We start from the raw sequence: 56,439 nt of genomic DNA, 5'->3' as shown, positions 1-56,439 counted from the left end.
GAACACCACCACGGCGAGACCGGCCGTGGTGACGCCGAGTGTGAGCGCGCCGATCGGCCCGGGCGCGGGGACGATGCTGCGAACAACGGCCATGACGTCAGTGTGGCACCGGCTCCGCAGGGACCGTGGGGAAGAGATCGGCCGCCAGGTGCCGGCACACCCACTCCGCCCAGTCCGGGGGTGCCCAGCCCTGCCCCACCACGAGCAGCCCGTAGGTCTCCGGGGACAGCAACGCAGCGATCACATCGGTGGCCCGCTGCAGCGAGATCCGGTCGGTGAAGCCCGGCTTCTCGGCGAGCTCATCGACGACCTGCGCATGCTGGGTGAGCACCGCGCGCCGCGTGCGGCCGAGTAGCTCGGCCAGCTCCGGGTCGGCAGCCGCGGCGCGCAACACCACGTCCAGCGGGTGCCTCCGCTCGATGACCGCCACCGTGGCCGCCACGTAGCGCCCCAGCGCGACGATCCCGTCGGGCTCGGCCTGCAGCAGCTCCACACCCTCGGCGGGCGGTTCCTCGGGCCCGAAGCCCAACGCCGCCTCCAACACGGCCACCTTGCTGCCGAAGGACAGGTACAGCGTCTGCACCGCGACACCGGCCGCCCGAGCGATGCCCGCCATCGTGGTCTCGAGGTAGCCGTCGCGTACGAACAGCGGGCCTGCCGCCTCGACGATGCGTGCCCGGGTTGCCATCGCCCGCTCGGCACGGACCGCGTTACGCCTGCGTGTGGCGATTGGAATCCTCCACTGGAACGTCGTTCCAGTGAGACGTTACAACATCAAGTTAACCCGCCTGGTCCCGGTAGATCCCAGTGCGCCGGGCCAACCCGGGCTGCCGCATGATCGTTCCCAGATCCGGGTTTCCGCCCTTGTCAGGGCGCATACGGCGATCTCGCGGCGATCTTGCCGATTACCGGGTGGGGGGAAGCTCCACGTCCGGCCGGTCGCTGAGACACACGCCCGTGCCGCCGATGCCGCAGTAGCCGTCGGGAACCTTGGCGAGGTACTGCTGGTGGTAGTCCTCGGCGTAGTAGAACTGCGTGAGCGGAGCGATCTCGGTGGTGATCTCCCCGTAGCGGGAGGCCTTGAGGGCGTCGCCGTAGGTCTTGGCGGTGCTCTCGCCGAGCTCCCGCTGCGCGTCGTCCACGTAGTAGAGGGCGGAGCGGTACTGCGTGCCACGGTCGTTGCCCTGCCGCATGCCCTGCGTGGGGTTGTGGCCCTCCCAGAACAGCTTCAGCAGCGCCGCGTAGCTGATCTGCGCGGGGTCGAACACGACGAGCACGACCTCGGTGTGCCCGGTGAGGCCCGAGCACACCTCCTCGTACGTCGGGTTCTCGGTGAACCCGCCCGCGTACCCGACGGCCGTGGAGTACACGCCGGGCGTCTGCCAGAAGATGCGCTCTGCGCCCCAGAAGCAACCCATGCCGAACACCGCCGTCCGCAGGCCGTCCGGGAACGGCGGCTGGATTCGGTGGCCGTTCACGAAATGCTCCGTCGGCACGCGCAACGGGGTGGCGCGGCCCTGCAGCGCCTGGTCGGCGGTGATCATCTGCGACTTGTCGCGTCCGAACAGACCCATGTGGGCCAGATTACGCACGGATGCCCCCGCCGGACCGCGCCGAAGGTCAGGCCCGGCTGTTGCGATCGAACTCGTCCTGCGTGGCCAGGATGTCGACCGCGTGCTCCCGGATCCACCCGAACATGCTCGCGAGGGGGTCGCTGGTGCCCCGCCCGAGCGGGGTGAGCCCGTACGTCACGCGAGGTGGCGTGGACGGCTCCACCGCTCGCCAGAGCAAGCCGTCGCGGACGAGCGTGCGCAGCGTCTGCGAGAGCATCTTCTCGCTGACGCCCTCGATGCGCTCACGCAGCTCGTAGAACCGCAGGTCCTTCTCTCGCAGAGCCATCAGAACCCACACGCCCCAGCGGCTGGTGACGTGGTCGAGCACGGTGCGCGCCGGGCAGTCGGAGTGGAACACGTCACTCAGCGCGTACGCCGACCACTCCGCGACCTGCTTTCCACCCTCCACGTCGGGAGCTTACGTTCAGGTACGTCCTTTCCGGAAGTAAGTCCCGTTCCTAGCGTTCGTCTCCCCAGTACCGAGACGAGCAGGAGAAGAACGTGATCGTGGTGACGGGAGCGACCGGAAACGTCGGGCGGCCCCTCGTGGGAATGCTCGCCGCAGCGGGTGAGCAGGTGACCGCGGTGTCGCGGCGACCTGCGGAGCTGCTCAAGGGCGTGGCACACCGGCAGGCCGATCTGGCCGAGCCGGAGAGCCTGCGCCCTGTGCTCGACGGCGCCGAGGCGCTCTTCCTCCTCGTCGCCGGCAGCGGCGAGAAGATCGACCCGCATGCGATCGTCGACGTCGCGAAAGCGGCCGGTGTCGGTCGCGTTGTGCTGCTGTCCTCGCAGGGCGCCGGGACCCGCCCGGAGTCGGTCGCGCATTCCCACCTCCGGACGTTCGAGGACGCCTTCCGGGAATCGAGCATGACCTCGACCGTCCTGCGGCCGGGAGGCTTCGCCTCGAACGCCTTCGCATGGGCGGCGACGGTCCGCGCGGAACGCGCTGTCGCCGCGCCGTTCGGAGACGTCGGACTACCCATGATCGACCCGGCCGACATCGCCGAGGTCGCGGCCGTGGCACTGCGCGACCGGAGTCATGCCGGCCGGACGTACGAGCTCACCGGACCGGCACCGGTCTCGCCACGGCAGGCCGCTCAGGCGATCGGCGCCGCGCTGGGCGTACCCGTGCGGTTCACCGATCAGAGCCGGGAGGAGGCACGGGCGCAGATGCTGCAGTTCATGCCCGAGGTGGTGGTGGACGCCACCCTCTCGATCCTGGGCGAACCGTCGACGGCCGAGCAGCAGGTGAGCCCGGCCGTCGAGCAGGTGATCGGCCGCGCGCCCCGCACCTTCGCGGAATGGGCGGTGCGGAACGCCGCAGCCTTCAGGTGACCGCCCGGCGGATCAGAACGCCGCCGCGGCGCCGACCCCGCTGCGACGGTCGCCACCGGCACGCATCAGCGGTCCGTCACCCCGGCCGACCGCGCACATCCGGCCGAGCGCCCACTCGCCTGCGTCGGTGATGACGTGGCCGCGGCGACGCAGCTCCTCCAGGGTGGCTTCGCCGAGCCGCGACTCGACGGAGATCCCGCCCGGCTGCCAGCCCCGCGGCGCGAACGACGACGGGAACGACGTGGTGTGCCACGCCGGGGAGTCGATCGCGGCCTGCAGGTCGAGACCACCGACGGTGTGCGCCAGCCAGAAGCACAGCTGCCACTGCTCCTGCTGGTCGCCACCGGGCGTGCCGAACGCGAGCCGCGGCTCACCGTCGCGCAGGCCGAGGGACGGGCTCAGCGTGGTGCGCGGCCGCTTCCCGGGCACGAGCGATGACGGCAGGCCGTCCTCCAGCCAGAACATCTGCGCCCGCGTGCCGAGGCAGAACCCGAGCGCGGGGATGGTGGGCGAGGACTGCAGCCAGCCGCCGGACGGCGTCGCGGAGATCATGTTGCCCGCCGCGTCGACGACGTCGACGTGCACGGTGTCGCCGCGCATGACGCCCTCGCGGCTGACCGTCGGCTCGCCGAGCCCTGCCCAGCTGGTGCCGTCACCGGACTCACCGCCCGGCTGCGCCGCGTAGCCCGCGAGACGCGGCTCGCGCCCGTCCGGTGAACCGGGGCGAAGCTCCAGCGACGCCTTGTCGTCGATCAGCACCCGCCGGGCGGCGGCGTACTCCGCGGACACCAGCGTCTGCAGCGGAACGGGCGCGCTGTCGCCGTACCAGGCCTCGCGGTCGGCGAAAGCGAGCTTGATCGCCTCGACCGCCTGGTGCACCGTCTCTGCCGAGGCCACGCCGTCGACGTACCGCAGCTCGCTGTCGCGAAGCAGCTGCAGCGTCTGCGGCAGCACCGGCCCCTGCGACCACGGTCCGGCCTTCGCCACCGTCCAGCCGCCGCCGACCTCCACGGTGAGGGCGTCCTCGTAGGTGGCCGACCAGCGGGCGAGGTCGTCGGCGGTGAGCAGCCCTGCGTGGTCCCGACCGGTCTCGTCGCGCACCGGCGTGCGGGAGAACGCCTCGATCTCCTCGGCCACGAACCCGCGGTACCAGGCGTCCCGGGCAGCGTCGATCTGCCGCTCACGGTTGCCGCCCGCGGCCGCGGCTGCGTCGAGAAGCCGCTGCCACGTGGCAGCGAGGGCGGGCAGGCGGTGGACCGACGTGGGCACCTGGCCGCCGGGCATCCAGGTGGCGGCCGAGGTCGGCCAGAACTCACGGAAGTGGTTGGCGATCGTCGCGATCGTGGTGGGGATCCTCGGCACCAGCGGGAAACCGGAAGCCGCATATCCCAGCGCCGGTTCAAGCACATCGGCCAGCGACATCGTGCCGTGGTCGCGCAGCAGGAGGAGCCACCCGTCCCACGACCCGGGCACGCACGGGGCCAGCAGCCCGGTGCCCGGCACGATCGTCAGACCCAGCTCGTCGCGCAGATGCGCGGTGGTGGCCGCGGCCGGCGCGACGCCCTGCGCGCACAGCACGCGGGGCGTGGTGTCGCCCGCGGTGACGAAGACCGCGGGGAGGTCGCCACCCGGTCCGCACAGGTGCGGCTCGACGACCTGCAGCACGAAACCCGCGGCCACCGCCGCGTCGAACGCATTGCCGCCGCGCGCGAGCACGGCCATCGCTGTGGCCGTGCCGAGGTAGTGGGTGCTGGAGGCGGCGCCATTGGCGCCTCGCTGCTCGTGCTTGATCGGCGACATGTCTGAATCATCGCTCGTGTGGCGCCGTGACGGGTGGCGAGAGCGGCGGGAATCACGCCCGCAGCATGATCGTGGCTGGTCAGAGCTCTGACGCGAGCGGAACTTCGCCGATCGCCGGGGACGTCATCCACTCCCGCAGAGCGCGGGTGGCGGCCACGTCGTCGGCGTTGTACTCGAGAAGCCGCCTGCGCTGACCCTCGTCGGGGGGCGCGCCGTCCATGCCCACGGCGTCGCGATACCAGCGCATCGAGTTCTCGCCGCCCGCCTCCGGATCGCGCCACGCGAAGCCCGCCGCCGGGGCGATGCGCTTGAGCCCCTTGCCGTGGGCGCAGAGGAACCACTCGCTCACCACCGCGAACAGGTCGACCCAGCACGGGTCGGCGATGAACGCCTCGACCTCGGCGACCGGGGGGATGCCGGGCATCCCGCCGAACCGCCGCGCGGATGCCAGCAGCCAGCGGTTCTCGGCCTGCTCGTTGTAGCAGTAGGCGGCGAAGCTGCGGCCGCTCTCGCGGGCGGCGGCCCGGACGCCGGTGAGCCAGGCCCAGAACTCCGCGAAGGAACGGGCCTCGTCGTCGGTGGGCACGGGCTCCCAGGTGGCGAAGGCGCGGTAGCCCGCGGGCTCGTCGCCGGGCAGGGCGCCGCCGGGGTGGTGGAGCAGCGCCCCCCATAGGTAGGCCCCCGACTCGCCGAAGCTCTCCATGTCGACGTCGACCTCGACGTCGGCGCGGGGCACCGGCGTCTGCGGCACCCGCCGCACCACCGACAGCCCGCGCTGGCGCGCCCGAGCCAGGGCGATCATGTCGGCGAAGGTGACACCGACGGGCGGGATCGGCGGCTCGGCAGCAGGATCGAGCGCGGCGAGATCCCCGACGGTGCGCACGCCCAGGTGGCGCAATGCGACAGCCGGCTCCCCGCGCACCACCAGGCTGACGTCCTCGGTGCGCTCCAGTTCGGCCTCGCAGGTGGGCCACCAGGGGCAGTGGCGGCACTCCGTGACGCGGGACGGGGCGGCCAGCGCGGGCGCGCCGGTGGCCGCGGCCAGGGCGACGGCCATGCGGTCGCCGAAGCGGGCGTCGTACTCGGCAAGGGTGGAACGGCCGCCGGGCCAGTGGCCCGCCCGAAGGTCGTGCCAGACGACCACGTCGGCGTCCATGCCGATCACGCCGCCGTGGTCGTGGTGGAGCAGTTCGGGCGCCGGCGCCCAGCCTGCGGCCTGCAGCATGCGGTTGAGGTGGGCGAGCCGGAGCAGGTCGCGCGGCTGGGACCGCACCTTGCGCTCCTGGTCGAGCCTGGCCCGCCGGGGCGTCGGCTCGTGGAGCGGGGTGGTGAGCGCACCGCTGCCGGGGTCGGTGATGCGGTGGCGGACCACGATGACCGGCACGTAACCGCCGCCGGGCAGCCGGACGAGCAGTTCGGCGCCACCACGGCGACCTGCGGCACCGACGTCGGACAGCACGGCACCCCAGATGAACGGGGCCTCCATGGCGACGGCGGCGGAGGTGGCCGCGATCCGCTCCCGGGTGGACGCCGACGCGGGCACCGCGTGCCAGGCCGCCCCCGCCGCGCCGGCGAGCTCCTCACCGATGCGGCTGCGGTGGGCGACCGCGTCGGCCCGGCGCTGCTCGAGCGACGGATCGGGCAGGGATCGCGGCGACCCGACCGCGGTGGGGTCGTGGTCGAGGTGGACGCGCCTGCGGCAACGCGTGGTGACGGCAGCGTCGAGAGCCACCCCGCCGATGGGTGTTCCATCGGCGGGCACCGGAGAAAGCCGGTTCTCGATTGCTGTCACGTGGTCGAGGGTAGTGACCGCCACCGACAGTCGACGGATCCACCACGGCCACCCGAACCGGTGATCCTCTTCCGGGCGCGCCGGGTGGCACGGCGGAGCGAGTGCGGACGGGGAGCCCTAAGCTGCTGGCCACCGCCTTCTGATCACTCGGGCGGGCACGAGGAGGGTGAGCGGATGGGGCTCCGGCGACGGTCCGGTGACGAAGCACGCTCCGCGGACCCCACGGCGACATCGGTCCCGGACGAGGAGACAGCGGTTCCCGAGAAGGCGAAGAAGGACAAGGAGAAAGGACGGCGGCGCAAGGCCAAGGACCACGAGGTCGAGGTGGATCACGGCCGCCGGCCCCTGACCGCCGCGCGGGCGAAGCGGCTCATCGGCGTCAGCAAGGCCGTCGCTCCGCTCCTGGCCCCCTACGCGCTCGCCATCGCGGGAGTGGCGAGGGCTCGTTGGGACGCCCACCGCGCAGCACGTCTCGGGGTCGACCCGGGCCAGCTGTCCGCCTATGCCGGTCCGGGTGGCGCCCTGCACGCCCGGCTCTCGCACGTGGCCGAAGCGCTGAACGAGCTGGAGTCGTCGTCGCAGCTGCACCCCACGCCTGCGGCCCGTACGTTCGCCGCGGAGACCCGCCCCCGGCTGGCTGATCTGTCCGTCGCCGTGCGAGCCGCCGAACAGATGCCCTCCGCGCGCCGGCGCACCGCCTACCGGGCCATCGCGGGCGAACTCGACCGCATCGAGACCGACCTGCTCACCCACCTGGGCATCACAACCTGACGCAGGGCGGGCTACGGTCCGTACCCATGAGCGGCGGGACTGCGGGCACGCGCCGTCCGCTGCGCGGCGCGGCGCTGGCCGTGCTGAGCACGCTGCTCACCGCAGTCGGGCACGTCGCGGGCGGCGGCACCGTGCCCGACCTCGCGCTGCTCGTGGTGCTGTTCCCGCTGCTGGCGGCCGTGTTCATCTCAGTGGCCGAGCGCGGGCGCAGCATCGTCGGCACGGTCACCACGCTCGCCGCCGGCCAGCTGGTCCTGCACCAGCTGATGGTGCTGCTGCATCCGGGCCAGCTCCCCATGGGGCCCGCCACGGTGTCGGGCGTGGGGATGTTCGGCATGCACGCGGTGGTCACAGCCGTCCTGACCGCCGTACTGACGTACGCGGATGCGGCGTCGGCCGGGCTCGTCGCCGCACTGCGGCGGGTGGTGCCCCGATACCTGCGCCCGCTCCCGGCCGACCGGCCGTTACCCGCACGGCCGGTGCCCGGCCCTGAGGTCCCCGCACGGCTCGCCCGTGCTTTCTCCGTCACGCATGTCCGGCGCGGTCCTCCGGTGGGGTGCGCAGCAGCCCCTTCACCGAACCCACACCGGAGACACCCATGTTCTCTTCCACCCGCCGGTCCGCGCTGCGTGCCGGCACCATCACCGGGCTAGCCGCAGCCGTCATCGTTGTCGGCGCCACTCCCGCGCTGGCCCATGTCACCGCCCAGGCCGACGGCCAGGCCGAACAGGGCGGCTACTCCGTCATCAACCTGCGCGTGCCCAACGAGTCCGACACAGCGGGCACCGTCAAGCTCCAGGTGACCCTGCCGATGGATCACCCGATCACATCGGTCCGCACGACGCCGCGGGCCGGCTGGACCGCGACGATGACCAAGGCACCGCTGAACCCGCCCATCGAACGGAACGGACGCACGATCACCGAGGCGGTCAACACCGTCACGTGGACCGCCGACCCGGGCACCCGGATCGCGCCGGGCGAGTTCGTCGACTTCCCGCTGTCGCTGGGACCGCTGCCCACCGACACCAACGAGCTCGTCCTCCCGGCCGTACAGACCTACGACAACGGCGAGGTCGTCGCGTGGGACCAGCCGCCCGCAGCCGACGGCTCCGAGCCGGAACGGCCCGCACCGGCCGTCACTCTGACCCCACCCGCCGACGACGCGGCGGCGGCCGCACCGGCCCCGGCCGCGGGCACATCCGGCGCCGCCCCATCGTCCACGGACACCACGGCCCGCTGGCTGGCCGGCGCGGGCCTGCTCGTCGGGGCGCTGGGCCTCGGCGTCGGTGCCGGTGCCGTCCTGCGATCGCGGCGGACGACAGGAGGAGACCGATGACCTCACGGGTGCTGCGCACGGTAGCCGTCACCGCGCTGTGCGGGCTCGCCCTGCTGCTCGGGGCGGGCCAAGCGTCCGCCCACACCCGGCTGGAGAGCAGTGACCCCGCGGACGGCACGAGCCTCGCCGCACCGCCCCAGCGCGTCTCGCTGACGTTCAACGAGCCGATGCAGGCCGGTTTCACCGCGATGACCGTGGTCGGGCCGGACCAGGCGCAGTACCAGGCCGGGGATGTCACGGCGAACGGCGGCACGGTGAGCGTCGGCGTGCGTCCGCTCGGCCCGGCGGGGCGGTACGAGATCGGCTACCGGGTGGTGTCCGAGGACGGCCACCCGGTGAGCGGCAGCGTCGCCTTCACCCTCACCACGCCCGGTCCCGGCGCTGCCGCGGTCGCCACCCCGTCGCCTCCCGGTGGCGCCCCCACCGCACCGAGCCCGACGCCTGCCGCGGCCGAGAGCGCACCGAACCCACCGCCGGGCGAGGGCGGCGGCATGCCGGTGTGGCCGTGGATCGTCGGCGCGGTGGTGCTCGTCGGCGGCGGTGTGTTCGCGGCGATGCGGCTGGCCAAGGGATGAGACCACCGGCCGTGGGTCCCCGCGCGGGTGGCCGGCAGCTGCTGCCGGCCGCCTGGGTCGGGCTCGCGGCCGCGGCCGCGGTCCTGGCCAGCGTGCTGTCCGGGGCCCTGGCCGGCTCCACGCTGCCGGTGGTGGTCGGCACGTCCGTCACGCGCTCCGGCATGGACGTCGTCGGGGTGGCGTGCGTGGGCCTGACCCTGCTCGGCACGCTCCTTCCACAGCCTCGAGCCCTGCCGGGGGCCGCGGTGCGCGACCTGTCCCGGGTGCGCTCCGCGGCCGACCGGTGGCTCGTGCCGCTGGCCGGAGCCTGGCTCGTACTCGTCATCCTCGGGATCATGTTCCGGGTCGCGTCCGCGTTCGGCCGTCCGGTGTCGCAGCTGAACTCCGCCGAGCTCGTGGAATGGTCGACGGACCTCGCCGCGGGCCGGGGGATGCTGCTGACCGTCGGCTGCGCCGCCGTCGTCCTCGTCTGCGGCGTCATCCGGCTGCACGACCCCGATCGCATCGAGGTGCGGATCCCCATGGTCGCCGCGCTGCTCGGCATGATCACTCCCGCGGTGACGGGTCACGCAGGCTCCGCGCCCGACCACCAGCTCGCCATCATCACGGTGGGGGCGCACGTGGGCGCGGCGGCTCTGTGGGTCGGCGGGCTCGCGGCGGTGCTGGTGCTGGTGGCGCGCCACCGCGCCCTGCTGGAGGTGGTGCTCCCGCGGTTCTCGCGGCTGGCCACCGGATGTCTCATCGCGATCACGCTGACCGGCGTGGTGACCGCGCAGATCCGGCTGCAGAGTTGGGACGCGCTCGTCACCACCGGCTACGGCTGGCTCGTCCTCGCCAAGACCGTCTGTCTGGTGGGGCTCGCCTGCCTCGGCGGTCTGGCCAGGCGCCGGCTCGCAGCCGGGCGCACCCCGGTGCTGCGATGGGCCGGGTTCGAGACGGCGCTGATGGCCGCGACCCTCGGGATCGCCGCTGCCCTCTCCCAGTCGGCCTGACCTCAGGACGGCGCGCGGTAGGCCTCCAGCAGACGCAGCCACACCTCGCTGATCGTCGGGAACGACGGCACGGCGTGCCAGAGCCGGTCCATCGGCACTTCACCCACGACCGCGATGGTGGCGGAGTGGACCAACTCGGCCACGTCCTGACCCACGAACGTCGCACCGACCACGACGCGCCTGGTCTCGTCGACCACGAGCCGCGCCTCGCCGTCGTAACCGTCGGCGTGCAGCGCCGAGCCCGCCACAGCGATCGGGATGTCGACCACACGGATGTCCATCCCGGCGGCCCGGGCCTTCGACTCCGTGCGCCCCACGAACGCCACCTCGGGATCGGTGAACACCACTTGGGGCACCGCCACGTGGTCGGCGGTGGTGACATGCTCACCCCACGGCCGGGTGTCGAGCTCCTCGCCGATGGAGCGAGCCGCGATCACGCCTCCGATGATTCGCGCCTGGTACTTGCCCTGGTGGGTGAGCAGGACCCGGCCGGTGACATCGCCCGCGGCGTAGAGCCATTCCCCGTCGACGCCCTCGACCAGCCCGGTGTCGTCCACCTCGAGCGGCTTGCCCGGCTCGAGCCCGACCGTCTCGACGCCGACCGACCCGCTGTTCGGGCGACGGCCGGTGGCGACAAGCAGCTCGTCGACGGTGACCGAGGCACCCCCGACGTGCATCGTGATCGCGTCGCCCGCCGGGGAGACCGAGTCGAGCGGCTGGCTCAGGCGCACGTCGACACCCTCGCTGCGCAGCGCCGCCGTCACCCGCTCCCCGGCGAACGGCTCGGCGGCCGGCAGCAGCCGAGGGCCGCGCTGCACGAGTGTGACCTGCGAGCCGAGCCGCTGGAACGCCTGCGCGATCTCGGTGCCGACGACGCCGCCGCCGAGCACACCGAGGCGGGCCGGGATCTCCTTGGCCGCCGTCGCGTCACGGGAGCTCCAGGTGCGGACGGAGTCCAGGCCCGGAACGGGTGGGCTGATCGGGACGCTGCCGGTGCACACCACCACGGCACGGCGAGCGGTGAGCGTCTCCGGGCCGGCGGGTGCATCGTCGACAACGACTGTCTTCTCGCCCGCGAGCCGGCCGTGTCCGCGCAGAACGGTGATACCGACGCCTCTGGCCCAGTCCAGCTGGCGCTCGTCGTTCCAGTTGTTGGTGAAGTAGTCGCGGCGGGCGAGCACGGCGGCCGGGTCGAAGTCGGCGGTGGTGCCGGGCAGCCGCCGGACGGCCGCCACAGCGTGCCCGGTGCGCAGCAGAGCCTTGGACGGAGTGCAGGCCCAGTACGAGCATTCGCCCCCGAGCAGCTCGCCCTCCACGATCACGGCCGAGAGCCCGGACCGTGTGGCGAAGTCGGCGACGTTCTCACCGACCGGTCCACCGCCGATGACGACCACGTCGAAGGTCGAGCTCACCGGGACACCGCCGCCACGGCCTCGTGCACCTCGTCCTCGCCCTCGCGCAACTCCAGCACCTTCCCGGCGCTGCCCGGCGAATCGAGCAGCGCCGCCAGCACGGCGGCGGTGTCGTCGCGCGTGACGTCAGCGCGCTCCACCGGCGGTGGGGCGAGCAGCACCCGCCCGGTGCCCGGGTCGTCGGTCAGCCGGCCGGGCCGCAGGATCGTCCAGTCCAGGTCCGTGGCACGCAGCGCCTCCTCGGCGGCCTTCTTGGCCTTCACGTACGCCGCCCACACCTCGTCCCTCCCGGGATCGAGCGGCTCGTCCACCCCGGTCGAGGAGACGAGCAGGTAGCGCCGGACCTCGGCCAACCGCGCGGCCTCGGCCAGCAGCTCTGCCGCCGCCCGGTCGACGGTGTCCTTGCGGGCCACGCCGCTCCCCGGCCCCGCGCCTGCGGTGAACACCACGGCGTCCGCGTCCGTCAGGTGGACGGCTAGCTCCTCGGCGGTGGCGGACTCCAGGTCGAGGACGGCGACGGTGCCGCCCGCCTGCTCGACATCGCCGCGGTGATCCGGGTTGCGCACCACCCCCGTCACCACGTCGCCGCGGCCGGCCAGCAAGGCCACGAGCCGCAGTCCGATCTTGCCGTGGGCTCCTGCGATCACCACATGCACCGCGGAGACGGTAGTCGTGCTGCACCCGTGATGCCGGGCGAGTGCCCCGTCCCGGGGACCGAGCCTCCCCGTTCGGCCCCTAGGCGTGGTTCCGGTTCGGGCGCAAGGTCCAGACCACGGACAGGTGTGTGGTCTCGCGGTCGTCGGCGTCGGTGACCACGACGGAGACCGTGAACTCCGGCCGCGTGCCGGCGTCGAGTTCGGCGAGGACGTCGGCCGCGGAACGCCCGAGCACGGCCGTGGCGGTGAGCGGGCCGCGGGCCAGCCGCAGGTATCGGACCTCGCTGCTGACGACGAGCGGCGTCGCGCGCTCCAGGACGGAGCCGAATGCCGCCATCGTGATCGCACCGGACGCGGTCTCGCCCAACCCGAAGATCATCGCAGCGTGGGGTCCGCCCACGTGGTTGTGCACTTCCGCGTCGTCCGGAAGGCACACCACGGCCCGCTCCGGCGTGACCTCTCCGAACTCCAGGCCCATGCTGCGGACCCACGGGACCGTCTGCACCATCGCCTGGCCGACCCAGCTCGTGTCCGTCGCCACGGCGATGACCCTACTCACCAGTAGCCCCACCGGACAGTGGGTGTTCGACGGCACGCCGAGCGAGGTGCCCCGTCGCCTCCACCCCAGGTCAACCCGGTCATCCGGGCGCCCAACCACGTCCGAGGTGTCCGTTTTATCGCTCCGTGGAATAGGGGTGGTTGTGACGGCCACTACCCCGGATTGGAATCGAGATGCGGGCTGGATTCGAGGACAGACACCCCACGGAGGTATGCCGGTGAAGGCCGTCCGGGTACACGAGTACCACGTCGATCCGTCGATCGACGACATCCCCGAACCGAAGCTCGCGGGACCGCTCGACGTGATCGTGAAGATCGGTGGTGCCGGGGTCTGCCGCACCGACCTGCACATCCTCGAGGGTCAGTGGGCAGAGGCCATGAACCCCGAGCTTCCCTACGTCATCGGCCACGAGAACGCGGGCTGGGTGCACGAGGTGGGCGAGGGCGTCACGAACGTCGCCGTCGGCGACACGGTGATCCTGCACCCGCAGCCCTCCTGCGGGCTGTGCCTGGCCTGTCGGGCGGGGCGGGACATGCAGTGCGAGAACGCGTTCTTCCCCGGTCTGTCCAACAACGACGGAGGCATGGCCGAGTACCTGCGCACCACCGCCCGGGCATGCGTGAAGCTCAACCCCGACACGAACCCCGCCGACGTCGCCGCGCTCGCCGACGCCGGCATCACCGCCTACCACGCCGTACGCAAGGCCGTCCCGTCCCTCTACCCGGGCACGACGGCCGTGGTGCAGGGCGCGGGCGGGCTCGGTCACATCGGCATCCAGGCGCTGGCGGCCCTCACCGCCACCCGCATCGTCGTGGTCGACCGCAACCCCGACGCGCTGGCACTGGCCAAGCAGATCGGCGCGGACGAGACCGTGCAGGCCGACGGCAACCACGTCGAGGCGGTCAAGGACCTCACCGGCGGCAAGGGCGCGGACGTCGTGTTCGACTTCGTGGCAGAGCAGGGCGCCGAGAACGACGCGTGGCAGATGACCGCGCCCGCCGGTTCGCAGTACATCATCGGTTACGGCGGTGAGTTGCGAATTCCGACCCTCGACTTCGTGGCCGGCGAGAAGAACATCATCGGAAACATCGTCGGCACCTACAACGACCTGGCCGAGCTGATGGTGCTGGCGCAGGCCGGAAAGGTCACGCTGCACACCAAGCAGTACCCCCTCGACGCCGCTCTCGACGCCCTCCACGATCTCGACGCCGGCCAGGTACGCGGCCGCGCGATTCTCGTCCCGTAGTACCGATTTCCAGCTGGTTCCGCACCGACGCGAAAGAGGCCACCACATGTACGAGAAGGACGGCGAGAAATACTTCATCGTCGATTCACACAGCCATTTCTGGGATGCGAGCCGGGAGAACTGGAAGCCGGGAGCCGAGGAGTACGCGAAGGGTTGGATCGACTGCTTCTACGGCTACCACCAGCTCGGGCCGCCCGAGACCCACTGGGACTACGAGAAGTACCTGAAGGTCACGCCCGAGGACTTCGAGCGCGACATGTTCACCGAGGGGCACGTCGACTACGCGATCTTCCAGTCGACGTACCTCAAGGAGTGGTACACCACCGGCTTCAACACCGCGGCGAAGAATGCCGAGCTGCTCGAACGGTGGGGTGACCGGCTCATCGTGAACGGCCGGTTCGACCCGCGCGACGGCGACGCCGGCATGGCCGAACTCGAAGCCGACGCCGCGAAGTACAACCTCAAGGGCGTGAAGCTCTACACGGCGGAGTGGAACGGCGCCTCCCGGGGCTGGAAGCTCACCGACCCCGAGTCGTATCGGTTCCTGGAGAAGTGCCAGGAGCTCGGCATCAAGAACATCCACGTTCACAAGGGCCCCACGATCTGGCCGCTGAACAAGGACGCGTTCGACGTCGCCGACGTGGACCAGACCGCCACCGACTTCACCGATCTGAACTTCATCGTGGAGCACGTGGGCCTGCCGCGTATCGAGGACTTCTGCTTCATGGCGGTGCAGGAGCCCAATGTCTACGCGGGTCTGTCCGTGGTGATCGGCGGCCTGATGCACGCCCGGCCGAAGTTCTTCGCCAAGGTCATCGGTGAACTCATGTTCTGGGTCGGCGAGGACAAGATGCTCTTCGGCGGCGACTACAACATCTGGGTACCGAAGTGGCAGGTCGAAGGGTTCGTCGACTGGCAGATGCCGGACGACGAGGCATTCACCGACTACGCGAAGCTCACCACGGAGACGAAGAAGAAGATCCTCGGGCTCAACGCGGCGAAGCTCTACGACATCCCGGTTCCCGAGGAGCTCCAGATCCGCACCACGGCGGGAGCCGACCTCCAGCCGGGCGAGGAGCTCGTCAAGGACGCCGCGGGGGCGCAGGCGTGATGCAGAGCCCACCCGGTTCCGAGCTTCGGGACGCGGTGTGGGCCGCGCTGGGGACGGTGCTCGACCCGGAGCTGGACGAGCCCATCACGGATCTCGACTTCGTCGAGTCGTGCACCGTCTCCGAGAGCGGCGCCACCGGCGCTGCCGAAGTCGTGGCGACCGTCGTCCTGCGGTTGCCCACCTTCTTCTGCGCGCCGAACTTCTCGTTCCTGATGGTCGCCGACGCCTTCGACGCCGTCTCCGCGGTGCCGGGGGTTGCGCGGGCCGACGTGACGCTGGCCGACCACCACGCCTCAGCGGAGATCAACAGCGGGGTGGCCGCCCAAGCGGGGTTCGTCGGGTCGTTCGGGGAGGAGGCAGGCGCGGAGCTCGACGAGCTGCGTGCACAGTTCCTCCGCAAGGCCGCGCTCGCAGGCCAGGACCGCGTCGCCCGGCCGCTGGTCGACGCCGGTGCCGGTCCCGACGAGCTCGCGGAGCTGACCCTCGGCTCGGTGCCGCCGTCACCGGAGCTGGACCGGCTCCGGGAGCGGCGCGCGGCGATCGGGATGGCGCACGGCGACGATGCGCCGCTGCTCGTCCACGCCGACGGTAGCCGGGTCACCACCGCCGAGGTGCCGCTGCACCTGCGTCGGGCGCGGCTGCAGCGGATCGGGATCGAGACCAACGGCGAGTACTGCAAGAGCCTGCTCAAGACGAGGTACGCCGACGCAATGCGCTAGCCGACGGTGGGCCGGCAAGCGAGCGGTGCAGCGGGGTGACACCACCGACGTGCGACGTCGGGGGGTCACCCCGCTCTCGTCCCGCCTCCACCCGCAACTCCCCGCGGGTCGCGGGTGGCGGAAGGTCAGCTCACCTTCACCCGCAGCGTCCGGAAGCCGCGGAGGATGTTGTGCAGGACAGGCTCGGCCTCCAGGATCTCGAACCGCTGCACCCGCTCGGCCAGTGCGGTGAACAGCGCGAGCATCTCCATACGGGCGAGGTTCATGCCGACGCACGCGTGCGGGCCCGCCCCGAACGCGAGGTGGTCGCCAGGGCGGCGCCGCACGTCGAACCGGTCGGGATCCGGGTACTTGCGCTCGTCGCGGTTGCCCGATCCGTAGAACACGATGGCCCGGGAACCCTCGGGCAGCACCACACCATCCATGTCGACGTCGCGCGCCACATAGCGAGAGAAATCCTGGATCGGCGATTCCATCCGCAGCACCTCGCTCATCGCGCTCGCCATCAACCGCGGGTTCTCGCGCACCAGGTCCCACTGGTCCGGATTCGTGGCGAACAGGTACACCGCGCTGCTGATGGCGAAGATCGTGGTGTCCAGGCTCGGACCCATGTAGTCGATCATCAAGACCGGGCACGCCTCGGCGGGCACCTCGCCCCGTTCGACCGCGTCGTGAATTCCCGCGGCCCAGCTGCCGTGCTTCACCTTGCCGGGCACGGCCTCGTTGGTGGCGTACCCCATCAACTCCTTGAGGACCGGGAAGGAACGGGTCGTCCGGTCGTTCATCGGGCCGAAGCAGTTGAACATCTCCTCGGCCCACACCAGCATCCGTTCCCGGCCCGCCTCCGGAAGCCCGATCAGCTTGGAGACGACGGTCACCGGAAGATGGTTCGCCAGTTCGGACGCCGCGTCGAAGGTGCCCTGCGCCACCAGCCGATCCACCACGCTCTCGGCTTCCGCTGTGATCTGCTCCCGCGCATCTCGCAGGGCACGGGGCATCAACGGGCGGATGAGCACGTCCCGCAGCGCGCTGTGTTCGGGACCGTCGGTGCACAGCGTGTTCCCGCGCAGAACCTCGTTCATATCGTCGTTCATCATCACGCCGAAGCGCGACGGAAAGGTCTCCCAGTCCTCGAGCGCCCGCCGGACGGATTCGTATCGAGCGAGCGCGAACATCTCGTACTCGGGCAGCCAGACGGCAGGACCCGCATCGCGTAGTTCCCGGTACCCGGACCATGGATCCAGAAGGGCTTCGTCGCTGTAAGGATCGTAGTCCGACCACGGGGCAGAATCGATCACACTCCTGCTCAGCACGCTTTTTCTCCTCATCGCCGGCCCCCTTGGCCGACAATATTTGCAGGAAATCTCCGGAGCTATCCACGGAGCGCGGCCGGCAGGCCGGAAAACGCGACTTCCGGCACGTCGGCCCCGCACCGGAGACCGAATAACGGCAAAACTCCGGTAAGGTCGTTGATGGCCGTTTCAGGGCATTACCGTATAGACCCGGAACAGATTCTCGAGCCGATATCCGCCGTCGGCCCGGCGGTGGCGCGCGAGCCGATCGAGGAGGGCCCGGCGGACCGCGTCGGGGCCGGCGGCCGCTGCCGATCGCCGTCCGATCGCCGAGCCGAGGACGGGAGCGACCAGCTCGTCGACATCGGCGTAGTCGAAGGGGCACACCACCTCGTGCAGCGCAGCGACCTGCAGGCCGGCCAGCGCGACGAGCTTCCGCAGCCGGTCGGGGTCGGTCAGCGGAGGCGGACCACCCGCGGCGCGGCGCGGTGGTAGCCAGTGGGCCAGGGCCTCGCCGAACGCGCGAACGTCGCACTCCTCGTCACGTCCCCACACCGTGACCACGACCGTGGTGCCGACCGACGCAGCCCTCCGCAGCACAAGTACGGGGTTGGTGACGTGTGAGAGCAACTGCACGGCGGCGACGACGTCGAACGGACCTGGCGGCGGGTTGTGGGCGTCGCCGAACCGGAACTCGGCCCCAGGCACCGCTGCTGCCGCGGCCGAAACGGCCGAGCGGTCGGAGTCGATCCCTGTGACGAGCGCGCCCCGCTCGACGGCCGCCAGCGCGAAGCCGCCGGATCCGCAGCCGAGCTCCAGCAGCGTGGTGCCGGGACCGGCCCCGGCCGCGTCGAGCGCCCGCTCGTACAACGGCCGGGCCCACCCTCTGGGCCCGTCGTCCACCGTGGCGACCCTAGTGTCGGCGCGTCCGCACCGACAGCACCCGGCTCGGCCGCGCCGGGCCATAGTCTCGCTCCGTGGACGTTCACGCTCTTGTGTTCGATGTGTTCGGCACCGTCGTCGACTGGCGCACCGGGGTGGCACGCGAGGCGAGCCGGCTGCTCGGTGACGTCGTGGACGCCGAGGCATTCGCCGACGCCTGGCGCGGGCGCTACGTCCCGTCCATGAACCGGGTGCGCCGCGGGGAACTGCCCTGGACGAACCTCGACGAGCTGCATCGGACTTCCCTCGACGAGCTGCTCACCGAGTTCTGGGCGCCGGACACCCCCTCCGACGTGCGTGCTGAGCTGGTGCTCGCCTGGCACCGGCTCGATCCCTGGCCCGACTCCGTGGAGGGTCTGACGCGCCTGAAGCGACAGCACGTGATCGCGACGCTCTCGAACGGGAACGTCGCGCTCCTCGTCGACATGGCCAAGCACGGCGGCCTGCCGTGGGACACCGTGCTCTCTGCCGAGCTCTTCCGGCACTACAAACCCGACGCCGAGGCGTACCTCGGCGCGGCGCAGTTGCTGGGACTGCCGCCCGAGCAGGTGCTCATGGTCGCCGCCCACATCGACGACCTGGCTGCCGCTCGCGCGGCCGGCCTGCGCACGGCGTACGTGCACCGGCCGCGCGAAAGCGGCGACGAGGCCCCGCCGCCTCCGGCCACGGACCCGGCAGCGGACCTCACCGTGGATTCGCTGACGGAGCTCGCCGAGCGCCTCGGCGCGTGACCAGCGCCCTCGATCAGCCCCAGACGTCCTGCGCCACCTGGACGATCAGGCGCAGCTTCGCCACCTGCTCCTCCTGCGTGATGGCGTTGCCCTCCACCGTGGAGGAGAAGCCGCACTGCGGGGACAGGCAGAGCTGCTCGAGCGGCACGTACTTCGCCGCCTCGTCGATGCGGCGCTTGAGGTCGTCGGCGTTCTCGAGCTTGCCGGTCTTGGTGGTGACGAGCCCGAGCACCACCTGCTTGCCCGGCGGCACGAACCGCAGGGGCGCGAACCCGCCCGAGCGCTCGTCGTCGAACTCGCAGAAGAAGCCGTCGACGTCGAGCTCGCCGAACAGCGCCTCGGCCACGAAGTCGTAGCCGCCCTCCGCCGCCCAGGACGAGCGGAAGTTGCCGCGGCACATGTGCGTGGTGATCTTCATGTCGGCCGGTCGCCCCGCGATGGCCGCGTTGATCTGCTTGATGTAACGCAGGTGCTGGTGGTCGGCGTCCTCGCCCTTGGCGGTCATCTCCGCGCGCTGCGCGGGGTCGTTGAGGTACGCGAGGCTGGTGTCGTCCAGCTGGAGGTAGCGGCAGCCGAGCTCCGCGAGGGCACGCACCTCGTCGGCGTAGGCGGTGGAGAGGTCCGCCCAGAACTCCTCGACGTCCGGGTAGGCGCCCTTGTCGATCGCCGCCGTGCCGCCGCGGTAGTGGACCATGCTCGGCGACGGGATCGTCAGCTTCGGAACGGCCGTGGTGGTCTGCTCCGCCAGGAAGCGATAGGCATCGGCGAAGATCGGGCGCTCGAGCCGCACCTTGCCGGTGACGGCGAGCCCTGCCGAGGTGAACGCCCCCTCGCCCTCCGCGTTGATCATCCGCACACGGATCTGCTCGTCGGTCTTCGTGATGCCGCCGAGCTGGTAGATGAAGTCCATGTGCCACGACGTGCGGCGGTACTCGCCGTCGGTGGCCGCCTGTAGGCCGATCTCCTCCTGCATGGCCACGGCGTCGCGGATGGCGGTGTCCTCGACCTCACGCAGCCCGTCGGCGTCAAGGGCACCAGTGGCGAAGCGTTCCCGCGCCTCGAGCAGGGCCTTGGGGCGAAGCAAGCTCCCGACGTGGTCGGCGCGGAACGGCGGCTCACTGCGTCGATGCATGGTCAGCAATGTATCGCCGAGATGACCTTCCCCGGACCGTGACATTCCACATGATGGAAGAGGGCTTTACAGCGCCGCGTGTAACGCTTGTGAGATGGAGCATGGCGTTGTCACCTTCCTGACCGACTACGGCATCGACGGCCCGACGCTGGCCAGCGCCGTCGAGGAGCGCGGCCTCGATGCCGTCTTCCTCTGCGAGCACACCCACATCCCGACCAGCCGGCAATCGGCGTGGCACGGCGGTGCCGAGCTGCCGCGGCGCTACTCGCACACGCTCGACCCGTTCGTCGCGCTCGCAGCGATGGCGACCGTGACCGAGCGGATCGCGCTGGGCACGGCCGTGTCGCTGGTGCTGCAGCACAACCCGATCGGGCTGGCGAAGACCGTCGCGAGCGTGGACCGGATCGCGAACGGCCGGTTCGAGCTCGGGGTGGGGCCCGGATGGAACCGTGAGGAGATGGCCAACCACGGCATCGACCCGAGCACCCGCACAGCCCGGATGCTGGAGCACATCGCGGCCATGCGGGAGATCTGGGAGAACGACGAGGCCGAGTTCCACGGCCGCTTCGTCGACTTCGACCCGATCTGGTCGTGGCCCAAGCCGGCGAGCGCGCCTCCGATCCTGATCGGCGGTGAAGGCCCGACGGTGCTCGACCGGGTGTTGGAGCACGGCGACGCCTGGCTCCCGCGCGGCGCCACGCCCGACCAGGTCGAGGCGCTCGCGCCACGGCTCGCCGAGCTGCGCAGCCGGGCCGGCGACGCGGGACGCGAGGACATCACGGTCACGCTGTTCGCAGGCGACGTCGACAAGCTGGTGCTGGAGGCCGCAGAGCGCGCCGGCATCCACCGCGTGCTGTTCCTGCTGCCGGACGGTGACACCGACGTGGTGCTGCCCTACCTCGACCAGTACGTCGCCGCGCTGCGCTGACCCATCTCACTCGGGACGTGGCGCGGCGGCCGCCACCCGGGCGGCCGCGTGGCGCACCACCCGTTCGAGCTCCCACCGCCGGTCGGTGAAGTCCGCACGCGTGACCGACACGCCGAGCGCCGCGGTGACCTCACCTCCGGGGCCGCGGACGGGGGCGGCGACCCCGGCCACACCGGGCTGGTACTCCTCCACCTCCACGGCGGCGCCGTCGGACCGGATCCGCATCAGCTCGCGGTCCAAGGCCCTGCGATCGCCCACCGTCTGCGGGGCGAGCCGAGGCATCCCGCGGCGGCCGATGAGCTCCGCCAGCCGTCCGGGCCGCATGTCGGCCAGCATCACCTTCCCCGCGGCGATGGCGTGCGGCTCGGTCGGCTCGCCGACGCGCATCGGCGCGGGGCGCGGGTGGTCGGTGCAGTCGTCGATGTGCGCCACCACGACGTCGACGTCGCGGAACACGGCGAGATACGCCGCGGCCCCCGTGGTGGCGTGCACCTCGTGGAGCACGGCCCGCACGGGCGCGGGCGGGCGGACCTGCTCGGTGAGGCCGCGGTGCAGCTCCGCAACGCGGTAGCCGAGGCCGTAGCCGCGCACGTCGTGCAGCCGGACGAGGTAACCCTCCTCGACGAGCGTGCCGAGTGCGCGGTAGACGGTGGGGAGCGGGGCACCGAGGCGCCGGGCGATGGCCTTGGCCGTGACGCCATCGCCCGCGGCGGCGACCGCCTCGACGACCCGGAGCGCCCGGGTGATCGAGGACCCGGTGGTGTGCCCCGCTGTCACGGGCACCAGTGTCGGGTAGAACGTGCGTCACGCGCACCTCATCCATGGACGGGGACCACCTGATGAACGACGACGACCTGCACCACCGGATCGACGAGCTGGTTGCCGAGGAGCACCGGCTGGAGCGCGCCCACGTCGGGCAGGCGCTCTCGGACTCCGAGCAGAAACGCATGGAAGAGCTCGGCGTGCAGCTGGACCGGTACTGGGACCTGCTGCGCCAGCGTGACGCCCGTCGCCGCGCCGGCCTCGACCCCGACCAGGCCCAGGAGCGGTCGGGGGACGTCGTGGAGGGCTACCGCCAGTAGTTGGTGGAAGCCCAGGCCGCGTACCGGCACGGCCTGGGCGCACTGCACCTGCCTGGCTGCCCGCTCAGCAGCCGGGCTCCGTCACCACGAGCAGCACGACGAGCTGTGACCGCGTCGGGTGCCGGGCGATCTCGACGTCTGCGGCCGGCTCGGCATCAGCGTGGTTCTCTCCCACCAGGTCAGCCCCGGCTACGGGTCGGACATCGAAGGCGGCGCCATCCTCACCCTGGAGATCGTCTCGCACCTTTCACGAGCGGTCTTCCTGCGGCCGGGAACACGCATCGGCAACCTGATGCTGTTGCGCTGCAGTCCCGTCGAGCGGTGTACCCCGAGATGCCCGCCAACTACTCCCGAGACGCGATGGTGCGGCTTCCCGCTTGGCTGAGCACCATGTCGGCTGACAGCGCGTCAGGCGCGATCTCAGCCGTTACGCCGAGTATCGATTCCCCGGATCCGAAGGTCGTGGTCGACACCGAGGCGACGATTTCGCCGGCAGACCTGGGTGAACGCCTGGGGGTCGGCTGAAGGCGACGGTCGGCGGCAGGGCGCTCTTCAGGGGCCCACAGGGTGCGCTGTCCCGTCTGCTCGGGGAACATCGACAGGTGCAGATCACTCCGGTCAGCCCCGACGTGCTCGTCGAGGAGGTGGCGCAGCTCGTCGCGGGCCGGCCCGGACGGGTTCGGCTCGCTCTCGATGGACCGCCCCCGGCCCGGCCCGTCGTGTTGGCCGAGCGGGTGGCCGTCCGGTTGCGCGAGCTCGGCCGGGCAGTGGTGGTGGTGTCGGCCGACGATTTCCTGCGGCCCGCATCCGTGCGGCTGGAGTACGGCCGCGAGGATCCCGACGAGTTCCTCGACGGCTGGCTGGACGTGGGTGGGTTGCGTCGCGAGGTGCTGGACCCCGCCGCCCCGGAGGGCTCGGGACGGGTGCTGTCGCGGCTGTGGGACGCCGCTGCTGACCGTGCTTACCGGGACGGGTACACCCAGCTCCCGCCGGACGGCGTGGTGGTGCTCGCGGGCGCCTTGCTACTCGGGCGCGGGCTGCCGCTCGACATGAGCGTGCACCTACGGATGAACCCTGCGGCTCTGGCACGCGTGATCACTGACGAGGAGCGGTGGACACTTCCGGCTTACACCCGGTACTCCGCCGAACGTGATCCAGAGGGATCGGCGGACCTTCTGGTGCTGGCCGACCATCCGGACCGGCCGGCGGTACGACGGGTATGAAGGAGGTGTTGTGGGCGAGGAGGGAGTTGAACCCTCACGTCCTTACGGACACACGGACCTGAACCGTGCGCGTCTGCCATTCCGCCACTCGCCCTGGCAGAACTGAAACTAGCACGCCCTCCGAGGGGTCTGATCAGGGGCCCGGGTCGGGGGTCGTGGCGCCGCTGGCTAGCACAGATACGATCTGCGCTGCCAGCAACACGCCGATGCGAACGGAGGAAGATCGGGTGGGCCGCGTAGACAGGTTCGAACGCCGTCTCCAGGGACTGGTGGGCGATGCCTTCGCGCGGGTCTTCGGTGGCAGCGTCGTTCCCCAAGAAGTTGTGCAAGCGCTGCTCAGGGAAGCCGAAGGCCATATCGAGGAGCTCGCTGGAGGGCGCCTGCTGGCGCCCAACCGGTTCACTGTGCTGCTCAGCCCTTCCGATCTCGATCGCATGGCCGGCGACCGAGCGGAGATCGTGAACTCGCTGTCCGCCTCTGTCACCGAACAACTCGCCGACCAGGGATGGGACACCTACGGCGACGTCGTAGTCTTTCTGGAGCGCTCCGATGCGCTGCACACGGGACAGTTCCGCACCCGCTCGTCAGTGGACCCCGACGCTTCCCGCCGGGACGCCATCCGAGCACGCGACGCAGGAGAAGCACCCATGAGCCAGCAACCGGGCCACCCCGAGGAGAACGGGCAGTACGGCTACGACCGTGGTGCCCCCGGCGGATACGGGCAGCAGACCTACGCCCCGCCCGCCTACGACCAGCGCCAGGGGGGCTACGACCAAGGCGAGCAGCAGCCGCAGCCCGGCTACGGGCAGCAGCCGGGCTACCCGCAGCAGGGCGGTCACCCCCAGCAGGGCGGCTACGGCCAGCAGCCCGGTGGTGGTTACCCGCAGCAGGGCGGCGGCTACGGCGGCCCCCAGCAGGGCGGCTACGACCAGGGCGGCTACGGCCAGCAGCCCGGTGGCGCCGGCTATCCCCCGCAGGGTGGTTACGACCAGGGCGGCTACGGCCAGCAGGGCTACGCGCAGCCCGGATACGGCGGCCAGCAGCAGCCGGGTTATGACCCCGGCTACCAGCAGGGCGGCTACCAGCAGCAGGGCGGCTACGGCCAGCAGCAGCAGTACGAGCAGGGCTACGACGGCGGCTACGACCAGGGCGGCTACGGCCAGCAGGGCGGCGGCTACGGCGGCTACGGCCAGCAGGGTCTGTCGGCCTCGCTCAGCCTGGACGACGGCTCGGGTCGCACCTACGACCTCACCCAGGGCAGCCACGTCATCGGACGCGGGCAGGACTCAGCGTTCCGGCTGCCCGACACCGGCGTGTCGCGTCGACACCTGGAGATCAACTGGGATGGTCAGTCCGCCACACTGACCGACCTCGGTTCCACCAACGGAACCACTGTCAACGGCAACCCCGTCCAGACCTGGCAGCTCAACGACGGCGACGTCATCCGGGTCGGACACTCGAGCCTCATCTTCCGCACGCAGTAACCGCGACGAGCTCGAGAAACAGCAAACCGGAGAGAACGGAGTTCGCCGCGAGTGCCGGAGTTGGTGCTGCAGCTGACCAGGGCGGGCTTCCTCGCCCTCCTCTGGCTGTTCGTGCTGGTCGCGCTCCGGGTGGTGCGCTCCGATCTGTACGCCGCGTCCGGCCTACGGGCCCTGGTCCCCGGCGGGCGGACCATCACCCGGACCGGGCGTGGACGCACGGCCCGCCAGCTGCTCGTGACGCAGGGAGCGCTGGCGGGAACGCGCGTGTCGCTGGACTCCCGGCCGATCCTCATCGGCCGGGCCGACGACTCGACGCTGGTGCTCGACGACGACTACGCGTCCACCCGGCATGCGCGCATCGCCATGCAGGGAGAGGAGTGGTACGTCGAAGACCTCGGGTCGACGAACGGCACCTACCTTGATCGGGCTAAGGTCACCGGACCTACCCGGGTCCCCCTGGGAGTCCCTGTCCGCATCGGCAAGACGGTGATCGAGCTTCGGTCATGAGCCGGCCCACGCTGCACCCGCACACTCCGGTGTCCGACCGGGGTGCGCCTCGCCGGTCGATCTGCCCTGAACGTATTGGCGGAGCGCTGAGATGACGCTTGTCCTGCGCTACTCCGCCCGCAGCGACCGCGGGCTCGTCCGGCAGAACAACCAGGACGCCGTCTACGCCGGACCCCGTCTGCTGGCGCTCGCCGACGGCATGGGCGGACACGCCGCGGGCGAGGTCGCGTCGTCGCTGGTGATCTCCGCTCTGGCTCCCCTCGACGAGGACGACCCCGGCGACGACCTGCTCGCCGAGCTGCGCGACGCCACCGTCGAAGGCAACGCCGCGATCACCCGGCACGTCGCCGACGCGCCCGACCTCGACGGCATGGGCACCACCCTGACGGCCATCCTGTTCGCGGGATCGCGCCTCGGCCTGGTGCACATCGGCGACTCGCGCGCCTACCAGCTGCGCGAAGGTGTCTTCACCCAGATCACCAAGGACGACACGTTCGTCCAGTCGCTCATCGACGAGGGCCGGATCACCGAGGAGGAGGCGCACACGCACCCGCAGCGCTCGCTGCTGCTGCGCGCCATCACCGGTCAGGACGTCGACCCGTCGCTCACGATCCGCGAAGCCCGTGCCGGCGATCGCTACCTGCTCTGCTCCGACGGGCTGTCGGGCGTGGTGAGCGACGAGACGCTGGCCGACACCCTGCAGGCCTATCGCGACCCGCGCGAGTGCGCCGATCGCATGATCGAGCTGGCGCTACGCGGAGGCGGCCCGGACAACATCACCTGCATCGTCGCCGACGTCGTCGACATCGAGTTCGGGGAGGACGCCCCGATCATCGGCGGGTCGGTGGGTGACGGCACCGAGGACGGCCCACCGCCCGACTCCGCAGCCGCGCGCGCGTCGGCCACCACTCTCACCCGCGTCGCACCCCAGCGCGTGCTGGCCACCACGAAGGCGCCGCCGCGTCGCTCCCGCGTACGGCTCGTGGTGGGCCTCGTCACGGTGGTCGCCGTACTCGTCGGCGGGGCCGTGTTAGCCCGTATGTGGGTGCTACAGCAGTACTACGTGAGTGCGGACGCGCAGCTGGTCTCGATCTTCCAGGGAGTGCGCGGGGAGGTGCTCGGTTTTCCCCTACACCATGTGGCCGAGCACACCGACATCAAGCTCGACGACCTGCCCGAGGCGGACCGCAGCTCGGTCCGCGCCGGGATCACCGCCCTGGACGGGCTCCCCGGCGCACGTGGCGTCGTCGACCGCCTGCGTTCCCGGATGCTGGAGCCCTGCCCGCCGCCCGCACCCCCTCCGCCCCCTCCGCCCCCTCCCGCGCCGCCCGTTGCGGCAGGTCCGGGTCTGGCACCCGTCCCGCCGGCTCCGCCACCCGTCGACACCACCCCGCTGCCGACACCGGCACCCGAACCGGGAACAACCTGCCGGTCGGTGAGCTGATGGCAGCACCCGACCTGCGTACCGACGCGGCGCCGCCCACCCCGGCGCCGCTGCCCACCGGTCGCGGCATCGAGCTCGTGCTGTTGGCGTTCGCGGCGGTACTCGTGACGAGTGCGCTCGTGCTGGTCGAGGCGAACCAGGAGCAGGAACTCACCCGGGTGCTGGTGTTCGTCGGCCTCGCCTACCTGGGGTTGTTCACGATCGCGCACTTCGCGGTGCGCAAGTTCGCCCCGTACGCCGACCCGCTGATCCTGCCCTGCGTGGCGCTGCTCAACGGGCTGGGTCTGGTGATGATCCATCGGCTCGACCTGGCCGAGATCGACCAGGCGCTCGCGCTGGGCAGGAGCGCACCCACGGAGCTCATCGGCCGGCAGATCGCCTGGACCGCCGTCGGTCTCGCGCTCTTCGTGGCCGTCCTGTGGATCGTGCGCGACCACCGCACGCTGTCGCGCTACGGCTACACCGCGGGGTTCGTCGGCATCGTGCTGCTGGCGCTGCCCGGGCTGCTGCCGTCGTCGATCTCCGAGGTCAACGGGGCGAAGCTGTGGATCAGGATCGGTCCGGTCGGCATCCAGCCCGGTGAGTTCGCCAAGATCCTGTTGATCGTCTTCTTCGCGGCGTTCCTCGTGCAGAAGCGCGATCTGTTCACCACGGCAGGACGCCGGTTCGTCGGCATGGAACTGCCGCGCGCCCGCGACCTCGCTCCGCTGCTGCTCGCATGGGGCCTGTCGGTGGGCGTGCTCGTGCTCGAGCGCGACCTCGGCACGTCGCTGCTGTTCTTCGGCATCCTGCTGGTGCTGCTCTACGTGACCACCGAACGCGTGTCGTGGATGCTCATCGGCCTGGCGTTCTTCTTCGCCGGGTGCGTGATCGCCTACCAGCTGTTCGGCCACGTCCGCGTGCGCGTGCAGGTCTGGATGGACCCCTTCGCCGACTTCAACAACACCGGGTTCCAGATCGGGCAGGCGTTGTTCAGCCTCGGCACGGGCGGGGTCGGTGGCACGGGTCTCGGCGCGGGCCGTCCCGATCTCGTGCCGTTCGCGGAGAGCGACTTCATGCTCTCCTCGCTGGGTGAGGAGCTGGGGCTCATCGGGCTGGCCGCGATCCTCGTGGTCTACCTCGTGCTGATCACCCGGGGGCTGCGCAGCGCGCTCGCCGTGCGCGACAGCTTCGGCAAGCTGCTCGCCACCGGCCTGGCGTTCGCGCTCGCGCTGCAGATCTTCATCGTCATCGGCGGGGCGTCGAAGCTCATCCCGCTGACCGGCCTGACCCTGCCCTTCCTGTCCTACGGAGGGTCCTCGCTCGTCGCCAACTACGCGCTGGTGGCGCTCCTGCTGAGGATCTCCCACGCCGCACGGGCACCGCTGCCCCGCCGCCCGGCCACCCCGCTACCGCCCATCGCGGAGGCCGGCACCGAGCTGGTGGAGCGTCCGCGATGAACACTCCCGTCCGCCGCGTCGCCATCGCGGTGATGGTGATGATCCTGCTGCTGATGTCCAACCTGACGTACGTGCAGGTGGTCAAGGCAGGCGACTACCGCAACGACCCGCGCAACCAGCGCGTGCTGCTCGCCGAGTACTCCCGCAAGCGCGGTCAGATCCAGGCCAACGGGCAGATCCTCGCCAGCAGTGTCGAGACCGACGATCGGCTGCGCTACCAGCGCCAGTACGCCGACGGGCCGGTCTACGCGCCCGTCACCGGCTACTACTCGGTCATCTTCGGCTCGAGCGGCATCGAGCGTGCGTCCGACTCCGTGCTCAACGGCAGCGACGACCGGCTGTTCGGCCGCAGGCTCTCCGACCTGATCACCGGCCGCGACCCGAGTGGCGGCAACGTCGTGCTCACGATCGATCCCAACGTCCAGCAAACCGCCTACGACCAGCTGGAGCGCAAGGGCTACACCGGCGCCGTGGTGGCGATCCGCCCGCAGACCGGCGAGATCCTCGCCATGGCCTCCACCCCGTCGTTCGATCCGAACCCGCTGGCGAGCCACAACTCGGATCAGCAGACCTCGGCCTGGAAGGCCGACAACAACGCCGAACCGTCGCCCCTCATCAACCGGGCGATCTCCGAGACCTATCCGCCGGGCTCCACGTTCAAGCTCATCGACACCGCCGCGGCGCTCAGCAGCGGTCGCTTCACGCCCGACAGCCAGCTCACCGCGGCGCCGCGGATCACGCTGCAGGGCACCAACACCACGCTGGAGAACTTCAACGGCAACGCGTGCGGCACGGCGGCGACGGCAAGCCTGCGCGACGCACTCCAGCGTTCCTGCAACACCGCCTTCGCCCAGTTGGGCGCCGACCTGGGCGAGCAGGCCATCCGCGACCAGGCCAACGCGTTCGGGATCGGTCAGAGCCTCTCGGTCCCGATGCAGGTGGCGCCGTCCACGATCGGCGATATCCCCGACACGGCCGCGCTGCAGCAGTCCTCGATCGGGCAGCGGGACGTGGCGCTCACCCCGCTGCAGAACGCGATGATCGTGGCCACCATCGCCAACGGTGGCCAGGTCATGGCCCCCTACCTGGTCAAGGAAGTCCAGAGCCAGGAGCTCGACCCCGTCGCGACCACGGAGCCGGACCGGCTCGGGCGCGCGATCGATCCGTCGGTGGCGCGCACGCTCACCGAGCTCATGGTCAACAACGAGAACAGTTACTCGGGCGCGGGCAAGATCACCGGAGTGCAGATCGCGGCCAAGACCGGCACGGCGGAGCACGGCAACGATCCCAAGAACACGCCGCCGCACGTCTGGTACGTCGGGTTCGCGCCTGCCGACAACCCCCAGGTTGCGGTGGCCGTGCTGGTGGAGTCCGGCGGCGACCGGAACGACCTGGCAGCCACCGGCGGTGCTGTCGCCGCCCCGATCGGCCGTGCTGTGATCCGCGCCGCGCTCGGGGGTGGGCAATGAGGCGATGTGGGTACGCATACGTCACCATGTCGGCGGTCGTCCCGACCCATGGGGCGCCCTCCGGCCCTACTTCGCCGACGACCGCCCGCGAGGAGCATCTGTGACGGTTCTCGCCGCCGGGCAGAAGATCGCCGACCGTTACCAGCTCGACCGCCGCATCGCCGTCGGCGGGATGGGTGAGGTCTGGGAGGCGTCCGACACCCGCTTGGGCCGCAGCGTCGCCGTCAAGGTGCTGCGCCCGGAGCTCTCCGACGACCCGGAGTTCCTGCACCGCTTCCGCATCGAGGCCCGCACCGTCGCGTCGCTCGACCACACCGGCATCGCCGCGGTGCACGACTACGGCGAGGACGACGGGCCGAACGGCCGGCGCACCGCGTACCTGGTGATGGAGCTGGTGCGCGGCGAGCCGCTGTCCACGCTGATCTCGCGCGGCCCCATCGAGCCGGACGAGACGCTGCGCCTCCTCGAGGAGGCGGCGTGGGCGCTGCAGGCGGCCCACGAGCGGGGTTTCGTCCACCGGGACGTGAAGCCCGGCAACATCCTCGTCCGCAACGACGGCCTCGTGAAGCTCACCGACTTCGGCATCGCGAAGGCCGCCGACGCCGTGCCGGTCACCCGGTCCGGGATGGTGATGGGCACCGCCCACTACATCGCGCCGGAGCAGGCCAGCGGTTCCGAGGCAGGCCCCGCCGGTGACGTCTACTCGCTGGGAATCGTCGGGTACGAGTGCCTCGCCGGCCACCGGCCGTTCCGCGCGGAGAGCGCGGTCGCGGTGGCGATGATGCAGGTCAGGGAGCAGCCGCCGCCGCTTCCCGCCACGGTTCCGCGAGCCGCGCGCGAGCTCATCGAGTCGGTGCTCGTCAAGGACCCGAAGCTGCGCTACGGCACCGGCGGTGAGCTCGCGCTCGCCGTCGGGGCCGTCCGGCGCGGCGAGCCGCTGCCCGAGCCCGCCTCGGTGAGTGGCGCCACGCCGGTCATCACCACGAGATCGCCCTCCACGCCGACGCGCGCGCGGCCGGCCGTCACGCTCGCCACACCGAGCCCGACGACCAAGTCCGGGCAGGACCGCAAGTCGCGCAAGCCGGCCAAGGCGGCGCGCCGCCCGAAGGCCACGCGGCCCACGCCGTCGCCCTCCGCGCCACCTCCTGGGCCTGCACCTCGCACCGAACCACTACGGCTTCAGCCCAAGGCCCGTTCTGGGCGGACATTGCTGCTCGTGCTGTTCGTGCTCCTCACCATGGCCGCCGTGACGATCGGGATCTTCATCTTTCGTGGCCTTCGCGACCAACAGTTACCGGATCCCGACCCGTTGGGCCGCTCGACCGGTACGGTGACGAGCCGGGAGGGCGTCCTGGCCGGACCGACGGTGGCCGACCTGGCGTTCAACCCGAAGATTCTCCGGTGAACCCGTCAAATCGACGGCCTGGCGCTCAAGTGGCCCGCAAGGCACCCCGTCGGGCTAACGGGCCCGGCATGATGTCCGAATCACACATGACTCCCAGGAACCGGCAGCGATGACCACCCCCCGACTGTTGTCCGAGCGCTATGAGCTGGGCGAGGTGCTCGGTTACGGCGGCATGTCCGAGGTACATCGCGGGCTCGACACCCGGCTGGGTCGCGATGTGGCCATCAAGGTGCTCCGCGCAGACCTCGCGCGCGACCCTCAGTTCCAGATGCGCTTCCGTCGTGAGGCGCAGAACGCTGCCGCGCTCAACCATCCGGCGATCGTGGCCGTCTACGACACCGGTGAGGTGGCCGGCGAGTCCGGCCCGCTGCCCTACATCGTCATGGAGTACGTCGACGGGCAGACGCTCCGCGAGATCGTCAAGACCACCGGGCCGATGAGCCAGCAGCGGGTCATCGAGGTGATGGCCGACGTGTGCGCCGCCCTCGACTTCAGCCACCGCCACAACATCATCCACCGCGACGTGAAGCCGGCCAACATCATGATCAACCGCGCCGGCGCGGTGAAGGTGATGGACTTCGGTATCGCCCGCGCGCTCGGCGAGGGCCAGAACGTCACCCAGACCGCTGCCGTGATCGGCACGGCCCAGTACCTGTCGCCCGAGCAGGCGCGCGGCGAGGCCGTCGACGCCCGCAGCGACGTCTACGCCGCAGGCTGTGTGCTGTTCGAGCTGCTCACGGGGGATCCGCCCTTCACCGGCGACACGCCCGTCGCCGTGGCCTACCAGCACGTGCGCGAGGATCCGCGGCGCCCTTCGGAGGTCAACCCGAGCGTCCCCGCCGCACTCGACGCCGTGGTGCTCAAGGCGCTGTCGAAGAACCCGCTCAACCGCTACCAGTCGGCCGCCGAGATGCGGTCCGACCTGGTTCGCGTGCGCAGCGGGCAGAGCCCGATGGCACCCCTGGTGATGAGCGAGGACGAGCGCACGGCGATGCTCGCCGCCGGCCCGTCCACCGGCCCCACCCGTCGGCTCAACGGCGGCGGCCGGCACACGATGCCGCCGGCGGCTCCGATCGACTACGACGACTACTACGACGACGAGCCCCGTCGCGGCAGCACTGCCCGCACCGTCGGCATCGTTGTGGCGGTGCTCGTCGCGCTCGGCCTGGTGGGGTTCGTGGCCTATCAGATCTTCAGCCCACCGCCGCCCACCCCGCAGGTCGCGATCCCCAACGTGGTCGGGCAGAGCCAGCAGGATGCCCGCAACCAGATCCTTGCGGCGAGGCTCAGCGTGAGTTCGGTGGTCGAGGTCCCGTCGCAGGCCGGCCAGATCGATCAGGTTCTCTCCACCGACCCACCGGTCGGCACGGAGGTCGCGGAACGCAGCGGCGTCACCCTTCAGATCGGCCGCGGCCCCGACACGGTGTCGGTGCCTGCGCTCACGGGCAAGACCGTTGAGGAGGCCACGGCCCTACTCAAGGACCGTGGCCTCGAGATGGGTTCGCAGACCACCAAGGAGACCAACGACCCCAACCAGGTCGGGAAGATCATCTCGTCCACCCCGGGTCCGGGTGAGGATGCCCGCGGGCGCAGCCAGGTCGCGGTGGTCGTCGGAGCGGAGCAGACCACCGTCCAGGTGCCCGACGTCTCCGGTCGCGACCCCGACGACGCGGAGCAGCAGCTCACCCAGGCCGGGTTCCGCGTCGGGCAGCAGCAAGAGGTCGACGGCGGTGGCGACGAGGGCTCGGTGGCGGGCACCAACCCGCCGGCGGGCTCGCGGGTGGCGCGCGGCTCTCAGATCGGCCTGCTGATCTCACGCGGCAACGAGATCCAGGTGCCCAACGTCGTCGGCGAGACCGCTTCCGACGCCGTGGACGCATTGCGCCGGGCAGGCTTCCGCAGCATCGACCAGGAGACCGTCGATGTGAACAGCCAGGACCAGGACGGCGTGATCGTGAAGCAGTCGATCCGGGCCGGCTCCACGGCCGAGCCGGACGACAGCATCACGATCTCGCGCGGGAGGTTCTCCTCCCCCGGCAGTGGCGGTGTCTTCGGCAACAACTAGCGCGACGCGCGCCGGGGTGCTCAGGAACACTGGGCACATGCGCGTGCTGGTTATCGACAACTACGACAGCTTCGTCTACAACCTCGTGCAGTATCTGGCCCAGCTCGGGGCCGACTGCACGGTGCGGCGCAACGACGAGGTCGACCTCGACGAGCTGGACACCGCCGACGGTGTGCTGATCAGCCCCGGCCCCGGCACACCTGAACGCGCGGGTGCCAGCGTCGACGTGATCCGGCGCAGCGCCGACCGTGGGCTCCCGGTGCTCGGCGTGTGCCTGGGCCACCAGGCGATCGGCGTGGCGTGGGGCGGGATCGTCGAGCGCGCTCCGGAGCTGTTGCACGGCAAGACGTCGCTGGTGCGCCACTCTGGCGACCCCCTGTTCGCCGGGCTGCCCGATCCGTTCGTCGCCACCCGGTACCACTCGCTCTCGATCCGCCCCGACTCGCTTCCGGCCGCGCTGGAGGTCACGGGGCGCACCGAAGGCGGCGTCATCATGGGCGTGCGCCACCGCGAGCTGCCGGTCGTCGGGGTGCAGTTCCACCCCGAGTCCGTCCTGACCGAGGGCGGCCATCGGCTGCTGGCCAACTGGATGGCCGAGTCGGGTCATCCGGCCCCCGAGGCGACGGTGGAGGCACTGACCGCGGAGACGGCGGCCGTGAGCGCAAGCGCCTGATTTCCCTGGCCGTGGTGCCAGCTGTGCAGGCTCAGGTGTACCGCGCGCTACCGTTGGGTGACACACCCGAACATCTCGCGAGGTCAGACATGCCGAAGTCGAAGGTCCGGAAGAAGGCGGTCTACACACCGCCTGCCAGTGAGCGACGCACTCCGGTGAAGGTGGCCGGCCCGACGCACCCCGTGTACGTCGTGGTGATGCTCGGCCTGATGCTCGTGGGCCTGGCCTGGCTCGTGGTCAACTACCTGGCCGGCGACGCGATCTCGTTCATGGTGGCGCTCGGGCCCTGGAACTTCTTCATCGGCTTCTCACTCATCGTGATCGGCCTGCTGATGACGATGAGATGGCGCTGACCTGCGAAATTACACCCCTGTAAGCAATCCCCAATGTGGACTGCTGCTGTGGATAAGTTCACTCTGAGTGATCATGCGTGAGCGATTCAAGGAGTGGAGCCCGGCCCCCGGCCTCGTCGTCTTCGCCTGGTTGCTCACCCTCGCCGCCGCCGCATGGTTCGTGGCGCTGACGATCTCCGGCTCCGACCCGGCCGGTCGGCTGCTGGCCGGCGTCGCCGCGATCGGCGCGGCTATCGCGGCGTTCTTCGGTACGCGGGCCCGCCCGCGCCTCCGTGCCGATGCGGACGGGCTCACCGTCAGCGGCCTGTTCCGCACCCGCCACCACCCGTGGCCACTCGTACAGAACGTGCGGGTGCTGCATGTGCGCAGGCTCGGCCGCCGCACCTCGTTGCTGGAGATCGACACCGTCACCACGGACGGAGATGAGCACCTGCTCGTCTTCGGTCGCCTCGAGCTCGCCGCCGATCCGGAGGACGTGGCACCGGAGCTACTCGCGCTGAGACCCTGATCGCCCGAAGCAGGCTCCATGACCACCCACACGTCGCAGCGCAGGCACGCCCTGTGACGCGTCGCCCCCCGAAAGAGCGGTCGTATCGGGTATCCGGATCTGTTTACGATCACGGAAGTCGACGAAGGGAGTCTGCATGGCCGCCAAGACACCGATGCGGGGCACGGACGGCTGCACCACCGGCTGCGGCTGCGGTACGCCCGCCTGATCGACCCATCCCGACGAGCCACGGCGGGGCGGCCCCTGAGGGGCCGCCCCGCCGTCGTCATGCGGGCCGCTGCTAGCTGAGCGAGGTGACCGCGATCAGGAGCAGCAGCACGATCGTCAGCCCGCCGAGCGCCGCTGCCTGCACCACCGTCCGGTTGCGCGCAGGGGAGTAGACCAGGGCAGCCGTGGCCACGGCCCCGACGACGAGTCCGCCGAGGTGGCCCAGCAGCGAGATGCCCGGGATGAGCACGCTGATCACAAGGTTGACCACGATCAGCCCGACCACCTGGCCCGCCGGCACCCGGAGCCTGCGCAGGACGACGGCGAGCCCGCCCATCAGCCCGAACACGGCGCCGGACGCACCGGCCACCGCTTGGTTCGGCACCGAGAAGAGCATCACGGCGGCCGAGCCTCCGAGCAGGGAGATCAGGTACACGGCCAGGAACCTGCCACGGCCGAGCACGATCTCCAGGTCCCGGCCGAGCACCCACAACGCGATCATGTTGAACAGCAGGTGGATCGGCCCGATGTGCAGGAAGCCCGAGGTGAGCACCCGCCACCACTCGCCGTTCTGCACCAGCACGGGAACGAGGGCCCACTCGCCGAACAACGACGCCGCGGTGTTGCCGTTGATGCTTCCGGCCTGCACCACGGTCCAGATGAAGATGACTGTGTTGATCCCGATCAGCGCGGGCACCACCAGCGGGCGCCCACCCGGCTCGGCCCCCGCCACCGTGGTGGCACGACGGCCACGCCGTACCCCGCGGCCCACGCAGTCGACGCACTGGTGGCCCACCGATGCCTCGCGCAGGCACTCCGGACATGCCGGCCGCTCGCAGCGGGTGCAGGTCAGTCCGGTGACGCGATCCGGGTGCCGTACGCAGACGGCCGGCGCTCCCGGCGGCTGGCTCCCGGGGTACGGCGGGGGCGACGGCGGCCCGGCAGGGTAGGTCACAGCTCGTTCAGTCCGAGATCTCGACGCGCTCGATCACGACCTCGTTGATCGGCCGGTCGGAGCGGTCCGTGCTGGTGGTGGCGATCGCGTCGACGATCGCGCGGGACTCGGCGTCGGCCACCTCACCGAAGATGGTGTGCCGCCGGTTCAGGTGGGGCGTGGGGCCCACGGTGATGAAGAACTGAGATCCGTTGGTGCCGGGCCCGGCGTTGGCCATCGCCAGCAGGTAGGGGCGGTCGAAGCGCAGGTCGGGGTGGAACTCGTCGGCGAACTGGTAGCCGGGGCCGCCCCGGCCGGTGCCGGTGGGGTCACCGCCCTGGATCATGAAGCCGCTGATCACCCGGTGGAAGACCGAGCCGTCGTAGAAGGGGCCGGAGTCACCGCCGCTGGCGTTGGGCTGCGTGTAGTTCTTGCCGCCCGTCGCCAGCCCGACGAAGTTGTCCACCGTCTTCGGGGCATGGTCCGGAAAGAGGGTGATCCGGATGTCGCCCTGGTTCGTCCGCAACGTCGCGGTGTGCTTGGGGTTACCTGGTTCCGTCACGACTACATGGTGCCAGCCTTGCCCGGGAGCGCCAGTGCAGCACCGCGGGGCGTCACCTCAGAGAACGTCGGAGAGGAACGACGTGACGGCTTGCTCGTACGCGGCCGGGTCGGCGTTCCAGGAGCCGGTGTGTTCCACACCCGGCACCTCGAGATAGCGCATCGGCCAGCCGAGGGCGGGTGCGGCGGCCACGAGGGCGCGGCTCGGCGCCACCGGAACGGCCGTGTCCTCGGTGCTGTGCACGACGAGCGTCGGCGGACGGTGGCTCGGCGGGCACAGGAGCAGGTCGAACCGGTCGAAGTCGATACCGATGCGCCTGCTGGTCATCGCCATCGCGACGTGTGTCAGCACGGGCGGCAGCCGCCGGTTGCCGGCCTGTTGGCGCAGCGTCGCGCGCCAGTCCACCAGTGGCGCGTCCCACACGACCGCCGCCACCGCGGACGCCTCGGGAGAGCGGTCCAGCATCGCCGCGATGATCGCTGCACCCATCGACCAGCCGAACAGCACGACTCGACGGGCGCCCCGCTCCCCGGCGAACCGGACGGCGGCCTCGATGTCCTCCCACTCCGTGTCGCCGAGGTGGTAGTAGCCGTCCGGGCTGGGCGGCGCGCCCTCGTCGTTTCGGTACGTCACGACCAGCGCCGGGTAGCCGCGCTCGTGCAGGGCGGGCAGGACGCGCAGGGCCTCCCGGCGGGAGCCGCCGCGACCGTGTACCAGCACCACCCAGGTGTCCCCGGTGGCCGGAACGAGCCACGCGGGACAGTGACCGAGCGGGCCGGGTACCGCGACCTCGTCGAACGGCAGGCCGCGCGCGCCGGGATCGGGGTCGTACGGACCGGCGTCGAGTACCGCGGCGGTGCCGGGCGGGGGGATCGGGCCGCTGCGCACCGTACGGACCACCGCACCGGGCCGCATCGCCGTGACGGGCCCGAGCACGGCCAGCCCGCCCCCGACGTCGGGGCGCCCTTCGGGACCGTTCCACCGCAGACCCCACGTCCCCGGCTGCGCCGTCAGCCGCGTGGCCGCCAGGGTGACCGTCGCGCCGTCGGCGGTGAGGACGCGCTCCGGGTACTGCGGACGCTCGGACGTATCGAGCAACAGCGAGGAGTAGAACCAGCCGATTCCGGCAGCACCGGCGCCGGCGCCGAGACCCAGACCGAGCCCGATTCCGGCTCCCACACGTGCGAGCAGCGCCATTCCGATGATGATGCCGAATCCTGGTCGTGATCGTTCACTCGCGTCACAACATCAAGCTTCGGAGCGTCATCGGTCGAGGTGACGGCTTTGCAAATCGGAGCAGCAAGATCACCGGATTGTGTGAACCGTGATAACTGAGCGATCACGAAGCGCAACCACCGCCAGTGGTCTTCGTTGACCGTGTTGATCATCGTCACATCGACGTCACCCAGCACGAGAGGAATCACCACACATGAGCAGCTTCGCTCGGCGCACCATCCGGACGACCGCCGCAGCAGCCGGTATCGCCGCACTCGGGGTCGGATTCGCCGGTCAGGCCTTCGCCGCCGACACCCCCGAGCTGCCGACGCTTCCCGACGTGGACGCTCTCGGCGCCCTCGCCGACGCCGACCTTCCGGTGGACGCCCTCGGCAGCCTGCCGGAGGCTCCGACCGCCGACCTGGCGGCCCTGCCGGACGCATTCTCGTTCGACGCCGCGTCGTTCGTCACCGACGGCGTGGACGCCTCGGCCCTGTCGGCCGTGTCGGCGGTCGAGCTGCCGTCGGTCCCGGACGACGCAGCCCTCCCCGAGCTCCCCGCTCTCTCCGAGGCCGGTCTCCCCGAGCTCCCCGCTCTCCCCGCCGACCTGCCCGAACTGCCCGAGCTGCCGGCGGCCCCCAGCGCCGATGTCCTGAGCTCCATCACCGACGCCGCCCCGGACGTCACCGACCTGGGCGCCCCGCAGTTCGACGCGGCCTCCCTCGCCGGTGACATCCTTGCCGGCTGACGTACCCCACCGGCCGCCTGTGCCGCGCGACCTTCGGTTGCCGCGGCGCAGGCGGCCGGTTTCAACTCTCTGACCTGCGCCCTTACCTCCGACGTCATCGACGCCGGCACCTCCTGCAGCGCAGAGTCGATCCCGTCCGACCGACGTGATCGACACGCCAGGAGGCGACGATGACCGCACTTCCCCTCCCCATCGCCACCACATCCGACGGCGGCCGCCTATTGCGGTTCGCGCTGCGCCTGGATGCCGCCGGATCCGGTGCGCTCAGTGTCGTCGGGCTCGCGGCAGCGCCGCTGCTGACCGACCTGCTCGGGATTTCGGAGGACGTCCTCCGCGGCACGGGCGCGTTCTTCGTCGCATACGCGGTGGCACTGGTCGTCCTCGCGGCAATGAGAACGATTCCGCGGCCGGCAGCGTGGACGGTGGTGGTCGGCAACCTCGCCTGGTCGGCAGGCAGCATCGCCGCCGTGGTGGCAGCCCGTGAGTCCCTCACCGCACTCGGGATGGGAGTCGTGCTCGTGCAAGCGGCCGCCGTGGTGGTGTTCGCCGAGCTCCAGTGGATGGGCCTGCGCCGAGCTCGGTAGCAGGACCGAGAGGACGGGTGTTTCACGTGAAACACCCGTCAGGCCGTGCTAGCCGCGCGGCCCGGTCTCGGCCATCTTCCCCCAGCCCTCACCCGCGACGTTCTGGACGTTGATGATCTCGGGGGTGGTCTCGACGAAGTCCGGTATGTAGGCCATCGCCGCCCTGAAGTGGTCGGAGCCCAGGTGCGCCTCTGCCGCGTCGTCCTGGAACGCCTCGACGAAGACGAACTGGTTCGGGTCGTCCACGCTCCTCGACCGCTCGAAGAAGATGTTGCCCGGCTCCGCCCGTGTGGCCTTGGCGAACTCGTCCGTGCGCGACAGCCAGTCGTCGATGAGCTCCGGCCGGATCGTGAACTTGACGACGATGAAGATCATCGGTTCCCCTCGAAATCATTTCCGAGCCCCTGGCGAAGCTACCCGCCTGCTCACTGCCCCGCGGGCCGGTGAGATGAACATCCGAGGGGAGACAAAACCTCATACGAGGCAAATCGGCCGGTACCGTCCAGGCGTGATCGAGTCCGCGGGTGAGACCGTCGTCGACAGCGGCCGTCCGGTTCGCCAACCGGCGGCGTGGCCATGGCTCGGCGCGGTCGCCGGGACCGTCACGGTGCTGTTGATCGCGGTGGCGGACCGGTACGGATATCACCGCGACGAGCTGTACTTCATCCGGGCAGGGTCGGAGCCCGCCTTCGGGTACGCCGACCAGCCGCCGCTCACCCCTTTGCTCGCGCACGCCCTCCAGACCCTCTTCGACGGTTCGCTGGTGGGGTTGCGACTCCCGTCGGCGGTGATGGCCGGGGTCGTCGTGCTGCTCACCGGCCTGATCGCCCGCGAGCTCGGCGCGGGCCGGGGCGCACAGGTGCTCGCCGCCGGGTGCATGGCCGTCTCGGCAGTGCTTCCGGTGGTGAGCCACATGCTCTCCACGACCACCGTCGATCTACTGGTGTGGACCGCGATCTCGTGGCTCGTGGTGCGGGCACTGCGAAATGGCGGACCGCTGTGGCTCGCCGTCGGAGCGGTCGCAGGCGTCGGGCTGCAGAACAAGATGCTGCCGGCGTTCCTGCTGGCTGCGCTGCTCGTCGGCGTGGTGGTGGTCGGGCCACGCAGGGCGCTGCGGTCAGCCTGGCCGTGGATCGGCGGCCTGCTCGCCCTGCTGCTGTGGATGCCGAACCTCGTGTGGCAGGCCGCCAACGGGTTTCCGCAGCTCGAGCTCTCCGCCGCGATCGCTGCGGGCAGCTCGGGCACCAGCGAGCCCTGGTACGTGTTCCTCCCGTTCCAGCTGATCCTGGTGAGTCCGCTGCTCGTCCCCGTCTGGGCCATGGGGTGGTGGCGCCTTGCCCGCGATCCCGCGCTGCGCACCTGGCGCGCGTTCGCGGTGGCGTACGTGGTGCTGGTGGTGGTCTTCATCGCCACCGGCGGCAAGCCGTACTACCTCGCGGGTCTCTACCCCGTGCTGCTCGCCGCCGGAGCGGCACCGGTGCTGACCTGGGCACGCTCACGGAAGTGGCGCTCGGTCGTCCTGGGGGCCGCACTCGTGCTCAGCGCTGCCACGTCGAGCGTCCTCATGCTGCCGCTCGTGCCGGTGGAGCGGCTGGCGGAGACCCCGATCGTGGACATCAACTACGACGCGGGTGAGACCGTCGGCTGGCCACAGTTCGCCGCCACCGTCGCCGCGGCTCGGTCGACCGTCCCCGCCGCCGAGCATGTGGCGGTCCTGACCCGGAACTACGGGGAGGCCGGCGCCGTGGACCGGTATCTGCCCGAGCTCGCCCCGGCCTACAGCGGCCACAACGCCTACTGGGACTGGGGCCCGCCGTCGGACGACGTCACCACCGTGATCGCGGTCGCGTTCACCCAGGAGCAGCTGCGCAGCTGGTTCAGCCGGGTGGAGCTCGCCGGGCGGATCGACAACGGGGTCGGCCTGGAGAACGACGAGCAGGGCACTCCGGTCTGGGTGGCAAGCGGCCGGCTGGTGCCGTGGGATCAGATCTGGCCACAACTACGCAGCCTCGGCTGAGCACACGCGACACGCGATCCGGCGCTGTGGTCAGGCGGTGGGCGTGAGCCGCCGGAGGCCGTCGAGTACGGCTTGCTCGACCTCGATTCCGCCGGCCGCGCTCCGTTCCGCGCGCACGGCCGCCGACCGCTCGAACGGCATGCGCACGGCCACAGCCGGATCGGCAGGTCGCGTGGCTCGCACGGCGGCCGCGAACTCCGCCGTCCGCTGCTCGAACTCCGCGGCCGAGCCGAAGAGATCCGGACGCAGCGCGAGCACGATCATTCCGAAGTCCTCGAGTTGGGGCGGTTGCGCCGGGGATCCGGCCAGGATGCCGAGCAGTTGGACGACGATCCCGAGCCCGCTGCCCCGGTGGCCGCCCCACGACGTGAAGGCACCGGACAGTGCAGCCACCGGGTCATCGGTCGGCTTGCCCGCGGAGTCATAGGCCGATCCGGGCGGCAGTCGACGGCCGGTGCGGTTCGCCAGCACGGCCTGCGCGTGGATGATCTCCGAGATCCCGATGTCCCAGATCACCGGCACGCCGCCGGCCGACGGGAACCCGAAGCAGATCGGGTTGGTGCCGAAGCGCGGCTCGGTGCCCCCGTGGGGCGCCACCCAGGGCGTTGCGTTCGATGCGAGCATCGCCACCATGCCCGCCGCCGTGATCATCTCCGCGTAGTAGGAGAGCATTCCCGTGTACCAGGTGCGGTTCGCACCCACCACGGCCAGGCCCGACACCTGGGCCTTCTCGACGGCGATCTCGGTCGCCCGGCGCCCGACGAGGTAGCCGATGCGGTCGGCTCCGTCGAGCTGGGCCGACACCGGCGACTCGCGGGTGATCCGCATGGCGGCGTCGGTCATCGGGGTATGGGTGAACCGGTCGGCGATGCTGAGGATCCGCGCGAGCCCGGCATAGGAGAGCCCGCGCAACTCGCAGTCCATGAGGTGGTCGAGCACGAGCGCGGCCTCCGCCTCCGCGAACCCGAGGGAGCGCAGCGCGCCGGTGCCGAGCCGTTCCGCCGTGTCGAATGCGACGAACACCATCGCTCAGGGCCGCAGACCCGCGAGCGGCCCGCCTGCCGTCCGGCAGGAAGGTGGTTCAACGGACGTGACGTGCTGGTCGATCGGATTCACCATGCACCCGATTCTGCCTGCGCGCCGGGACAGCGCATCTGAGACGGCTCCCGGCTGATTCACGTCGTGACATTCCCACTTTCCGGGCATACCGGAATATCACCGCGCAAACGGACCGCGTATTCACTGGATTATGGTGCGGGGCGAGCGACGGTTCGCAGCGAGGAGAGCACCGCAGTGGGCACCTTGAGTTGGCTGGAAGCGATCGTGATCGGTGGCCTGCAAGGGGTCGCGGAGCTCTTTCCGGTTTCCAGTCTCGGGCACAGCGTGCTGATTCCCGCTGTGGTCGGCGGCAGCTGGGCCCAGGATCTCGACGTCACCTCGCCGGAGTCGCCGTACCTGGCGTTCGTGGTCGGGCTGCACGTGGCCACGGCCATCGGGTTGATCGTGTATTTCTGGCGCGACTGGGTGCGCATCGTCCGGGGGCTCGTCACGAGCATCGTCCGGCGCGAGGTGGTCGAACCCGAGCAACGTCTGGGATGGCTTCTGGTACTCGCCACGATCCCGGTGGGAATCGCCGGACTGGTCCTCGAGCACGTGTTCCGCGTCTATCTGAGCAGACCCGAGCCCACCGCGGCCTTCCTCGTCCTCAATGGAGTGCTCCTACTGGTCGCGGAACGGCTACGCCGACGCTCCGAGCTGCGCGAGCCCGAGCCGGCGACCGTTCCGCTCTCTCCGGTCCGGGTATCCGCCGGCCCCGGCGGAGCCGCGCATCGTGCGGCGGCCGTGCCGACCGCCGAGGAGTTGGCCGATCGCCGGCTCGCCCAGATCCCGGTCGGGCGCGCGATGCTGATCGGGGCCGCGCAGATCGCAGCACTCGCACCGGGCATCAGCCGGTCCGGCTCCGCCATGGTCGCCGGCCTGGGAAAGGGCCTGTCCCACACCGACGCGGCACGCTTCTCCTTCCTGCTCGCCACGCCGGTGATCCTCGCCGCGGGTGTGCTCAAGGTCGGTGACCTCGCGGGCCCGCTCGGCGACGGCATCCGGCCACAGATCCTTGTGGGCAGCATCCTCTCCGGGGTGGGCGCCTACGTATCGGTGCGATTCCTCACGCGGTACTTCGAAACCCGCTCCCTGCGCCCGTTCGGGATCTACTGCATCGTCGCAGGTCTCGCTTGTCTCGCATGGTTCCAGCTGCGCTGATGCCCCGACCGTTATGAATGGTTTGCCTGGTCGAGTTCCAGCAGCGTAACAAGGCTTGCCCGCGGAACCAGTCCCCGCATTTCGGACAGTGTCGGCAGGAATGTATGGGAAGAGTCGCCACAGCCTTTTATCCCGGGTAGCCTGTACGTATTATTCGGAACTCGTGGCCGATCAGGCAAAGCAGAGTCCAGTCATGGTCACGACAACTCTGTCCCACTCCACCATTTCGGGAGTTTATTCACGATGACCGACATATCGACCGGGCGTGGGGCTGCGCCCACGTCCGGCTTCCGCCGCGAGGTCGGGCCGATTCCGTTGATGTTCATCTCGCTCGGTTCGATCATCGGCTCGGGCTGGCTGCTGGGTGCACTCACCGCGGCCTCTGCGGCCGGCGGCGCGTCGGTCCTGTCGTGGCTGCTGGCGGGTGTGGTGATGGTGCTGCTCGCTCTCGTGCACGCCGAACTCGCCGCCGCCTACCCCTTCGCCGGCGGCACCGCCCGCTACCCGAAGCTCGCGTTCGGCACGCTGGCCGGCTTCGCGGCGGGGTGGGTGGGCTGGCTGCAGGCGGCCACGCTCGCGCCGATCGAGGTGGAGGCGGCGCTCAGCTATCTGGATCACATCTGGCCAGGACTGGTCAATGCTGACGGTGCGCTCACCGGACGCGGTCTGGGCATCGGCATCGCGCTGATCGCGGTGTTCACGATCGTGAACATCTTGGGAGTGCAGTGGCTGGCCGAGTCGAATCGGATCACGATGCTGTGGAAGACCGCCGTGCCGGTCCTCACCGTCATCGTGCTGCTCGCGGTGTCGTTCCACGCCGGCAACTTCACCGCAGGCGGCGGCTTCGCACCCTTCGGTGCGCACGGTGTCTTCGCCGCGTTGCCGTTGGGGGTGATATTCGCGCTGCAGGGGTTCGAGCAGGCCGTGCAATTGGGGAGCGAGTCGCGCAACCCGCAGCGTGACCTCCCGCGCGCGGTGATCGGCGCGGTGCTGATCGGCACGGTGATCTACATCGGGCTGGAGATCGCGTTCATCGGTGCGCTCAATCCGGCGAACCTGCTCAACGGCTGGTCGGCTCCGGTCGGGAAGGGCGACTTCGGCCCGTACGCAACGCTGGCCACCACACTCGGGCTGGGCTGGCTCGCGATCATCCTCTACATCGACGCGTTCGTCTCGCCCGCCGGAACGGGTCTGGTCTACGAGGGCACCTCCGCGAGGCTGGCCTACGCCCTCGGCCACTCCGGGCAGGTGCCGCGGTCGGTCGCGAAGATCAGCAAGAGGGGTGTGCCCTGGGTGGCGCTGCTGCTCGCTTTCGTGGTCGGGATCGTCTGCTTCCTGCCGTTCCCGAGCTGGCAGGGCTTCGTCAGCCTGGTCACCTCGGCCGTGGTGATGATGTACGGGTTCGCTCCGGTCACGCTCATGGCGCTGCGCCGTTCCGATCCCGACCGGGTGCGGCCCTACCGTCTCAAGGGCGCCTCGGTCATCTCGCCGCTGGCGTTCATCGCGGCCAGCGAGATCATCTACTGGACGTCGTGGCCCACGGTGGAGAAGCTGCTGATCCTGATCGCCGTCGGCTTGGCGATCTTCGGTCTCTACTACCTGTTCGGCAACAGGACCCGGCGCCAGCCCCTCGACGCCCGCGCGATGCTCTGGGTGCTGCCCTGGTTCATCGGGCTCGGCGTCATCTCCTACCTCGGTCAGTACGGCGGCATCGGCGTCATCCCGCCCTGGGTCGACCTCATCGTGGTGGCGGTGTTCGCCCTGGCGGTCTTCTACGTCGGCGTGCGGCTCGCGCTCCCGCCGGAGCGGGTGGCCGAGGAACTGATGATCGAAGAGATCGACACCGCCACCCAACAGGCAACGATCTAGCGGACGGCGTCAGATCCCGCCGGCGAGCAGCCGCTCGAGCGCGGCACGGGCGGCTGCGTCGCGGGCGGCGACCTTGGTGAGATCCTCGGCGAGGGCCTGCAGCCACTGTTCGATGGTGACGGTGCGGCGACTGATCACGACGTCCCGCACGATCTGGCGCACCTCGGCCTCCACAGCGCCGTGAGGCCCCTCGCGCAGTGCCAGCTGACGGCCGTCGCCGTGTACGACCACCGCGACCGCGCGCCCCTCTCGCCCAGCCATCCGGTCGCCCAGCCCTCGCCGCCGGTCGACCTCGACCATTCCGGGTGGGAGGGCGTCGTGCAGAGCGCCGGTGAGCACCCTCGCGTAGGAGGCGACATCGGTGCGATCGGTGCGCAGGGAGGCCGCCAACAGCTGCACGTCACCCATCGGCCCGAGGCCGCTCGGTTCCATCGTCATCTGCAGGTCACCGGTCCGTCAGCGGCAACACGAGCTGAGGGGTCGGGATGCGGTGGTCGGGACGCAGCGGGCGCACCGCCGTGCCGATGGCGAAGAACTCCGTGGTGTGCCCGCCCCAGCGGTGTCCGTGCGAGAGCAGCTGCACCCCGACGATCCCCTCCGCGTGCAGCTCCTCGGCCTCCGCCTGCATCCGGCTCATCGCGAGCTCGCGGGCGTCGTAGAGCGCCTCCGTGAACTGCGGCAGCTCGACGTTCTGGCCGACGTTGCCCATCGCCTGCCAGAACCGCTGGTGGGCGACGTGGTACACGCACGTGCCCATCACCATGCCCAGTGGCGCGTACCCGGCCTGGACGAGCGTCCAGAAGTCCTGGCCGGACAGGTCGGAGGTGAAGGGCTGGTTGCGGTTGTTGCGCCAGGACATCCCTTCGTGACGCGGGTCGTCGGCCGTGACGGCGGTGCCGACGGCGATGAACTCGGCGAGGTCGGCGCCGAACTCCTTGAACTCGATCTGCAGCCGCACTCCGACGATCCCGTCGGCTCCGAGCTGGTCGGCCTCCGCCTCCATCCTGGTCATCGCCAGCTCGCGGGCGTGGTACATCGCCTGCGAGAGGGTGGTGAGCTCCTGGTTGCGGTTCCACCGGCCCATCTGGAAGCCGACGTGGTAAATGCTCGAGCCGAGCACCAGGCCCACCGGCCGGAACCCGGCCTCCCGCACGAGCAGGAACTCGTTGACGGAGAGATCGGAGGTGAACAGGCTGGTTGCCTGCCCGGGCCGCATCTCGGCGAGGCGACGCATGGCGTCTGCTGGGATACCCAGCTCTGTCGGGTCGGCGGTCACGGGATCTCCAGGGTGGTTCGGTCAGCGAAGCGGCAGGAACGTCAGAGTTCGCGTCGGGGGCGTGGTGGCGGTGTGGAAGCGCACCAGCGCTGTGCCGAAGACCGTTGCCTCGGCGACGTGGTCGAGGTGGTTCTCACCTGGTTCGATCTCCCACACCCGCAGGTCCATCGAGGACACGATCGCCCCGTCGGCGCCGGACTCGTGCACGTGGCGGCCGAGCCGCCCCCGCGCGTCGGCGCGGGCGTAGGTGATCAGCTCGGTGTAACCGGCGACCTCGGTGTTGCCCGCGCCCCAGGCTGCCTGCTGCCGGGTGCGCCAGTCGTCGTGGCGGATGGCGACCGAGATGCCGTAGACGAGGTCGGTGGGCATCCACCCCGCCGTCACGAGCTTGGCGACGTCCTGCCCGGGAAGGTGCGTGCTGAAGACACGGCGCGGCCTGATGTCACCACCGGCCCGCACGGCGGTGCCCAGTGCGGTGAACTCCCGCGGGCCTCCGGGCAGCGGCGACATCGTGAGCCCGACGCCGACGACGCCGTCGGCCCCGATCGTCGCGGCCTCCTGGGCCATCCGGCCCAGCGCTGTGCCGTAGCCGCGGTACAGCGCGTCGACGTAGGGACGGAAGCCCCCGAACCGCATCGAATCCGACGACGTGATCGTCGGGGACGCCCATCCTCCGAAGCCCCCGATCCCTCCGTAGATGCCGCAGCCGCCGTACCCGGACCAGCCGATCTGCTGGACGATCGACCCCATCACCTCGCCGACGGGCTCGAACCCGGCCACCTTCAGTCCAGCTGCCGCCGGTGCCGAGAGCAGCGACGTCCACGCCCCGCCTGCGGCCGCCCGGCGCGCCCGTTCGGCAGCAACCGGCGGCAACCCACGCCCGTCCCAGTCGGCCACGTCGTTCCTCCGCGCTCACTCGCTTCCGGACACTAGTCCTCCTGAGAGAGCGCGGTGAGCCGCAAAACCGCACGTCGGGGACGGTTCGGTCAACTCGGGACGATTCCTGGCCGACGGGCGACGGACCGAGGGATCACGTCAGGAGACGCGCCCCAGGTCGGCCGAGAGCCAGCGCTCAGGGCGGAGATAGATGACCATCTGCTCGCCGTGCTCGGCCTTGGCGACCTCGACGTAGCCGGGCACGGCTTCCGCCGGTAGGTAGCGCCTGCTCATCTCCAGGAGGTGCTCATCGGTGCCCGGCTCCGTGCGGGTGACCGACCCCTCGACCGTGACGTACCGCAGCGTCGGATCGACACGATCCACCATCAACGTGAAGCGGCCGGCCGCCTGGATGAGCTTCGCCTTGGTGGACGCGACCCCGGTGAGCACCCAGGCCTCACCACCCGGCGTGTACTGGTACCACATCGGCACCGTCAGCGGCGCGCGCTCCGCGCCGCCGGCGACGGACAGTGCGGCGATGTGAGGTTCGGCAAGGAACTGCTGGCGCTCTTCGATGGTCAGCGGCATGCGGCGAGCGTAGGGGCACACCCCGACATTCCGACAAACCGGCGTTTTCGCTGACTTCCTCGGCATGACGCAGCGCCGCCGGCCGGCGACGGACCTGACGGTCCGAGCCGTGGATCACGCACGCGCGGGTCTCAACGATCAAGAGCCAGGTGTCAGCCATCCCCGTCAGTTCTAGAGGGTCAGCCCTTCGGAGCCGGATGGTGCGGGGTCGGGCAGGCGCATCATGCGGAATGAGTTGCACAACCCGATGAGGCCGGCGAGGAGCGGAATGAGCAGTGCCACCTGAAGGGCGATGGGTCGTGAGTCGGTGTTGATTCTGATGATCTCGTCCTGGATCTCCGGGGGTTTGTTCACCAGCAGCTGTTCGAGCTGCGTGTTGGTCAGCAGCTGCGCGTTCTCCTCCAGTACCTGTGCGACGCGTTCTTTTTCCGGTGGCGGAAGCACGGTGCTCGCATGTGCCATGTTGGTGAAGGTGGCCGACAGGGTCGCCAGCATGATGGCGCCGGCGAATGCCAGGCCGAACGACAGCCCGAACGAGCCGGCAGCGGAGTTCACGCCGGCCGCCTCGCTGACCCGCTCCTCGGAGATCGGGGCCAGCGTGTAGTTGTTGAGTTGAGAGACCAACAATCCCAGCCCGGATCCCGCGATCAGTAGTGGGATGATGAGGGCCCAGCCGAACTCAGCGCGAGGCACGATCGGGATCACCACTGCGATGCCCACGGTGAGAAGTGCGAATCCCAGCCGGATGATGCTGCTGGGGCGGCGCTGCCCGGCCTTCTTCCCCGCCAGCAGCGCTATGGCGAACATGCTGAGCGAGAGTGGAGCGAGGGACAGGCCGGCCTGCATCGCGTTGTACTCCAGCACCATCTGCAGATAGATCGGCAGCGCGATCATGGTGCCGCCCAGGGCGATCTGCTGGAGCATCTGTTGGGAGATCCCGAACCTGAACAGCTTCGAAGTGAAGAGATCTGGGTCTATCAGCGTCGGCTTCCCGGCACGCTTGCGCCGCACCAGCCAGTACGCCAGCGCGGCCAGCGCGATCGCACCCGTGGCCAGGAGCGCAGCAACGGATTCGCCGCCCTCCTGCCACACCAGAATGCCCAACACGAGCCCGCCCATGCCGACCACGGACAGCAGTGCGCCCACGACATCGATGGTCCGCGGTCCGGTGTAGGGCACGTCGCGGACGAGTTTGATGCCGGACAGCACGACGGCGATGATGACGACCTCGAGCACGAAGCCGACCCGCCACGACAGGTAGGTGGTGATGAAGCCTCCGAGCAGCGGTCCAACGGCGGCAGCAATCGCCGCCGCGGCCCCGACCAGGGCGTAGACCTGCTTCTGCGCCGCTCCTTCGAAGTTGCCGTGGATGAGCGACTGCATGGCCGGCAGCAGCAAAGAGGCGCCGATCCCACCCAGCACTGCCCAGAAGATGATGACCGCGGTCAGACTCTGGGCGAACGCCATCGCCAGGGCGCCGACGGCGTAGCCCAGCAGACCCAGTACGTAGGCCCGCTTGCGCCCGACGAGATCCCCGACTTTGCCGCCGATCAGGATGAATGCGGCAGACACCAGCGCTTCCAGCGCGATCGCCGACTGGACCCCGCTGGCGGTGGTGCCGAGATCCCGAACCACCGCTGCGATCGACACATTCATCAGCGAGGTGTCGACGACGAGGACGAACATCGCCGCCGCCAGCAGCAGGGCCAGCAGCCGCTGATGGCCTCGCACCTCCTCGGCATCGCTGGAACTCGCCGCCTCGGTCATTGGAGATGCGCCATCTCGCCGCGCGTGATCCGCCCGCAAATCGTCGATTCGCGCGCGGCCGTCACTCCAGCGAATCCGCCACCGATGATCACCACGTCCGGACCGGACTCTGGCATACCCACTGCCACGCCTCCCTCCGGTCGCCTGCCCTGAACGCGATGCATTCTCCGTGGGCGCCGGGTACGACGCAGTCCGCGCTCTGTCAAGAGAACGAGTGCTCACCCCACGCCTCTCAACCGCTCAGCGTCATCACCCGGATCGGGCGACCATCCGCGGCGCCGGGATCGAGATCGTCCGTCGACCTGGCCAACGGCATCGTCGAGGTGAAAACCCTGACGGTCGCCCGCGGGCAGCGGCTACAAACTAGAGCGCCGCCGCGTCGCGATGGAGCCGCAGCAGGCCGTCGATCGCCTCGGCCGGCTCACGGCCCATCCCGCACTCCGTCGCCAAGCCGAAGTCGGTGACGTGCTTCGCGGCGATCGCGATCCGGCGCGCCGCGCCAGCCATCCCGTCCTCTTTGTGCAGCAGGCCGAGGTAGAGCTGTGTTTCCGGGCTCAGCTTCAGACCGGTGAGCGGCGCGAAGTACGCATCGTCGTCGCGTTCGATCGGCACCGGCATGTGGACCCAGTCGAGGCGGCGCGTGGTCAACTTGGCGACGTTGTTGGCGAAGTCGACCGGGACCGCGAGGTCGCGCGGCTCGATCATGTGCGTGCCTTCGGGGTCGCCGTAACAGAGGTGGACCCCGAGCAGAACGGCCTCGGGAATCGGATCAGAAACGCGCGCTATCGACGCCGTCGCCGCCTCCAGCGACCAGTTCCCGGTGTCGCCCCACGCGGCCTCCGAGTACCGAACCTGCTCCTCCATGATGACCTCACCGGAGACATCCCACTGCACCGCCAGGTCATCCGCTGGGATCTCGTCGAGCAGCGCCGCGACCTCGACGCCGAGGTCGCGCTCGAACACTCCCAGCACCTCCGCTTGGTGCTTGGGGAAGACCATCGCGAACATCATCGGCGTCGGGATGGACACCTGAAAGCGGGTCTCGGGCGAGAATCTCCCGGCCGTGCGCAACTCCTTGAAGCGATCATAGGAATCGACCGCCTCCCGCACGTAGTTGAAAGGGCCGAAAGTCACCTCTGCGAGGTCGACGCCCTCGGCCGGCACCAGGACCGGATTGCTGAACTCCCCGAGGACCGGGCTGGTGAAGGTCATCTCATCGACAACGTCGACCTGCGGCAGCTTGCCGATCCGGTTCAGCTCCCACGAAACCCAGACGCCCCGGTTGCCCGTCTCACCGTCCGGCACCGAGCGCAGACCACCCGTCAGATACTCAGCGGCCGCTTCGAAGACGTCGTCGCGAGTGGGCAGGTTCACGCTCCCCACCAGCAGAACGGGGCGATCTTGTCCGGTCACGGTGCAGCTCCTCTTTGTCACCCAGTCACCACAACTTCGCCAACGCGATCGCCCCTCAACCGGGCCTGTCGGAGGCCTTCCCCGTGCGGCGGGGACGAGGTGCGGCAGGACCGACCGCCCCCATGGTCGTGCCGCCGGCTGATGCCGGTCCAATGCCGCTTCCGGGCGCTGATATGCCCCTTCCGGCATGTCAGGCTGGGCCGAAGTCTCGATCTCCGAGAGGGCGAGGAATGTGCCGTTGTCGCGAGCGGCGCTCAGGCCGACGCACCGAAAGCCGCGGACGTAGACCCACAAGCGAGGGTGCTACGCAGGACACAGCGCCGGAGCGTTCCTGCTCACGGTCGAGGGAGAGGTCCACGTCCGCCGCTCGCAGGCTGAGTGTGGCGCGGGCGGCTACTCGTGAATCCGCCCGAAAGCGAAGCTGCACGGCACACCGTGGCGACACCACCGGCGATGCTCCGGAACTCGCACGTCACGGCAACCATCTGGCCGCCTTGACCGGCGCGAGTACGAAAGAGCTGATGGCGCGGATGTGTCACGGCAGTGTTCGAGCCGCGATGATCCACCAGCGGGCGACGCGCGACCGTGACCGCGAGATCGCGCGAGAGATGCGCGTCGAGCTGGAAGAGGAACCCGAACGAGCCGCAGAGGGCCACGCACGGACACAAACAGCTCACGCGGCCGGACGAGCCTGCCGCATGATCAGGTATCGCTACGCTGACCAGCGCATACGCCACTGGTCAGCGTTGTGGAGACGAGGGGAATCGAACCCCTAACCCCCGCCTTGCAAAGGCGGTGCTCTGCCAATTGAGCTACGTCCCCGTTGCTGAGCGAGGACGTTACCCGCTCGGGTGTGAGCGGGGGTACGCCGGGCTCAGTTCTTGGTGGCGTCGTGCCAGAGGTCGTTCTCCGAACGCGAGGCGCGGACCTTCGAGAACACAAGCGCGCCGGCTGCGATGGCAACGAGAGCTGCAATGATCTTCTTCACGGGTTCACGTCCTACCTGTCCCAAGGGATGGGGAGTGGGCCCAGCTGGATTTGAACCAGCGACCTCGTCGTTATCAGCGACGCGCTCTAACCAACTGAGCTATGGGCCCCTGCGGTGCAAATGAGGTTACCTCAGCCCCTCCCGTGCCTTCCCACCGGCTCCCCCTATCGAGGGGGAGCCGGAAGGGTGGTCAGTCTCGCTCGGAGAGTGTGACTTCGATGCCGCCGACGAGGTCGGCCGAGACGTTGTAGACAAACGCCCCGATCGTGACGGCAACAGCGAACAGCAGGCTGTTGATCGCGCCGATCACCGCTGCCAGGCCGAAGACGCGCCCTGCGCTGATCAGCGGGCTACCGGTGGGCGCCTCTCCCGACACGAGGTCGGCGTAGGTGCCGTTGAGCCGGTCCCAGACCCCCATCCCGTCGAGCACGCCGTACAGGACCCCGACAGCGACCATCCAGATGAAGAACAGGACCACGGCCAGCACGAGGGCGAGCTTCAGCACCGACCACGGATCGAGCCGCTTCAGCTGCAGCGCCGCCTGGCGCGGCGGGCGGCTGCGCCGTGGCCGGCCTGCTGACGCCCCCTCGCCTTCGGAGCCGGGTGCGTCGGCGTCCGACGAGACGCCGGGCAGGGCCGGAGGCTCGAGGAAGGTGGTGGGCGCGTCCTCCAGCAGACCGCCCGCCGGCCGGTCGTTGCCGGCACGCTCGAACCGCTCAGGGGCGGCCTTGCCGGGAATCCGGTTCCACGGCGGAGGGCCGGCCGGTGTGGCCGGCGCCTGAGGCGACGGTGCCTGAGCGGGCGGCGCCTGGGTGGGCGGCGGCGGTGTGGGCGGTGCCGGAGCCGTCGCAGGCCGTCGGTTGGGCGGGCCAGGGGGTGGGGCGGCCGCCGCCTTGGGGACCGGGACGCCGTTCTCGGCGGGACGAGCAGCATCCGCCTTGTCGGGCTTGGTGGTGGCCGCACCGTCCCCCGGTGCTCCTGGAACCGGGCGCGAGGCAGACCCGTTGGCCGACGTCGGCAGCCGAAGCTCCGTCGTGACGGCCTCCGGCCCTTCCGGATCGGGCCGAGCGGGAACGTCCGATTTATCGTCTTTGGTCCGAGAAGTGGCCGCGCCGTCGTCCGCGCCCCCGGCGGACTCGGGACCCGGCGAGCCCGCGGAAGCGGCGGCACCGTTCGTGACCTGCGGATCCGCGGGGGCGGCGCCACCCTTGGTGTCGGCGCCGCCCGCCGCAGCGGACTCTCCGGTGGCCACCCGGCCGCGGCCGTCGGGCTCGTTCGGTTTTCTCGTCTTGTCGTTCACGAGGTGAACGTCTCCTCGGGGCCAGGTGGGGTGGTGCCGGCTCGACGGATCGCTAGGTCAGCTGGTGGGGCCGTTCAGCTGCCCGTCCTCCGCGTCGTCCTCCGCGTTACGCGCGACCGCCAGCAGGGTGGCGCTCTCGCCGAGATTCATCAGGCGCACCCCCTTCGTCTGGCGACCGGCCTTGCGAACCTCGCGGGCCGACGTGCGGATCACCCCTCCGGTCGAGGTGATCGCGTACAGCTCGTCGTCGATGCCGACGATGAGCGCGCCAACCAGAGTGCCACGGCGGCGGTCGTACTGAAGCGTGAGAACACCCTTACCCCCGCGACCCTGAACGGGATAGTCCTCAATGGGCGTACGTTTCGCGTATCCGCCTGCCGTGGCCACGAGCACGAAGGTGTCCTGGCGGACGACGCCGAGCGACAGCAGCCGGTCGCCGGAGTTGAAGCGCATCCCCAGCACGCCGGACGTGGCGCGGCCCATCGGGCGCAGCACCTCGTCGCTTGCCGTGAACCGGATGGACTGGCCCTCGGCGGACACGAGAAGCAGGTCGTCCTCTGCGGAGCAGAGCACCGCGCCCACCAGCTCGTCGTCCTCGCGCAGGTTGATGCCGATCAGACCGCCCGAACGCGGCGAGTCGAAGTCGGTGAGCCGCGACTTCTTCACCAGCCCGGTGCGGGTGGCGAGCACCAGGTACGGCGCCGCCTGGTAGTCGCTGATCTGCATGACCTGGGCGATGTGCTCGTCAGGCTGGAACGCGAGCAGGTTGGCGACGTGCTGGCCCCGCGCGCTCCGATTGGCTTCGGGCAGCTCGTAGGCCTTGAGCCGGTAGACCCGCCCCTTGTTGGTGAAGAACAGCATCCAGTCGTGCGTGGAGCACACGAAGAAGTGGGCGACGATGTCGTCCTGCTTCAGCGCGGCGCCCTGCACGCCCTTGCCACCACGCTTCTGCGCCCGGTACAGGTCGGTCTTGGTGCGCTTGGCGTAGCCGGTCTGGGTGATGGTGACGACGACGTCCTCGACGGCGATGAGGTCCTCGTTGGTGACGTCCCCGTCGTCGGCGACGATCCGGGTGCGCCGGTCGTCGCCGTGCTTCTCGACGATCTCGGTGAGCTCGTCGCGCACGATCTGCCGCTGCCGCTCGGGCCTGGCCAGGATGTCCTGCAGGTCGGCGATCTCCCGCTCGATCTCGGCGAGCTCGTCGATGATCTTCTGGCGCTCGAGGGCGGCGAGGCGCCGCAGCTGCATGTCGAGGATCGCCTGCGCCTGGATCTCGTCGACGTCCAGGAGCTGGATCAGGCCGTCGCGGGCGACCTCGACGGTCTCCGACGCCCGGATCAGCGCGATGACCTCGTCGAGCGCATCGAGCGCCTTGACGTAACCACGCAGGATGTGGGCCCGCTCCTCCTTCTTGCGGAGGCGGTAGCGGGTGCGCCGGACGATGACCTCGATCTGGTGGCGGACGTAGTTGCGCACCACCTGGTCGAGCCGCAGGGTGCGCGGCACCCCGTCGACGATCGCCAGCATGTTGACGCCGAAGCCGTACTGCAGCTGGGTGTGCTTGTAGAGGTTGTTCAGCACGACCTTCGCGACGGCGTCGCGCTTGAGCGTGATGACGATCCGCATGCCCACACGGTCGGAGGACTCGTCGTTGATCTCCGCGATCCCGGCGATCTTGCCGTCGCGGTGCTGGGCCGCGATCGACTCGATGAGGTTGTCGGGATTCACCTGGTAGGGCAGCTCGGTGACGACGAGGATGGCGCGTCCCTTGGCGTCCTCCTCCACCTCCACCACGGCACGCATCCGCACGGAACCGCGGCCAGTGCGGTACGCCTGCTCGATGCCGTCGCGTCCGACGATCAGGCCGGCGGTGGGGAAGTCCGGGCCCTTGATGCGCTCCATGAGCGCAGAGAGCAGCTCCTCGTCGGTGGCCTCCCAGTTGTCCAGCGACCACACGACCCCCGCGCCGACCTCGCGCAGGTTGTGTGGCGGGACATTCGTGGCCATGCCGACCGCGATGCCCGCGCTGCCGTTGATCAGGAGGTTGGGCACCCGCGACGGCAGGACGAGGGGCTCCTGCGTCTTGCCGTCGTAGTTGTCGGCGAAGTCGACGGTCTCCTCGTCGATGTCCTGCAGCATCGCCATCGCCAGCGGCGAGAGGCGGCACTCCGTGTACCGCATCGCCGCGGCCGGGTCGTTGCCGCGGGAGCCGAAGTTGCCCTGCCCGTCGATCAGCGGGTAGCGCAGCGCCCAGGGCTGGGCGAGCCGCACGAGCGCGTCGTAGATCGACGAGTCGCCGTGCGGGTGGTAGTTCCCCATCACCTCGCCGACGACGCGCGCGCACTTGACGTAGCTGCGGTCGGGACGGAAGCCGTTCTCGCCCATCGAGTACAGAACACGCCGGTGCACCGGCTTGAGCCCGTCCTCGACCAGCGGCAGCGCGCGGCCGACGATCACGCTCATCGCGTAGTCGATGTAGGAGCGCTGCATCTCCTGCTGGATGTCGACCGGCTCGGTGCGGTCGCCACCGCCGGGCGGCGGGGGCAGTGTGGGGTCGAGGGTGTCTGTCACGTGGTCCTTCTCGTGATCACAATGCGGTTTGGGTCAGACGTCAGGGCTGTCAGACGTCCAGGAAGCGCACGTCCTTGGCGTTGCGCGTGATGAACGACCGGCGCGACTCGACGTCCTCGCCCATGAGGATCGAGAACAGCTCATCGGCCGTGGCGGCGTCGTCGAGGGTGACCTGCAGCAGCAACCGGTTGGCCGGATCCATCGTGGTCTCCCACAGTTCCTTCGCGTTCATCTCGCCGAGGCCCTTGTAGCGCTGGATGCCCTCGTCCTTGGGCAGCTTCTTGCCCGCCTCCCGGCCGGCCTCGATGAGCCCGTCGCGCTCGCGGTCGGTGTAGGCGAACTCCGGCTCGGCCCCCCGCCCGCCCCACTTGATCTTGTACAGCGGCGGCTGCGCGAGGAAGACGTGGCCGGCCTCGACGAGCGGCCGCATGAAGCGGAACAGCAGGGTGAGCAGCAGCGTGCGGATGTGCTGGCCGTCGACGTCGGCGTCGGCCATGAGCACGATCTTGTGGTAGCGCAGCTTGGCCAGGTCGAACTCGTCGTGGATACCGGTGCCCAGCGCCGTGATGATGGCCTGGACCTCGGTGTTCTTGAGAACGCGGTCGATGCGCGCCTTCTCGACGTTGATGATCTTGCCGCGGATGGGCAGGATCGCCTGGAACATCGAGTCG

The 56,439-nt window shown here is 70.3% G+C and carries 57 protein-coding genes and 3 tRNA genes (2 of these 60 cut by a window edge); 29 read left to right on the top strand and 31 right to left on the bottom strand.

Going from position 1 to position 56,439, the window contains the following annotated elements:
• The 4 genes from ABD743_RS08660 to ABD743_RS08645 form a co-directional block, all read right to left on the bottom strand.
• Positions 1-93, bottom strand: the 5' end (the start) of a protein-coding gene (locus tag ABD743_RS08660; RefSeq protein WP_344720508.1) for a methylated-DNA--[protein]-cysteine S-methyltransferase. 435 nt of this gene lie to the left of the window's left edge; only the first 93 of its 528 coding nucleotides appear in the window; its start codon is at positions 91-93; its stop codon lies off the left edge, out of view.
• A 4-nt stretch (positions 94-97) separates the two neighbouring features.
• Positions 98-688 carry a TetR/AcrR family transcriptional regulator gene (locus ABD743_RS08655; protein ID WP_344720506.1) on the bottom strand — a complete coding sequence of 197 codons (591 nt, stop codon included), beginning with the start codon at positions 686-688 and terminating at the stop codon, positions 98-100.
• 217 nt (positions 689-905) lie between these two features.
• A complete protein-coding gene (msrA, locus tag ABD743_RS08650) occupies positions 906-1,574 on the bottom strand; it encodes a peptide-methionine (S)-S-oxide reductase MsrA (RefSeq protein ID WP_344720504.1) in 669 nt (222 codons plus the stop codon).
• Positions 1,575-1,620: 46 nt separating this feature from the next.
• Complete coding sequence (locus ABD743_RS08645) at positions 1,621-2,022, bottom strand: winged helix-turn-helix transcriptional regulator (RefSeq protein ID WP_344720502.1); 402 nt, start codon at positions 2,020-2,022, stop codon at positions 1,621-1,623.
• A 92-nt stretch (positions 2,023-2,114) separates the two neighbouring features.
• On the opposite strand from ABD743_RS08645, the gene ABD743_RS08640 reads away from it, so the two are divergent.
• Positions 2,115-2,948, top strand: coding sequence for an NAD(P)H-binding protein (locus ABD743_RS08640; protein ID WP_344720500.1), 834 nt, complete (start codon positions 2,115-2,117; stop codon positions 2,946-2,948).
• Positions 2,949-2,960: 12 nt separating this feature from the next.
• On the opposite strand, the gene ABD743_RS08635 is transcribed toward ABD743_RS08640, so the two are convergent.
• Both ABD743_RS08635 and ABD743_RS08630 read right to left on the bottom strand, forming a co-directional pair.
• Positions 2,961-4,748, bottom strand: coding sequence for a gamma-glutamyltransferase family protein (locus tag ABD743_RS08635; protein ID WP_344720498.1), 1,788 nt, complete (start codon positions 4,746-4,748; stop codon positions 2,961-2,963).
• A 79-nt stretch (positions 4,749-4,827) separates the two neighbouring features.
• A complete protein-coding gene (locus tag ABD743_RS08630; RefSeq protein WP_379659013.1) occupies positions 4,828-6,540 on the bottom strand; it encodes a TM0106 family RecB-like putative nuclease in 1,713 nt (570 codons plus the stop codon).
• Positions 6,541-6,714: 174 nt separating this feature from the next.
• On the opposite strand from ABD743_RS08630, the gene ABD743_RS08625 reads away from it, so the two are divergent.
• From ABD743_RS08625 to ABD743_RS08605, 5 genes are read left to right on the top strand one after another with little or no spacing between them, the layout of a single operon-like run.
• Positions 6,715-7,311, top strand: coding sequence for a DUF6474 family protein (locus ABD743_RS08625; RefSeq protein WP_344720496.1), 597 nt, complete (start codon positions 6,715-6,717; stop codon positions 7,309-7,311).
• Positions 7,312-7,337: 26 nt separating this feature from the next.
• Complete coding sequence (locus tag ABD743_RS08620) at positions 7,338-7,964, top strand: hypothetical protein (protein ID WP_344720494.1); 627 nt, start codon at positions 7,338-7,340, stop codon at positions 7,962-7,964.
• Positions 7,910-8,647: a YcnI family copper-binding membrane protein gene (locus tag ABD743_RS08615; RefSeq protein WP_344720492.1), complete on the top strand. Its 738-nt coding sequence runs from the start codon at positions 7,910-7,912 to the stop codon at positions 8,645-8,647. Before ABD743_RS08620 ends, ABD743_RS08615 begins: the two co-directional genes overlap by 55 nt.
• Complete coding sequence (locus ABD743_RS08610) at positions 8,644-9,222, top strand: copper resistance CopC family protein (protein ID WP_344720490.1); 579 nt, start codon at positions 8,644-8,646, stop codon at positions 9,220-9,222. Before ABD743_RS08615 ends, ABD743_RS08610 begins: the two co-directional genes overlap by 4 nt.
• An 11-nt stretch (positions 9,223-9,233) precedes the next feature.
• The gene (locus ABD743_RS08605) at positions 9,234-10,214 is read left to right on the top strand and encodes a copper resistance D family protein (protein WP_344720489.1); all 981 of its coding nucleotides are present in this window, start codon (positions 9,234-9,236) and stop codon (positions 10,212-10,214) included.
• A 2-nt stretch (positions 10,215-10,216) separates the two neighbouring features.
• On the opposite strand, the gene ABD743_RS08600 is transcribed toward ABD743_RS08605, so the two are convergent.
• From ABD743_RS08600 to ABD743_RS08590, 3 genes are all read right to left on the bottom strand, one after another.
• Positions 10,217-11,626, bottom strand: coding sequence for a dihydrolipoyl dehydrogenase family protein (locus ABD743_RS08600; protein ID WP_344720487.1), 1,410 nt, complete (start codon positions 11,624-11,626; stop codon positions 10,217-10,219).
• Positions 11,623-12,282: an NAD(P)H-binding protein gene (locus tag ABD743_RS08595; protein WP_344720486.1), complete on the bottom strand. Its 660-nt coding sequence runs from the start codon at positions 12,280-12,282 to the stop codon at positions 11,623-11,625. The genes ABD743_RS08600 and ABD743_RS08595 overlap by 4 nt, the downstream gene beginning before the upstream one ends.
• A 79-nt stretch (positions 12,283-12,361) precedes the next feature.
• Complete coding sequence (locus tag ABD743_RS08590) at positions 12,362-12,823, bottom strand: DUF4442 domain-containing protein (protein WP_344720485.1); 462 nt, start codon at positions 12,821-12,823, stop codon at positions 12,362-12,364.
• 235 nt (positions 12,824-13,058) lie between these two features.
• Here ABD743_RS08590 and ABD743_RS08585 point away from each other — a divergent pair, with 235 nt between their 5' ends.
• Genes ABD743_RS08585 through ABD743_RS08575 form a run of 3 tightly spaced genes read left to right on the top strand, consistent with a single transcriptional unit; the run spans position 13,059 to position 15,917 of the window.
• Positions 13,059-14,087, top strand: a complete 1,029-nt coding sequence (locus ABD743_RS08585; RefSeq protein WP_344720484.1) for an NAD(P)-dependent alcohol dehydrogenase — start codon at positions 13,059-13,061, stop codon at positions 14,085-14,087.
• A 46-nt stretch (positions 14,088-14,133) separates the two neighbouring features.
• Positions 14,134-15,198 carry an amidohydrolase family protein gene (locus tag ABD743_RS08580; RefSeq protein WP_344720483.1) on the top strand — a complete coding sequence of 355 codons (1,065 nt, stop codon included), beginning with the start codon at positions 14,134-14,136 and terminating at the stop codon, positions 15,196-15,198.
• A complete protein-coding gene (locus ABD743_RS08575) occupies positions 15,198-15,917 on the top strand; it encodes an iron-sulfur cluster assembly protein (RefSeq protein ID WP_344720482.1) in 720 nt (239 codons plus the stop codon). The genes ABD743_RS08580 and ABD743_RS08575 overlap by 1 nt, the downstream gene beginning before the upstream one ends.
• A gap of 125 nt (positions 15,918-16,042) precedes the next feature.
• On the opposite strand, the gene ABD743_RS08570 is transcribed toward ABD743_RS08575, so the two are convergent.
• A complete protein-coding gene (locus ABD743_RS08570; RefSeq protein WP_344720481.1) occupies positions 16,043-17,230 on the bottom strand; it encodes a cytochrome P450 in 1,188 nt (395 codons plus the stop codon).
• Between the two features lie 168 nt (positions 17,231-17,398).
• Positions 17,399-18,112 (bottom strand): class I SAM-dependent methyltransferase, encoded by a 714-nt coding sequence (locus ABD743_RS08565; RefSeq protein WP_344720480.1) that lies wholly within the window; start codon positions 18,110-18,112, stop codon positions 17,399-17,401.
• 74 nt (positions 18,113-18,186) lie between these two features.
• On the opposite strand from ABD743_RS08565, the gene ABD743_RS08560 reads away from it, so the two are divergent.
• A complete protein-coding gene (locus ABD743_RS08560; RefSeq protein ID WP_344720478.1) occupies positions 18,187-18,882 on the top strand; it encodes a haloacid dehalogenase type II in 696 nt (231 codons plus the stop codon).
• A gap of 13 nt (positions 18,883-18,895) precedes the next feature.
• Here the strand turns inward: ABD743_RS08560 and ABD743_RS08555 are convergent, their stop codons facing one another.
• Positions 18,896-20,014: a 5-methyltetrahydropteroyltriglutamate--homocysteine S-methyltransferase gene (locus ABD743_RS08555; protein ID WP_344720476.1), complete on the bottom strand. Its 1,119-nt coding sequence runs from the start codon at positions 20,012-20,014 to the stop codon at positions 18,896-18,898.
• A 94-nt stretch (positions 20,015-20,108) separates the two neighbouring features.
• Between ABD743_RS08555 and ABD743_RS08550 the strand changes: the two genes are divergently transcribed.
• A complete protein-coding gene (locus ABD743_RS08550; protein ID WP_344720474.1) occupies positions 20,109-20,942 on the top strand; it encodes an LLM class F420-dependent oxidoreductase in 834 nt (277 codons plus the stop codon).
• Positions 20,943-20,948: 6 nt separating this feature from the next.
• Here the strand turns inward: ABD743_RS08550 and ABD743_RS08545 are convergent, their stop codons facing one another.
• A complete protein-coding gene (locus ABD743_RS08545) occupies positions 20,949-21,719 on the bottom strand; it encodes an IclR family transcriptional regulator (RefSeq protein ID WP_344720472.1) in 771 nt (256 codons plus the stop codon).
• Between the two features lie 62 nt (positions 21,720-21,781).
• Here ABD743_RS08545 and ABD743_RS08540 point away from each other — a divergent pair, with 62 nt between their 5' ends.
• From ABD743_RS08540 to ABD743_RS08530, 3 genes are all read left to right on the top strand, one after another.
• Positions 21,782-22,024 carry a DUF2630 family protein gene (locus ABD743_RS08540; RefSeq protein ID WP_344720470.1) on the top strand — a complete coding sequence of 81 codons (243 nt, stop codon included), beginning with the start codon at positions 21,782-21,784 and terminating at the stop codon, positions 22,022-22,024.
• Positions 22,025-22,345: 321 nt separating this feature from the next.
• Positions 22,346-22,549, top strand: coding sequence for a hypothetical protein (locus tag ABD743_RS08535; RefSeq protein WP_344720468.1), 204 nt, complete (start codon positions 22,346-22,348; stop codon positions 22,547-22,549).
• Positions 22,550-22,626: 77 nt separating this feature from the next.
• Entirely contained in the window at positions 22,627-23,247 is a 621-nt protein-coding gene (locus ABD743_RS08530) for a nucleoside/nucleotide kinase family protein (protein ID WP_344720466.1), read from the top strand.
• 11 nt (positions 23,248-23,258) lie between these two features.
• Here the strand turns inward: ABD743_RS08530 and ABD743_RS08525 are convergent.
• A tRNA-Leu gene (locus tag ABD743_RS08525) sits at positions 23,259-23,341 on the bottom strand.
• A gap of 133 nt (positions 23,342-23,474) precedes the next feature.
• Between ABD743_RS08525 and ABD743_RS08520 the strand changes: the two genes are divergently transcribed.
• The 10 genes from ABD743_RS08520 to ABD743_RS08475 all read left to right on the top strand — a co-directional run bounded on the left by ABD743_RS08520 (position 23,475) and on the right by ABD743_RS08475 (position 34,594).
• Positions 23,475-24,731, top strand: coding sequence for an FHA domain-containing protein (locus ABD743_RS08520; protein WP_344720464.1), 1,257 nt, complete (start codon positions 23,475-23,477; stop codon positions 24,729-24,731).
• 51 nt (positions 24,732-24,782) lie between these two features.
• On the top strand, positions 24,783-25,238 hold the full coding sequence (locus ABD743_RS08515; RefSeq protein ID WP_241041579.1) for an FHA domain-containing protein FhaB/FipA: 456 nt from the start codon (positions 24,783-24,785) through the stop codon (positions 25,236-25,238).
• Positions 25,239-25,329: 91 nt separating this feature from the next.
• On the top strand, positions 25,330-26,682 hold the full coding sequence (locus ABD743_RS08510) for a PP2C family protein-serine/threonine phosphatase (protein ID WP_344720462.1): 1,353 nt from the start codon (positions 25,330-25,332) through the stop codon (positions 26,680-26,682).
• On the top strand, positions 26,682-28,121 hold the full coding sequence (locus ABD743_RS08505; protein WP_344720460.1) for an FtsW/RodA/SpoVE family cell cycle protein: 1,440 nt from the start codon (positions 26,682-26,684) through the stop codon (positions 28,119-28,121). Before ABD743_RS08510 ends, ABD743_RS08505 begins: the two co-directional genes overlap by 1 nt.
• On the top strand, positions 28,118-29,590 hold the full coding sequence (locus tag ABD743_RS08500) for a peptidoglycan D,D-transpeptidase FtsI family protein (protein WP_344720458.1): 1,473 nt from the start codon (positions 28,118-28,120) through the stop codon (positions 29,588-29,590). Before ABD743_RS08505 ends, ABD743_RS08500 begins: the two co-directional genes overlap by 4 nt.
• 100 nt (positions 29,591-29,690) lie before the next feature.
• Positions 29,691-30,995 carry a serine/threonine-protein kinase gene (locus ABD743_RS08495; RefSeq protein ID WP_344720456.1) on the top strand — a complete coding sequence of 435 codons (1,305 nt, stop codon included), beginning with the start codon at positions 29,691-29,693 and terminating at the stop codon, positions 30,993-30,995.
• Between the two features lie 109 nt (positions 30,996-31,104).
• Entirely contained in the window at positions 31,105-33,060 is a 1,956-nt protein-coding gene (pknB, locus tag ABD743_RS08490) for a Stk1 family PASTA domain-containing Ser/Thr kinase (RefSeq protein WP_344720455.1), read from the top strand.
• 37 nt (positions 33,061-33,097) lie between these two features.
• Positions 33,098-33,733 (top strand): aminodeoxychorismate/anthranilate synthase component II, encoded by a 636-nt coding sequence (locus ABD743_RS08485; RefSeq protein WP_344720453.1) that lies wholly within the window; start codon positions 33,098-33,100, stop codon positions 33,731-33,733.
• Positions 33,734-33,822: 89 nt separating this feature from the next.
• The gene (gene crgA / locus ABD743_RS08480; RefSeq protein WP_344720451.1) at positions 33,823-34,086 is read left to right on the top strand and encodes a cell division protein CrgA; all 264 of its coding nucleotides are present in this window, start codon (positions 33,823-33,825) and stop codon (positions 34,084-34,086) included.
• 73 nt (positions 34,087-34,159) lie between these two features.
• Positions 34,160-34,594, top strand: a complete 435-nt coding sequence (locus ABD743_RS08475; RefSeq protein ID WP_344720450.1) for a PH domain-containing protein — start codon at positions 34,160-34,162, stop codon at positions 34,592-34,594.
• Positions 34,595-34,874: 280 nt separating this feature from the next.
• Here the strand turns inward: ABD743_RS08475 and ABD743_RS08470 are convergent, their stop codons facing one another.
• Genes ABD743_RS08470 through ABD743_RS08460 form a run of 3 tightly spaced genes read right to left on the bottom strand, consistent with a single transcriptional unit; the run spans position 34,875 to position 37,494 of the window.
• A complete protein-coding gene (locus ABD743_RS08470) occupies positions 34,875-35,756 on the bottom strand; it encodes a rhomboid family intramembrane serine protease (RefSeq protein ID WP_344720448.1) in 882 nt (293 codons plus the stop codon).
• Between the two features lie 7 nt (positions 35,757-35,763).
• Positions 35,764-36,297, bottom strand: coding sequence for a peptidylprolyl isomerase (locus ABD743_RS08465; protein ID WP_344720447.1), 534 nt, complete (start codon positions 36,295-36,297; stop codon positions 35,764-35,766).
• Between the two features lie 57 nt (positions 36,298-36,354).
• On the bottom strand, positions 36,355-37,494 hold the full coding sequence (locus ABD743_RS08460; RefSeq protein WP_344720445.1) for an alpha/beta hydrolase family protein: 1,140 nt from the start codon (positions 37,492-37,494) through the stop codon (positions 36,355-36,357).
• A 232-nt stretch (positions 37,495-37,726) separates the two neighbouring features.
• Here ABD743_RS08460 and ABD743_RS08455 point away from each other — a divergent pair, with 232 nt between their 5' ends.
• Together ABD743_RS08455 and ABD743_RS08450 are read left to right on the top strand one after the other, a co-directional pair.
• Positions 37,727-38,260, top strand: coding sequence for a hypothetical protein (locus ABD743_RS08455; protein WP_344720444.1), 534 nt, complete (start codon positions 37,727-37,729; stop codon positions 38,258-38,260).
• Between the two features lie 170 nt (positions 38,261-38,430).
• Entirely contained in the window at positions 38,431-38,844 is a 414-nt protein-coding gene (locus ABD743_RS08450) for a hypothetical protein (protein ID WP_344720442.1), read from the top strand.
• A gap of 48 nt (positions 38,845-38,892) precedes the next feature.
• Here the strand turns inward: ABD743_RS08450 and ABD743_RS08445 are convergent, their stop codons facing one another.
• Positions 38,893-39,219, bottom strand: coding sequence for a putative quinol monooxygenase (locus ABD743_RS08445; protein ID WP_344720440.1), 327 nt, complete (start codon positions 39,217-39,219; stop codon positions 38,893-38,895).
• Positions 39,220-39,352: 133 nt separating this feature from the next.
• Between ABD743_RS08445 and ABD743_RS08440 the strand changes: the two genes are divergently transcribed.
• Positions 39,353-40,861 carry a glycosyltransferase family 39 protein gene (locus tag ABD743_RS08440; RefSeq protein ID WP_344720438.1) on the top strand — a complete coding sequence of 503 codons (1,509 nt, stop codon included), beginning with the start codon at positions 39,353-39,355 and terminating at the stop codon, positions 40,859-40,861.
• 30 nt (positions 40,862-40,891) lie between these two features.
• Here the strand turns inward: ABD743_RS08440 and ABD743_RS08435 are convergent, their stop codons facing one another.
• Positions 40,892-41,887 carry an Ldh family oxidoreductase gene (locus tag ABD743_RS08435; protein ID WP_344720436.1) on the bottom strand — a complete coding sequence of 332 codons (996 nt, stop codon included), beginning with the start codon at positions 41,885-41,887 and terminating at the stop codon, positions 40,892-40,894.
• A gap of 267 nt (positions 41,888-42,154) precedes the next feature.
• Between ABD743_RS08435 and ABD743_RS08430 the strand changes: the two genes are divergently transcribed.
• Both ABD743_RS08430 and ABD743_RS08425 read left to right on the top strand, forming a co-directional pair.
• Entirely contained in the window at positions 42,155-43,120 is a 966-nt protein-coding gene (locus tag ABD743_RS08430; protein WP_344720435.1) for an undecaprenyl-diphosphate phosphatase, read from the top strand.
• A 243-nt stretch (positions 43,121-43,363) separates the two neighbouring features.
• The gene (locus ABD743_RS08425) at positions 43,364-44,989 is read left to right on the top strand and encodes an APC family permease (protein ID WP_344720433.1); all 1,626 of its coding nucleotides are present in this window, start codon (positions 43,364-43,366) and stop codon (positions 44,987-44,989) included.
• A gap of 9 nt (positions 44,990-44,998) precedes the next feature.
• Here the strand turns inward: ABD743_RS08425 and ABD743_RS08420 are convergent, their stop codons facing one another.
• The 12 genes from ABD743_RS08420 to gyrB form a co-directional block, all read right to left on the bottom strand.
• Positions 44,999-45,427, bottom strand: coding sequence for a hypothetical protein (locus ABD743_RS08420; protein WP_344720431.1), 429 nt, complete (start codon positions 45,425-45,427; stop codon positions 44,999-45,001).
• Between the two features lie 7 nt (positions 45,428-45,434).
• Positions 45,435-46,265: a heavy metal-binding domain-containing protein gene (locus ABD743_RS08415; RefSeq protein ID WP_344720429.1), complete on the bottom strand. Its 831-nt coding sequence runs from the start codon at positions 46,263-46,265 to the stop codon at positions 45,435-45,437.
• Positions 46,266-46,286: 21 nt separating this feature from the next.
• Positions 46,287-47,162, bottom strand: a complete 876-nt coding sequence (locus ABD743_RS08410) for a heavy metal-binding domain-containing protein (protein ID WP_344720427.1) — start codon at positions 47,160-47,162, stop codon at positions 46,287-46,289.
• 138 nt (positions 47,163-47,300) lie between these two features.
• The gene (locus ABD743_RS08405; protein ID WP_344720425.1) at positions 47,301-47,729 is read right to left on the bottom strand and encodes a pyridoxamine 5'-phosphate oxidase family protein; all 429 of its coding nucleotides are present in this window, start codon (positions 47,727-47,729) and stop codon (positions 47,301-47,303) included.
• A 171-nt stretch (positions 47,730-47,900) separates the two neighbouring features.
• A complete protein-coding gene (locus ABD743_RS08400) occupies positions 47,901-49,718 on the bottom strand; it encodes an MFS transporter (protein ID WP_344720423.1) in 1,818 nt (605 codons plus the stop codon).
• Between the two features lie 141 nt (positions 49,719-49,859).
• Positions 49,860-51,203 (bottom strand): hypothetical protein, encoded by a 1,344-nt coding sequence (locus ABD743_RS08395; RefSeq protein WP_344720421.1) that lies wholly within the window; start codon positions 51,201-51,203, stop codon positions 49,860-49,862.
• 455 nt (positions 51,204-51,658) lie between these two features.
• A tRNA-Ala gene (locus ABD743_RS08390) sits at positions 51,659-51,731 on the bottom strand.
• 52 nt (positions 51,732-51,783) lie between these two features.
• The gene (locus tag ABD743_RS08385; RefSeq protein ID WP_241041611.1) at positions 51,784-51,897 is read right to left on the bottom strand and encodes a DLW-39 family protein; all 114 of its coding nucleotides are present in this window, start codon (positions 51,895-51,897) and stop codon (positions 51,784-51,786) included.
• Between the two features lie 35 nt (positions 51,898-51,932).
• Positions 51,933-52,006, bottom strand: a tRNA-Ile gene (locus tag ABD743_RS08380).
• A gap of 81 nt (positions 52,007-52,087) precedes the next feature.
• A complete protein-coding gene (locus ABD743_RS44410) occupies positions 52,088-53,197 on the bottom strand; it encodes a DUF3566 domain-containing protein (RefSeq protein WP_379659010.1) in 1,110 nt (369 codons plus the stop codon).
• A gap of 57 nt (positions 53,198-53,254) precedes the next feature.
• On the bottom strand, positions 53,255-55,768 hold the full coding sequence (gene gyrA / locus ABD743_RS08370) for a DNA gyrase subunit A (protein WP_344720417.1): 2,514 nt from the start codon (positions 55,766-55,768) through the stop codon (positions 53,255-53,257).
• A gap of 49 nt (positions 55,769-55,817) precedes the next feature.
• Positions 55,818-56,439 carry the end of a DNA topoisomerase (ATP-hydrolyzing) subunit B gene (gyrB, locus tag ABD743_RS08365; protein ID WP_344720415.1) on the bottom strand. It continues 1,361 nt past the right edge of the window, so 622 of the gene's 1,983 nt are visible here — the last part of the coding sequence; its start codon lies beyond the right edge, outside the window — the gene reads right to left on this strand; the stop codon is at positions 55,818-55,820.

The sequence above is a fragment of the Pseudonocardia yunnanensis genome, assembly GCF_039534065.1.
Taxonomy (GTDB): Bacteria; Actinomycetota; Actinomycetes; order Mycobacteriales; family Pseudonocardiaceae; genus Pseudonocardia; species Pseudonocardia yunnanensis.
The sequence above is the reverse complement of the archived record's forward strand: the minus strand, read 5'-3'. Positions and strand labels throughout refer to the sequence as shown.

Excerpts from the sequence above, each read along its gene's own strand:
- ABD743_RS08500 (WP_344720458.1), top strand. The coding sequence starts at position 28,118 with ATGAACACTCCCGTCCGCCGCGTCGCCATCGCGGTGATGGTGATGATC.
- ABD743_RS08580 (WP_344720483.1), top strand. The coding sequence starts at position 14,134 with ATGTACGAGAAGGACGGCGAGAAATACTTCATCGTCGATTCACACAGC.
- ABD743_RS08635 (WP_344720498.1), bottom strand. The coding sequence starts at position 4,748 with ATGTCGCCGATCAAGCACGAGCAGCGAGGCGCCAATGGCGCCGCCTCC.
- ABD743_RS08485 (WP_344720453.1), top strand. The coding sequence starts at position 33,098 with ATGCGCGTGCTGGTTATCGACAACTACGACAGCTTCGTCTACAACCTC.
- ABD743_RS08435 (WP_344720436.1), bottom strand. The coding sequence starts at position 41,887 with ATGGTGTTCGTCGCATTCGACACGGCGGAACGGCTCGGCACCGGCGCG.
- crgA (WP_344720451.1), top strand. The coding sequence starts at position 33,823 with ATGCCGAAGTCGAAGGTCCGGAAGAAGGCGGTCTACACACCGCCTGCC.
- ABD743_RS08610 (WP_344720490.1), top strand. The coding sequence starts at position 8,644 with ATGACCTCACGGGTGCTGCGCACGGTAGCCGTCACCGCGCTGTGCGGG.
- msrA (WP_344720504.1), bottom strand. The coding sequence starts at position 1,574 with ATGGGTCTGTTCGGACGCGACAAGTCGCAGATGATCACCGCCGACCAG.
- pknB (WP_344720455.1), top strand. The coding sequence starts at position 31,105 with ATGACCACCCCCCGACTGTTGTCCGAGCGCTATGAGCTGGGCGAGGTG.
- ABD743_RS08620 (WP_344720494.1), top strand. The coding sequence starts at position 7,338 with ATGAGCGGCGGGACTGCGGGCACGCGCCGTCCGCTGCGCGGCGCGGCG.
- ABD743_RS08615 (WP_344720492.1), top strand. The coding sequence starts at position 7,910 with ATGTTCTCTTCCACCCGCCGGTCCGCGCTGCGTGCCGGCACCATCACC.
- ABD743_RS08475 (WP_344720450.1), top strand. The coding sequence starts at position 34,160 with ATGCGTGAGCGATTCAAGGAGTGGAGCCCGGCCCCCGGCCTCGTCGTC.
- ABD743_RS08450 (WP_344720442.1), top strand. The coding sequence starts at position 38,431 with ATGACCGCACTTCCCCTCCCCATCGCCACCACATCCGACGGCGGCCGC.
- ABD743_RS08455 (WP_344720444.1), top strand. The coding sequence starts at position 37,727 with ATGAGCAGCTTCGCTCGGCGCACCATCCGGACGACCGCCGCAGCAGCC.
- ABD743_RS08420 (WP_344720431.1), bottom strand. The coding sequence starts at position 45,427 with ATGACGATGGAACCGAGCGGCCTCGGGCCGATGGGTGACGTGCAGCTG.
- ABD743_RS08555 (WP_344720476.1), bottom strand. The coding sequence starts at position 20,014 with ATGCATCGACGCAGTGAGCCGCCGTTCCGCGCCGACCACGTCGGGAGC.
- ABD743_RS08625 (WP_344720496.1), top strand. The coding sequence starts at position 6,715 with ATGGGGCTCCGGCGACGGTCCGGTGACGAAGCACGCTCCGCGGACCCC.
- ABD743_RS08550 (WP_344720474.1), top strand. The coding sequence starts at position 20,109 with ATGGAGCATGGCGTTGTCACCTTCCTGACCGACTACGGCATCGACGGC.
- ABD743_RS08445 (WP_344720440.1), bottom strand. The coding sequence starts at position 39,219 with ATGATCTTCATCGTCGTCAAGTTCACGATCCGGCCGGAGCTCATCGAC.
- ABD743_RS08540 (WP_344720470.1), top strand. The coding sequence starts at position 21,782 with ATGAACGACGACGACCTGCACCACCGGATCGACGAGCTGGTTGCCGAG.
- ABD743_RS08405 (WP_344720425.1), bottom strand. The coding sequence starts at position 47,729 with ATGCCGCTGACCATCGAAGAGCGCCAGCAGTTCCTTGCCGAACCTCAC.
- ABD743_RS08655 (WP_344720506.1), bottom strand. The coding sequence starts at position 688 with ATGGCAACCCGGGCACGCATCGTCGAGGCGGCAGGCCCGCTGTTCGTA.
- ABD743_RS08510 (WP_344720462.1), top strand. The coding sequence starts at position 25,330 with ATGACGCTTGTCCTGCGCTACTCCGCCCGCAGCGACCGCGGGCTCGTC.
- ABD743_RS08505 (WP_344720460.1), top strand. The coding sequence starts at position 26,682 with ATGGCAGCACCCGACCTGCGTACCGACGCGGCGCCGCCCACCCCGGCG.
- ABD743_RS08460 (WP_344720445.1), bottom strand. The coding sequence starts at position 37,494 with ATGGCGCTGCTCGCACGTGTGGGAGCCGGAATCGGGCTCGGTCTGGGT.
- ABD743_RS08425 (WP_344720433.1), top strand. The coding sequence starts at position 43,364 with ATGACCGACATATCGACCGGGCGTGGGGCTGCGCCCACGTCCGGCTTC.
- ABD743_RS08575 (WP_344720482.1), top strand. The coding sequence starts at position 15,198 with ATGCAGAGCCCACCCGGTTCCGAGCTTCGGGACGCGGTGTGGGCCGCG.